Source organism: Hydrogenophaga sp. (assembly GCF_035481345.1).
Taxonomy (GTDB): Bacteria; Pseudomonadota; Gammaproteobacteria; order Burkholderiales; family Burkholderiaceae_C; genus Hydrogenophaga.
In genome coordinates, this window is sequence record NZ_DATIGV010000085.1 from 1 (window position 1) to 49,228 (window position 49,228).

General features: G+C 70.3%; 45 protein-coding genes and 1 pseudogene. 22 read left to right on the forward strand and 24 right to left on the reverse strand.

Translation table 11 applies throughout. The features are described from left to right. The 3 genes from VLG41_RS09115 to VLG41_RS09125 all read left to right on the forward strand — a co-directional run. Positions 1-569, forward strand: a 569-nt coding sequence (locus VLG41_RS09115) for a c-type cytochrome (RefSeq protein WP_325349075.1), incomplete at its 5' end; no start/stop codon positions are given. A gap of 121 nt (positions 570-690) precedes the next feature. Further along, positions 691-2,949: a hybrid sensor histidine kinase/response regulator gene (locus VLG41_RS09120; RefSeq protein WP_325349076.1), complete on the forward strand. Its 2,259-nt coding sequence runs from the start codon at positions 691-693 to the stop codon at positions 2,947-2,949. 61 nt (positions 2,950-3,010) lie between these two features. Then, positions 3,011-5,254 (forward strand): PAS domain-containing hybrid sensor histidine kinase/response regulator, encoded by a 2,244-nt coding sequence (locus VLG41_RS09125; protein ID WP_325349077.1) that lies wholly within the window; start codon positions 3,011-3,013, stop codon positions 5,252-5,254. A gap of 133 nt (positions 5,255-5,387) precedes the next feature. Here VLG41_RS09125 and VLG41_RS09130 read toward each other — a convergent pair whose 3' ends face one another. From VLG41_RS09130 to VLG41_RS09160, 7 genes are all read right to left on the reverse strand, one after another. Beyond that, a complete protein-coding gene (locus VLG41_RS09130; RefSeq protein WP_414652474.1) occupies positions 5,388-6,377 on the reverse strand; it encodes a Bug family tripartite tricarboxylate transporter substrate binding protein in 990 nt (329 codons plus the stop codon). A gap of 4 nt (positions 6,378-6,381) precedes the next feature. Next, positions 6,382-7,692, reverse strand: coding sequence for a TRAP transporter large permease (locus tag VLG41_RS09135; RefSeq protein WP_325349078.1), 1,311 nt, complete (start codon positions 7,690-7,692; stop codon positions 6,382-6,384). Beyond that, the gene (locus VLG41_RS09140) at positions 7,692-8,210 is read right to left on the reverse strand and encodes a TRAP transporter small permease (protein WP_325349079.1); all 519 of its coding nucleotides are present in this window, start codon (positions 8,208-8,210) and stop codon (positions 7,692-7,694) included. The genes VLG41_RS09135 and VLG41_RS09140 overlap by 1 nt, the downstream gene beginning before the upstream one ends. Positions 8,211-8,328: 118 nt before the next feature. After that, positions 8,329-9,366, reverse strand: a complete 1,038-nt coding sequence (locus VLG41_RS09145; protein ID WP_325349080.1) for a TRAP transporter substrate-binding protein — start codon at positions 9,364-9,366, stop codon at positions 8,329-8,331. 179 nt (positions 9,367-9,545) lie between these two features. Next, on the reverse strand, positions 9,546-10,544 hold the full coding sequence (locus VLG41_RS09150; RefSeq protein WP_325349081.1) for a PDR/VanB family oxidoreductase: 999 nt from the start codon (positions 10,542-10,544) through the stop codon (positions 9,546-9,548). 129 nt (positions 10,545-10,673) lie between these two features. Next, the gene (locus VLG41_RS09155) at positions 10,674-11,432 is read right to left on the reverse strand and encodes a GntR family transcriptional regulator (RefSeq protein WP_325349082.1); all 759 of its coding nucleotides are present in this window, start codon (positions 11,430-11,432) and stop codon (positions 10,674-10,676) included. 4 nt (positions 11,433-11,436) lie between these two features. Next, on the reverse strand, positions 11,437-12,528 hold the full coding sequence (locus VLG41_RS09160; protein WP_325349083.1) for an aromatic ring-hydroxylating dioxygenase subunit alpha: 1,092 nt from the start codon (positions 12,526-12,528) through the stop codon (positions 11,437-11,439). Between the two features lie 164 nt (positions 12,529-12,692). Here VLG41_RS09160 and VLG41_RS09165 point away from each other — a divergent pair, with 164 nt between their 5' ends. Then, entirely contained in the window at positions 12,693-13,814 is a 1,122-nt protein-coding gene (locus VLG41_RS09165) for a 5-methyltetrahydropteroyltriglutamate--homocysteine S-methyltransferase (RefSeq protein ID WP_325349084.1), read from the forward strand. Positions 13,815-13,925: 111 nt separating this feature from the next. Here the strand turns inward: VLG41_RS09165 and VLG41_RS09170 are convergent, their stop codons facing one another. Then, the gene (locus tag VLG41_RS09170) at positions 13,926-14,963 is read right to left on the reverse strand and encodes a TRAP transporter substrate-binding protein (RefSeq protein ID WP_325349085.1); all 1,038 of its coding nucleotides are present in this window, start codon (positions 14,961-14,963) and stop codon (positions 13,926-13,928) included. 192 nt (positions 14,964-15,155) lie between these two features. Between VLG41_RS09170 and VLG41_RS09175 the strand changes: the two genes are divergently transcribed. The 3 genes from VLG41_RS09175 to VLG41_RS09185 all read left to right on the forward strand — a co-directional run bounded on the left by VLG41_RS09175 (position 15,156) and on the right by VLG41_RS09185 (position 18,508). Next, positions 15,156-15,746, forward strand: a complete 591-nt coding sequence (locus VLG41_RS09175; protein WP_325349086.1) for a 2-hydroxychromene-2-carboxylate isomerase — start codon at positions 15,156-15,158, stop codon at positions 15,744-15,746. 90 nt (positions 15,747-15,836) lie between these two features. Next, the gene (locus VLG41_RS09180) at positions 15,837-17,174 is read left to right on the forward strand and encodes a hypothetical protein (protein WP_325349087.1); all 1,338 of its coding nucleotides are present in this window, start codon (positions 15,837-15,839) and stop codon (positions 17,172-17,174) included. 2 nt (positions 17,175-17,176) lie between these two features. Beyond that, the gene (locus VLG41_RS09185) at positions 17,177-18,508 is read left to right on the forward strand and encodes a hypothetical protein (RefSeq protein WP_325349088.1); all 1,332 of its coding nucleotides are present in this window, start codon (positions 17,177-17,179) and stop codon (positions 18,506-18,508) included. Positions 18,509-18,514: 6 nt separating this feature from the next. Here VLG41_RS09185 and VLG41_RS09190 read toward each other — a convergent pair whose 3' ends face one another. Both VLG41_RS09190 and VLG41_RS09195 read right to left on the reverse strand, forming a co-directional pair. Beyond that, the gene (locus VLG41_RS09190) at positions 18,515-20,365 is read right to left on the reverse strand and encodes an AMP-binding protein (RefSeq protein WP_325349089.1); all 1,851 of its coding nucleotides are present in this window, start codon (positions 20,363-20,365) and stop codon (positions 18,515-18,517) included. Continuing rightward, complete coding sequence (locus VLG41_RS09195; protein ID WP_325349090.1) at positions 20,362-21,225, reverse strand: amidohydrolase family protein; 864 nt, start codon at positions 21,223-21,225, stop codon at positions 20,362-20,364. The genes VLG41_RS09190 and VLG41_RS09195 overlap by 4 nt, the downstream gene beginning before the upstream one ends. A 118-nt stretch (positions 21,226-21,343) precedes the next feature. Here VLG41_RS09195 and VLG41_RS09200 point away from each other — a divergent pair, with 118 nt between their 5' ends. The 7 genes from VLG41_RS09200 (at position 21,344) to VLG41_RS09230 (ending at position 28,037) form a co-directional block, all read left to right on the forward strand. Next, positions 21,344-22,132 (forward strand): crotonase/enoyl-CoA hydratase family protein, encoded by a 789-nt coding sequence (locus tag VLG41_RS09200; protein ID WP_414652475.1) that lies wholly within the window; start codon positions 21,344-21,346, stop codon positions 22,130-22,132. Next, positions 22,129-24,018: a feruloyl-CoA synthase gene (locus VLG41_RS09205; RefSeq protein WP_325349091.1), complete on the forward strand. Its 1,890-nt coding sequence runs from the start codon at positions 22,129-22,131 to the stop codon at positions 24,016-24,018. Before VLG41_RS09200 ends, VLG41_RS09205 begins: the two co-directional genes overlap by 4 nt. After that, positions 24,015-24,779, forward strand: a complete 765-nt coding sequence (locus VLG41_RS09210) for an SDR family NAD(P)-dependent oxidoreductase (RefSeq protein WP_325349092.1) — start codon at positions 24,015-24,017, stop codon at positions 24,777-24,779. The genes VLG41_RS09205 and VLG41_RS09210 overlap by 4 nt, the downstream gene beginning before the upstream one ends. Positions 24,780-24,833: 54 nt before the next feature. Then, a complete protein-coding gene (locus VLG41_RS09215) occupies positions 24,834-26,555 on the forward strand; it encodes a tannase/feruloyl esterase family alpha/beta hydrolase (protein WP_325349093.1) in 1,722 nt (573 codons plus the stop codon). Positions 26,556-26,566: 11 nt separating this feature from the next. After that, positions 26,567-26,986 carry an acyl-CoA thioesterase gene (locus tag VLG41_RS09220; RefSeq protein ID WP_325349094.1) on the forward strand — a complete coding sequence of 140 codons (420 nt, stop codon included), beginning with the start codon at positions 26,567-26,569 and terminating at the stop codon, positions 26,984-26,986. Between the two features lie 18 nt (positions 26,987-27,004). After that, complete coding sequence (locus VLG41_RS09225) at positions 27,005-27,559, forward strand: MarR family winged helix-turn-helix transcriptional regulator (protein WP_325349095.1); 555 nt, start codon at positions 27,005-27,007, stop codon at positions 27,557-27,559. Positions 27,560-27,722: 163 nt separating this feature from the next. Then, on the forward strand, positions 27,723-28,037 hold the full coding sequence (locus tag VLG41_RS09230; protein WP_325349096.1) for a winged helix-turn-helix transcriptional regulator: 315 nt from the start codon (positions 27,723-27,725) through the stop codon (positions 28,035-28,037). A gap of 34 nt (positions 28,038-28,071) precedes the next feature. Here the strand turns inward: VLG41_RS09230 and VLG41_RS09235 are convergent, their stop codons facing one another. After that, positions 28,072-28,923, reverse strand: a complete 852-nt coding sequence (locus VLG41_RS09235) for a fumarylacetoacetate hydrolase family protein (protein WP_325349097.1) — start codon at positions 28,921-28,923, stop codon at positions 28,072-28,074. A 148-nt stretch (positions 28,924-29,071) separates the two neighbouring features. On the opposite strand from VLG41_RS09235, the gene grpE reads away from it, so the two are divergent. From grpE to VLG41_RS09255, 4 genes are all read left to right on the forward strand, one after another. Beyond that, complete coding sequence (gene grpE, locus VLG41_RS09240) at positions 29,072-29,644, forward strand: nucleotide exchange factor GrpE (protein ID WP_325349098.1); 573 nt, start codon at positions 29,072-29,074, stop codon at positions 29,642-29,644. A 104-nt stretch (positions 29,645-29,748) separates the two neighbouring features. Continuing rightward, entirely contained in the window at positions 29,749-31,683 is a 1,935-nt protein-coding gene (dnaK, locus tag VLG41_RS09245) for a molecular chaperone DnaK (protein ID WP_325349099.1), read from the forward strand. A gap of 82 nt (positions 31,684-31,765) precedes the next feature. Next, positions 31,766-32,902 carry a molecular chaperone DnaJ gene (gene dnaJ, locus VLG41_RS09250; RefSeq protein WP_325349100.1) on the forward strand — a complete coding sequence of 379 codons (1,137 nt, stop codon included), beginning with the start codon at positions 31,766-31,768 and terminating at the stop codon, positions 32,900-32,902. 128 nt (positions 32,903-33,030) lie between these two features. Next, a complete protein-coding gene (locus VLG41_RS09255; RefSeq protein WP_325349101.1) occupies positions 33,031-33,783 on the forward strand; it encodes a M48 family metallopeptidase in 753 nt (250 codons plus the stop codon). A gap of 48 nt (positions 33,784-33,831) precedes the next feature. Here VLG41_RS09255 and VLG41_RS09260 read toward each other — a convergent pair whose 3' ends face one another. Continuing rightward, on the reverse strand, positions 33,832-34,329 hold the full coding sequence (locus VLG41_RS09260; RefSeq protein WP_325349102.1) for a GFA family protein: 498 nt from the start codon (positions 34,327-34,329) through the stop codon (positions 33,832-33,834). A 180-nt stretch (positions 34,330-34,509) separates the two neighbouring features. Between VLG41_RS09260 and VLG41_RS09265 the strand changes: the two genes are divergently transcribed. The 3 genes from VLG41_RS09265 (at position 34,510) to VLG41_RS09275 (ending at position 38,219) form a co-directional block, all read left to right on the forward strand. Then, positions 34,510-35,508, forward strand: coding sequence for a ZIP family metal transporter (locus tag VLG41_RS09265; protein WP_325349103.1), 999 nt, complete (start codon positions 34,510-34,512; stop codon positions 35,506-35,508). A 102-nt stretch (positions 35,509-35,610) separates the two neighbouring features. Then, positions 35,611-36,975, forward strand: a complete 1,365-nt coding sequence (locus tag VLG41_RS09270) for an MBL fold metallo-hydrolase (protein WP_325349104.1) — start codon at positions 35,611-35,613, stop codon at positions 36,973-36,975. A 47-nt stretch (positions 36,976-37,022) separates the two neighbouring features. After that, positions 37,023-38,219, forward strand: coding sequence for a lytic murein transglycosylase (locus VLG41_RS09275; RefSeq protein WP_325349105.1), 1,197 nt, complete (start codon positions 37,023-37,025; stop codon positions 38,217-38,219). Positions 38,220-38,267: 48 nt separating this feature from the next. On the opposite strand, the gene VLG41_RS09280 is transcribed toward VLG41_RS09275, so the two are convergent. Next, the gene (locus VLG41_RS09280; protein ID WP_325349106.1) at positions 38,268-39,245 is read right to left on the reverse strand and encodes a YafY family protein; all 978 of its coding nucleotides are present in this window, start codon (positions 39,243-39,245) and stop codon (positions 38,268-38,270) included. A 118-nt stretch (positions 39,246-39,363) separates the two neighbouring features. On the opposite strand from VLG41_RS09280, the gene VLG41_RS09285 reads away from it, so the two are divergent. Beyond that, complete coding sequence (locus tag VLG41_RS09285) at positions 39,364-39,966, forward strand: glutathione S-transferase family protein (RefSeq protein WP_325349107.1); 603 nt, start codon at positions 39,364-39,366, stop codon at positions 39,964-39,966. 73 nt (positions 39,967-40,039) lie between these two features. Here the strand turns inward: VLG41_RS09285 and VLG41_RS09290 are convergent, their stop codons facing one another. The 11 genes and pseudogenes from VLG41_RS09290 to bioB all read right to left on the reverse strand — a co-directional run. Then, positions 40,040-40,411 (reverse strand): type II toxin-antitoxin system RelE/ParE family toxin, encoded by a 372-nt coding sequence (locus VLG41_RS09290; RefSeq protein WP_325349108.1) that lies wholly within the window; start codon positions 40,409-40,411, stop codon positions 40,040-40,042. Continuing rightward, on the reverse strand, positions 40,411-40,710 hold the full coding sequence (locus tag VLG41_RS09295) for a type II toxin-antitoxin system Phd/YefM family antitoxin (protein ID WP_325349109.1): 300 nt from the start codon (positions 40,708-40,710) through the stop codon (positions 40,411-40,413). The genes VLG41_RS09290 and VLG41_RS09295 overlap by 1 nt, the downstream gene beginning before the upstream one ends. Before the next feature lie 53 nt (positions 40,711-40,763). After that, positions 40,764-40,877, reverse strand: a pseudogene (locus tag VLG41_RS09300) (heavy metal-binding domain-containing protein); the annotation flags it as partial. 101 nt (positions 40,878-40,978) lie between these two features. Continuing rightward, positions 40,979-41,623 (reverse strand): ABC transporter ATP-binding protein, encoded by a 645-nt coding sequence (locus VLG41_RS09305; RefSeq protein WP_325349110.1) that lies wholly within the window; start codon positions 41,621-41,623, stop codon positions 40,979-40,981. Continuing rightward, the gene (locus tag VLG41_RS09310; RefSeq protein ID WP_325349111.1) at positions 41,607-43,199 is read right to left on the reverse strand and encodes an iron ABC transporter permease; all 1,593 of its coding nucleotides are present in this window, start codon (positions 43,197-43,199) and stop codon (positions 41,607-41,609) included. Before VLG41_RS09310 ends, VLG41_RS09305 begins: the two co-directional genes overlap by 17 nt. An 8-nt stretch (positions 43,200-43,207) precedes the next feature. Further along, the gene (locus VLG41_RS09315) at positions 43,208-44,248 is read right to left on the reverse strand and encodes a thiamine ABC transporter substrate-binding protein (RefSeq protein WP_325349112.1); all 1,041 of its coding nucleotides are present in this window, start codon (positions 44,246-44,248) and stop codon (positions 43,208-43,210) included. Between the two features lie 32 nt (positions 44,249-44,280). After that, complete coding sequence (locus VLG41_RS09320) at positions 44,281-44,835, reverse strand: histidine phosphatase family protein (RefSeq protein WP_325349113.1); 555 nt, start codon at positions 44,833-44,835, stop codon at positions 44,281-44,283. A gap of 19 nt (positions 44,836-44,854) precedes the next feature. Next, positions 44,855-45,664, reverse strand: a complete 810-nt coding sequence (locus VLG41_RS09325) for an adenosylcobinamide-GDP ribazoletransferase (RefSeq protein ID WP_325349114.1) — start codon at positions 45,662-45,664, stop codon at positions 44,855-44,857. Next, entirely contained in the window at positions 45,661-46,773 is a 1,113-nt protein-coding gene (cobT, locus tag VLG41_RS09330; RefSeq protein ID WP_325349115.1) for a nicotinate-nucleotide--dimethylbenzimidazole phosphoribosyltransferase, read from the reverse strand. Before cobT ends, VLG41_RS09325 begins: the two co-directional genes overlap by 4 nt. Further along, a complete protein-coding gene (locus tag VLG41_RS09335; RefSeq protein WP_325349116.1) occupies positions 46,770-48,323 on the reverse strand; it encodes a cobyric acid synthase in 1,554 nt (517 codons plus the stop codon). Before VLG41_RS09335 ends, cobT begins: the two co-directional genes overlap by 4 nt. A gap of 5 nt (positions 48,324-48,328) precedes the next feature. Then, positions 48,329-49,228, reverse strand: a 900-nt coding sequence (bioB, locus tag VLG41_RS09340) for a biotin synthase BioB (protein WP_325349117.1), incomplete at its 5' end; no start/stop codon positions are given.

Here is a 49,228-nt window from a genome sequence, read left to right on the forward strand (position 1 = left end):
TGCGGCGCGCGTTGATCCTGCTGGGCGTCGCGCTGCTGGCCGGCGGCGCGGCGGCCCAGTCGCTCGACGAGCGCCTGGCCGCCTGCGCGGCCTGCCACGGCACCGGCGGCGCGCCCGCGCCGCTGGCCAACACGCCCACGCTCGCGGGCCAGCCGCTGTTGTTCCTGGAGAACCAGCTCGTCATGATCCGCGAGGGCTTGCGCGACATCCCCGCCATGAAGGGCCTGCTGGACGGGGTGAGCGACGCCGACCTCTCCGCCATGGCGAAGCACTTTGCGCAACAGACGATCCGGCCGCAAGCCGGCGCGCGCGACGCGGCGCTGTTCGCGCGCGGCCAGCAGGTGGCCGACGGCAACCGCTGCGCGAGCTGCCACCTGCCCGGCTACGCCGGCCGCGAGCAGATGCCGCGCCTGGCCGGCCAGCGAGAGGACTACCTGCTGCACTCCATGCGGCAGTTCCTGAACGGTCAAGCGACGGGGCGCGACACCATCATGGCGGCGTCCCTGCACGGCCTGAAGGACGAGGACCTCAAGGCCCTGGCGCACTACCTCGCGCAGCTCGCGCCCTGAACAGGCGTAACGAGTGCGTGCGGTCCCTGGCACCCGCGCGCGGACGGGACAGGCACCCGCTTCCCAAGCGCGGGCCCACTCATCAGAATGGGGGCGTCCCCACCACCGAACCGTCGCCACCGTGGATGCGCTGCCACCGATCGCACAGCTTCCCTTGCCGGGGGCCCGGTTCACGGTCGCGTTCGGTGCTTCACCCAGTGGCCTGAGCGCCGGCAGCCGGGCGCTCGAGGCTCGCACGGGGGGCCGGTGGTCCGACTGGTCCATCCTCGCACCCGACTCGCGCGCGCCCCTGCTCGCCGCGCTGGGCCGCGCCCAATCCTTCGCGCTGGACCTGCGCCTGCGGGACGATCCGCAGGGCCGCGCCATCCACCTGCACTGCGCCGGCCACTGGCAGGCCGAGCGGCGCGCACACGCCTGCCTGCTCGCCGACGTCAGCGACCTGCGCGCGGCGCACGAGGCCACCGACCGCCGCCTGCAATTGCTGCAGGAGATGGTCGACAGCCTGCCGCTGCTGATGATCCAGCTCGACACGGGGCCGGACCTGCGCTGCGCGTTCGCCGGCGGCGCCTTGCTCGAACTCATCACCCCGCGCGACCGCCCCCTCGTCGGCCGCGATGCCCTGAGCCTGTTCGGACAGGAACTGTTCGACAGCATCCAGGCCCGCCTGCGCGAGGGCACACCGGGCCAGCCCCTGCCGTTCGCCTGGCGCGTCACCGACGCCCAGGGCCTGGAACGGGTGCTGGAGGGCAGCCTGCGCACCCTCGTGAACGAGGCGGGGCTCCCCAGCGGCCACCTGCTCGATGCGCTGGAGACCACCGCCTACCACGCCACCATGGCGCAGTTGCGATCGAGCGAGGAGCGCGTGCGCCGCTTCGTCGCGGCGAGCAGCGACGCCATCATCGTGCACGTGGCCCAGCGCATCGTCGACGCCAACCCGGCCGCCTGCCGTCTGCTGGACACGCCGGCGCAGGCGCTGCGGGAGCGCCGCTTCGAGGACCTGATCGCGCCCGAGGACCGGGCGGCCTACCTCACCAACACCGGCGAGGAATCGAACGACGCGCACGAATGCGGCCTGATCGACCGGCACGGCGCGCGCCTGGCCGTCGAGCTGATCGACCGCACGGTGCAGCGCCAGGGCCGGCGCATGCGCATGACCATCATCCGCGACGTGCGCGACCGCCGCGAGGCGCAGGCCCGCATCCGTGAACTCATTGCCCACCTGAGCGCGCAGAAGGACCGCGCCGAGGCCGCCGACCGCGCCAAATCGCTGTTCCTGTCCGCCGCCAGCCACGACCTGCGCCAACCCATCCACGCGCTGGGCCTGTTCCTCACCAGCCTGGAGACCCTGACCCGCAACCCGGTGATGCCGCTGGCCACGCTCGATGAACTGGGGCGGCGCATGCGCGCTTCGCTGGACGCGCTGAGCCGCCTGCTGAACTCGCTGCTCGACGTCTCCCGGCTGGACGCGAACGCGGTGGTGGTCACGCCCGTGCCGGTGTCACTGGAGCGGATGTTCAGCGAACTGGACGACGACCTGGCCGACACGGCGATCCAGAAAGGCCTGCGGCTGGACGTGATGCAGAGCAGCGCCTGGGTGCACACCGACCCGGTGGTGTTGCGCCGCATCGTGGACAACCTGGTCTCCAACGCGATCCGCTACACACGGCGTGGCCGCGTGCTGGTGGGCGCACGGCCACGCGGCGCCTGCGTCGAGATCCAGGTCTGGGACACGGGCATCGGCATCGCGGCCGACCAGCTCGACGCCATCTTCGGCGAGTTCTATCAGGTCAGTCCCAACACGCCGCCGGCCGGTGGGCTGCGCGGGCTCGGGCTGGGCCTGTCCATCGTGCAGCGCTCGGCCCGGCTGCTCAATGCACGGCTGCAGGTGCGATCGACACCCGGTCGCGGCTCCATGTTCTCCATCACCGTGCCACGCGGCGAGCCGGCGCCGGTGGACCCGGCGCCAGCGCCCAGCGCGCCAGCGATCGCTGCCGCGCACACCGAGAACATCAAGCGCCACGTGCTGGTCATCGACGACGACGCGCAGGTGCTGAGCGCCATGCAACAGCTGCTGCAGGCCTGGGGCCACAAGGTCTGGTGCGCGGCCGACGCCGACCAGGCGATCACCTTGGCCGTCATGCACGGCGACGACATCGACCTCGTGCTCACCGACTACCACCTGGGCGGGGAAATCAACGCGAGCCAGTTCATCGACACGGTGCGCGCCTGCCTGCCGCGGCCCGTGCCCGTGCACGTCTTCACCGCGGACACGTCCACACCGGTGGCGCAGGAGATCCGCGCCCTGGGCCTGTCGCTGCTGCACAAGCCGGTGCGGCACGACGCGCTCCAGCAGGTGCTGGAACAGGAGGCAGTACCGTGAGCGCTGCCGGGCCGTTCCCAAGGCGCTCAGCCCCGCAGCGCGCAGCGCGGAGGGCATTCCTGTGAGCGCCGCGCTCGAGCCGCTCGACTGGGTCGAGCAGATCGACGGGCCCGCCGCCCTGCTGTGCCCTGCACCCTGGCGGCTCATGCCCAACGCGGCGCTCGGCGCGCTGCTGCGACCGCACGAACAGGAGCCGTCCGGCTTCCGCAAGGCCTTCGCGGCCGGCGGCGACGCGCTGGGCGCCCGCCTGGCCAGCGGCCAGCCCTTCCATGGCCGGCTGCGCCTCGACCCGCCGCCCGGCTCGAACACCCCGCGCCTGCTGCACGCCGACTTCGCGCCGCTGGCCGGCCGCGACGACTGGGTCTGCACCTTCGTCGACCTCACGCCCGTCGAGCACGCGCCCAGCCGGCGCGCACTGACGCTGCAGCGCCTGACGGACACCCTGGATCAGTTGCAGGAGCTGGTCTCCATGGTCAGTCACGAGGAGATCCTGCTGTACGTCAACCACGCCTACGCGCGCCACCACGCCACCACCACCGAGGCGGCGACGCACCAGCAGCTGCGACAGGTGATGGGCGACAACTACTTCCTGACCGCGCCCTTCCGCGGTGAGTTCTTCCGCACCCCGCGAGCGGTGCGCTACGAGCGGATCATCCCCGACCTGACGAAGGGCGAGGACCGCGTCCTGAATATCGTGCTGTGCCCCGTGTTCGACAAGCCCGGCGGCCCGCCGAAGATGGCCACCCTGGCGCGCGACGTGACGCTGCGCCACCAGGGCATGCAGGCCTTGCGCCAGACGCTGGACCGGCTCAATGCGCTGTTCGAAGCCGGCATCGAAGGCATCCTGCTGAGCGACAAGGGCCTCATCACCGACGCCAACCCGATCGCCTGCCGCCACATCGGCCTGGAGCGCGGGCAGCTCATCGGCCAACCGCTGGTCCATGCGCTGGAGATGCTGGGCGTGCCCCCGCTGGACGGCCTGCTGGAGGGGGCTGGCCGCGAGGACATGCAACTGACGCTGTGGTCCGGCACGGACCACCGGCCACCGCTGCACGTCCAGGCCATCACCTTCCTGGACGAAGACCGGGCCTGCCAGGCGGTGCTGCTGCAGGACGTGAGCTACCGCTACCAGGCGCAGCAGCGCATCGACCGGCTCGTCGCCGATTTGCGCTGGCAGACCGGCCGTGCCGAGGCGGCCGATCGGAGCAAATCGGTGTTCCTCGCCTCGGCCAGCCACGACCTGCGCCAGCCCATCCACGCGCTCGGCCTGTTCCTCACCGCCATCCAGAGCCTGAGCCGCGCGCCACCGCCCTTGCCCAGCGAACCCTTCATGCCCATCGTGCAGCGCATGCGTGCCTCGCTCGATGGCCTGATGCGGCTGCTGGACATGCTGCTCGGCGCCTCGCTGCGAGACGCCCGGCAGCAGGCGATGAGCCCCCGGCCCCTCGCCTTGCAACCGGTGTTCGAGGAACTGGTGTCGGAGTTCGCCCCCGTGGCCGCCGAGAAAGGGCTGGCGCTGCGCGCCGTGCCCAGCCGCGCCTGGGTGTTCTGCGACCCGACCGTGCTGCACCGCGTGCTGGCCAACCTGATGAGCAATGCCATCCGCTACACCGAGCGCGGGCGCATCGTGCTGGGCGCGCGCATGCGCGGCACCGCGCTCGAGCTGCAGGTCTGGGACACCGGCATCGGCATCGCCCCCGACCAGCTCGACACCATCTTCCAGGCGTTCTACCGCGGTGAGGCGCCGCGCGTGGTGCCGGGCGAACGCGCCGAGGGCCTGGGCCTGTCCATCGTGCGGCGAGCCGCCGCCGACATCGGTGCACGGCTCGACGTGCGATCAGCGCCAGGACGCGGCTCGATGTTCTCGGTGCGCCTGCCGCGCAGCCAGCCGCAGGGACACGACAGGCCGCGCGAAGCGCTCGTGCAGGCACAGGCCGGCTCGGGCCGCCACGTCCTGCTCATCGAAGACGACGAACAGGTGCTGCTGGCCACCGCCAGCCTGCTCGAATCGTGGGGCCATCGGGTAATCAACGCGCGCAGCGCCACCGAGGCGCTGCGCCTGTTCGAGACCGACCCCCGGCACATCGATGCCCTGATCTGCGACTACATGCTCGACCCGTCCATGGACGGGCTGGCGCTGCTGCTGCGCCTGCGCGAGCAACACCCCGGCCCGCTGCCGGTGTGCATGATCACCGGCGACATGTCGGCCGAGCGCATCGAACAGGCGCGGCGGCACGGTTTCACGCTGCTGCACAAGCCCGTCCACGCGGCCGCCCTGCAGCGCTTCCTGCAAGGCGTGACCTGAAGGGATGGCCCCCGCGCTCCGCCGCTGCGCGGGTCGCCGCCTCCCCCGAGGGGGCTGATCCGCCTTGGGGCGGCCCGGCGGCGGATCGCGCCGCGCGGCGCCGTCTGCTGCGGGCCCCGTGGGGCCGCGCGCATCACTGCTTCGGTATGCCCGCGCGCTCGATCACCGCGCCCCAGCGCTTGATGTCGCTGGCCAGCAGCGCCGCCGCCTGCTCGGGCGTGGACGCGCGCGGGTCGATGTTGAGTTCGCGCAGCTTCTTCTGCACCTCGGCATCCGCCACGGCGGCGGCGATCTCGCGCTGCAGGCGATCGATCACCGGGCGCGGCGTCTTCGCGGGCGCGGCGATGGCGTTCCACGACGAGGCCACGAAGCCGGTCACGCCGGACTCCACCGCAGTGGGCACGTCCGGCAGCACGGTGGAGCGCTTTTCGCCCGCCACGGCCAGGGCGCGCAGCGCGCCGCCCCGGATCTGCGCGAGCACCGGCGAGAGGATCTCCACGCCCACGTCCACCTGCCGCCCGCGCAGGGCACCGATGAGGTTGGGCGTGCCGTTGAAGGGCACGGTCTGCGCGTCGATGCCGGCGCTGCTCTTGAACAGCTCGGCCGCCAGGTGCTGCGTGCTGCCGATGTTGATGCTGCCGATGTTGAGCTTGCCGGGGTTCGCTTTCGCCCAGGCCAGCAACTCCGCGAAGGTCTTGAACGGCGCCTCGGGGTGGGCCACCACGGCGATGTCGAAGGTGCCCAGGGTGGAGACGGGCGCGAAGTCCTTGACCGTGTCGAAGGGCAGCGACTTGAACAGGCCCGCCGTGACCGCGGTGCCGTTGGACATCAGGAACAGCGTGTGGCCATCGGGCTCGGCGCGCGCCACGGTCTCGGCGGCCACCACGCCACCGGCGCCAGGACGGTTCTCGATCACCACCGAACGCCCCAGCCCTTCGGCCAGCCGGGCGGCGACGATGCGCGCCGTGAGGTCACCCACGCCGCCGGCCGCAAACGGCACGACCAGGCGCAGGTTCTTCGAAGGGAAGGCCTGCGCCACACCCACCGGCAGCGCGCCCATGGCCAGCGCGCCCAGCACGAGCTGGCGGCGCCCCATTCGCAACAGCGGCGCGGGTGATCTCATCTCGCTACAGGACGAAGGTGACGATCGCCGGGAAGGCCACCAGGATGGCCGTGCGGATGAAGTCGCTCGCCACGAAGGGCATCACGCCGCGGTAGGTGGCCATGATCGGCACGTCCTTGGCCATGCTGTTGATGACGAAGAGGTTCATGCCCACCGGCGGCGTGATCAGGCCCACCTCCACCACGATCAGCACCAGGATGCCGAACCAGATGGCGAAGTGCTCGGGCGACATGCCGAAGTCCAGCGCCGTCACCACCGGGAAGAACACCGGAATGGTCAGCAGGATCATGGACAGCGAGTCCATGAAGCAGCCTAGGATCACGTAGATGACCAGGATGGCGATCAGCACCACCATCGGGCTCAGGCCGGAGCCGGCGACCATGCTGGCGGCCTCCTGCGGCAGTTGCGACAGCGCCAGGAAGGTGTTGTAGACCCCCGCACCGAGCACGATCATGAAGATCATGCCGGTGGCCACGGCCGTGCCCAGGATGGCGCCGGCCACGGTCTTGCGGTTGAGGCCGCCGGCCGCCCAGGCCGCCAGGCCGGTGCCGAAGGCGCCCACGGCCGCGCCTTCCGTGGGCGTGAAGATGCCGAGGTAGATGCCGCCGACCACCACCAGGAAGATGGTGAGCACGGGCCAGACCTTGACGGTGGCCTTCCAGCGCTCGGCCATGGGCACGGGCGCCACGGTGCCCATCTCTTGCGGGCGCAGGCGCGCGTAGATGGCGATGACGATGACGTAGCCGATGGCGGCCAGCACGCCCGGCACGAAAGCGGCCAGGAACAGCTTGGCGATGTTCTGCTCGGTCAGGATGGCGTAGATCACCAGCACCACCGAGGGCGGGATCAGGATGCCCAGCGTGCCGCCGGCCGCCAGCGTGGCGGTGGAGATGCCACCGGCGTAGCCCGCGCGCTTGAGTTCGGGCAGGGCCACCTGGCCCATGGTGGCCGCCGTGGCCAGCGAGGAGCCGCAGATGGCGCCGAAGCCCGCGCAGGCGCCCACGGCCGCCATGGCCACGCCGCCCTTGCGGTGGCCGATCCAGGCCTCGGCCGCCTTGAAGAGCGCGCGCGACAGGCCGCCCAGCGCCGCGAACTGCCCCATCAGCAGGAACAGCGGAATGACCGAGAGGTTGTAGTTGGAGAAGGTGCTGTAGGTCAGCTGCTTCATCTGGTTCAAGATCGGGTCGGCGCTGCCGTAGATCAGCCAGGCACCGACGAGACCGCAGACGAACATGGCCAGCCCGATGGGCACGCGCACGAAGATGAGCAGCAGCAGGATCGGGAAGGACCAGGCGGCGAGTTCGATGCCAGACATCAGTGCGCTCCCGCTTCGGTGGTCCAGCCCTCGGGCTCCTTGCCCAGGCCGAACATGGTCGCCGTCTTGGCGATGTAGGCGAGGCAGCCGATCACCGCGCCCACCAGGCAGGCCGCGTAGGCCCACCAGATCGGCATCTGCAGGATGAAGGTGGTCTCGAAGTACTCCTTCTTCTCGACCATGCCCTCGTAGAGCTTCCAGGTGAGCGCCAGCCACACGATCAGCATGATCACGTCGCACACCAGCACGATGCCCTTCTGCGCCCACTTCGGCAGGTGCATGTAGAGCAGGTCCACCGTGGCGTGTCCGCCTTTGAGGTAGGTCCAGGGCAGGAAGAAGAAGACCGCGATGGCGGTGCCCACCTCGACGAGTTCGAAGTCGCCGGGCACGGGGCCCAGGCCGAGGTTGAGCATGGCGCGGCCGCTCACGCTGGCCACGATCATCAGCGTGAGGGCCACGAGGGCCAGCCCGCCGATGATGGCTGCCCATTGGGACAGCCGGTAGACGAATGCAATCATGCGAATGGCTTTCTGCGAGAGAAACAGGGACGCGCGATTGTCCAACATTGGGCAAGCGCACCCCTCAACAAAAAAGCCGCCCTCTTTCGAGGACGGCCGTCGGCCCCCCTGGGCCCGGTCACTTGCTGTGCTTCGCGATCAGCGCTCGCGCCTCGGCAGCCAGCTTCGCGCCGTCGATGTTCTTGGCTTTCACTTCGTTCACCCAGTCGGTCTCCACGCTGGCCGCGGTGCGCCGCCAGCGCTGCGTTTCCTGGATGTCCAGCGCCACGATGTTGTTGCCCGCCTTCACCGCGATCTCGCGGCCCGCCTTGTCGCCATCGTCCATGGCGCGGCCGAACATGGCGGCGGTCTCGATGCCGGAGTTCTTGTCGATGACCGCCTTCAGGTCGGCCGGCAGCTTCTCGTAAGCCGCCTTGTTCATCGAGAAGGCGAAGGTCTGGGTGTACAGGCCTTCCTTGCCGGCGAAGGTGGTGTGGTTCTTCACCAGCTCGGGCACCTTCAGCGAGGGCGTGACTTCCCAGGGAATGGTGGTGCCGTCGATCACGCCCTTGGACAGGGCCTCGGTCACGGCCGGCACGGGCATGCCCACGGGCGTGGCGCCCAGCTTGGTGAGCATGTTGTTGATGATGCGCGAGCCGCCGCGGATCTTCATGCCGCGCAGGCTCTCCAGGCCGGTGACCGGCGCCTTGGTGTGGAAGAGACCCGGGCCGTGGGTGTGCACGGCGATGAGCTTGACGTCCTTGAATTCCTCGGGCGCGTACTTCTCCACGTACTCCTGGATGGCGCGCGAGGAGGCCTCGGCGCTGCCGCTCATGAACGGCAGCTCGAAGACCTCGGTCTTGGGGAAGCGGCCCGGGGTGTAGCCCAGCACCGTCCAGGTGAAGTCCACCACGCCGTCCCTCGCCTGGTCGAACAGTTGCGGCGGCGCGCCGCCGAGCTGCATGGCGTGGAACAGCTGCACCTTGATGCGGCCACCCGATTCGGCTTCCACCTTCTGCGCCCAGGGCGTGAGGGCACGGGCCGGAATGGTGGCTTGCGGCGGCAGCATCTGGTGCAGCCGCAGCGTGACCGTCTGCGCCATGGCGGTGCCCGCCATCGTGGCCGCGGCCACCGCGCCCAGCACCGCCATCGCGGTGCGTCGCTTCATCAGTTTCATCGATGTCTCCGATCGGGTTGTGCCCGGCCCTCTTGGTCGGGGGTGCTCGTTGGCACGGGCGTGTGACGGGAACTGAACACCCACACTGTGCATGCGGTCTTGGCCAGCAGCCAGTCCGCCAGCGGACTTTCAGCTATGCCGTTATGTTATGAAACCAGTGAGAACCCTCACAGGGTTTGTCAGTGGGGCAAGGCCTCGGCCTCGGGGCGCCAGGCGCTGTCCAGGGTGACGCGCCCCACCACGCGCGAGACGCAGGCGCAGATGCGCTGGTTGGACTGCTTCTCGTGTTCGCTCAGGAACACGTCGCGGTGGTCGATCTCGCCCTCGACGGCCAGCACGTCCATCGCGCACAGGCCGCATTCGCCGCGTTTGCAGTCGCTCATCACCTCGATGCCGGCGGCCTCCAGGGCGTCGAGCAGGGACTCGCCGGCGGACACGGTGAGCGACGCACCATGCCGGGGCACGGCCACGGCGAAGGCCTGCGTGGGCCGCTGGCCGCCGCTGCCGAAGGGTTCGAAGCGCAGCCCGCTGGCGGGGCGGCCGGCCTGCGCCCACAGCGCGCGCGCCGCGCCGAGCAGGCCGCTGGGGCCGCACACGTAGCACGGCGCGCCAGCGGGCAGCGCGGCGATCTCGCCGGCCAGGTCGAGCCGCTCGCCCTGCCCCGACACCGCCAGCACCAGGCCCTCGCCCAGGGTCTCGCGCAAGCGCTCGGCGTAGGCCAGCTCCCCGGCGTCGCGCGCGGCGTACAGCAGGCGCACCGCGCGGCCGCGCCGCGCCAGGGCCTGGGCCATGGACACCATCGGCGTGATGCCGATGCCGCCGGCCACGAGCAGGTTCACCGGCGCGTCGATGTCCAACGGGAAGTGGTTTTGCGGCGCGCTCACGGCCAGGGTGTCGCCCTCGGCCAGGGACCACATGGCGAGCGAGCCGCCGCGCCCCTGGTCCAGGCGCTTGACCGCGATGCGGTAGGCGCCGGGCGTGTCGGCCGGCTGGCCCACGAGCGAGTAGGAGCGGGTCTGCTCGCGCCCCGCCACCGGCACGCGCACCTGCAAGTGCGCGCCCGGCGGCCAGGCCAGGGCCTGGCCGTCCAGCGGCTGCAGCAGGAACTCGCGCACGGTGGGGGTGAGGTCGCGCAGCGCGGCGACGCGTGCGTTCTGCCAGAGAGGATTGCTTTTCATGTAGGGGCAGGTGAAGAAGCCTGTCGAGCGCCCGGGTCAAACCCAGGGGCACCACGGAACTGGCTTTGCCAGGCCGTGGGTGCCGCCCCCTTGAGGGGGTCACGCGAAGCGTGGCGGGGGTGGTCCATGTCAGCGTCGGCGGATGAGCCTGAGGGCGGGAGCGTGGACGGCGCTTTCGGTGTGGCCGGCGAGCACGGCGCGCAGGTTGCGCTGCGCCAGGCGCGAGTGCTCGCGAAGGATGGCCTCGGCGCGCGCGCCCTCGCGGCGTTCGATCGCGTCGAGCACCTGGCGGTGCTGGTCCTGCGCCACGACAAGCATGTCGCGCGCCTCGCGCGAGCCGGCCTCGGCCAAGACGAAGCCCGAGGGTGAAGCGAAGGGCAGCGCGCACACGCGCTCCAGTTGGCGCTCCACCGTGGGGCTGTCGGCCATTTCGGCCAGCAGCTCGTGCAGGCGGCTGTTGAGCGCCACGTACTCGGAGAAGGCCTCGGCGTCGAGCGTGGGCGCGGCCAGCACGGCGTCGATGCGCTCGAGCACGCCGCGCGCTTCGGTGAGCACGGCGGCGGGCGCGCCGCGCTCGGCGGCCAGGCGCGCGAGCAGGCCTTCCAGCGTGCCGCGCAGCTCGATGGCGTCGGCGATGTCGCGCTCGGTGAAGGTCTGCACCACGTGGCCGCCACCGGGCAAGGCGCGCAACAGGCCCTCCTGCTCCAGGCGCTGCAGCGCCGCGCGCACGGGGGTGCGGGAGACGCCCAGGCGCTCGACGATGTTGAGTTCGGCGATGCGCGAGCCGCCGGGTAGTTCACCGGAGAGGATGAGTTCGCGCAGCTGCAGCAGGGCGCGGACCTGGGCGCTTTCGGGAGCGGCGTCCGGCATGGGGTTGTGGGTGGCCATGGCCTCAGCCCGCGCGGCGAATGGGAATGACGCTGGAGCCGGCGCCCGGCGTACCGCGTTCTGCCTCCACCGCCTTGTCGATCAGGCGCCGCGCCCACATGGCCCCGGCGTCGATGTTGAGGTTGTAGAACTGGTGGTCCGGGTGCTCTTCGATGGCCTTCTGCTGCGCCTCCAGCACCAGTTCGTCCTCGCGGAAGATGCCCGCCACGCCCTCGCGCAACTGGTGCGTCAGGCGCTGCTCACCCAGGCAGTAGTTGCGCGCGAAGGCCCAGAAGTAGAGGCAGGTGTTGTCGGTCTCGGGCGTGATGGTGTTGAGCACCATGCCGTTGACGCCCTGGCTGCGGTCTCCTTGCGGCGCCCCCGTGCCCGTGGGCGCCACGCCCACGTCGATGGCGACCGTGCACGGCGCCTCGAAGCGGATGATCTGCCAGCGGTCCACCGGCCCCCGGTAGCCGCGCGCCTGCTGGATCTGCCCGGCCCAGAACGGCGGCGCCTCGATGTTCTCCATCCAGCGCGTCACGGTGGCCGTGCGCTCGCCGTGCGTGGCCACGAAGGGCGCCTCGGCCACGGCGCGGTTGCCGATGCTGCTGCCGTGCACGAAGGTCTCGTGCGTCAGGTCCATCAGGTTGTCCACCACCAGGCGGTAGTCGCACTTCACGCGGATCATCTTGCCGTCGCCCGCCCACTCGGGGTCGTGGTTCCAGTGCAGGTCGGGGATCAGCGACTCGTCGGCCAGGGCCGGGTCGCCCGGCCAGATCCAGACGAAGCGGTGCTTCTCCACCACCGGAAAACGCCGCACGCAGGCCGAGGGGTTGATGGTTTCCTGGCTGGGCATGTGGGTGCAACGGCCTTCGGCGTTGTAGACCAGGCCGTGGTAGCCGCAGACCACCTCGTCGCCCTCCAGCCGGCCCAGGGACAGCGGCAGCAGCCGGTGCCAGCAGGCGTCCTCCAGGGCGGCCAGGCGCCCGTCGGTCTGGCGGTACAGCACCAGTTTTTGCTTGCAGACCGTGCGCGCCAGCAGGCTGCGGCCCACCTCCACGTCGTAGGCGGCGGCGTACCAGGCGTTGAGCGGAAAGTGGTTGGGCGCGGTGTTCATGGATACGCAATGTATACAACGATAAGAATTTTCCCAATGAAATCCTTCATATTCAGTCGGATTCGGCGATTTATGTATTCAATGAAATCGTGGCTGTTGCCAGCGAGCGGGGCTTCGGCTACCGTCGGCGCCGTCCATTTCCCAACCCTCAGGAGACAAAGAACATGAGCCTCAATCCCCCCTTCCGTGCCGATCACGTCGGCAGCTTCTTGCGCCCGGCCTACCTGCTGCAGGCGCGCGAGCAGAAGGCCAAGGGCGAGATCACGGCCGCCCAGCTGCGCGAGGTCGAGGACCGCGCGATCACCGAGATCGTGAAGTTCCAGGCCGACGTCGGGCTGCAATCCATCACCGACGGCGAGTTCCGGCGCACCTACTTCCACATCGACTTCCTGGAGCAGCTCGGTGGCGTGAAGACCGACATCCCGGTCACCATCAGAAAGCCCGATGGCAGCGAGGAACTGGCCCCGCCCGTGATTCGCGTGATCGACAAGGTGCGCCACGCGAAGAACATCCAGCTCGCCGACTTCCAGTACCTGCAGGCGCAGGTGAAGGCGCTTGGACTGCCGGGCCTCACCCCCAAGGTGACCATCCCCTCCCCCACCATGCTGCACTTCCGTGGCGGGCGCGCGGGCATCAGCAAGGACGCCTACCCCGAGCTCGACCCGGTGTTCTACGACGACGTGGCCCAGGCCTACGCGGACGAGCTGCAAAGCCTGGCCGACGCCGGCTGCACCTACGTGCAGATGGACGACACGAACATGGCCTACCTGTGCGACGAGAAGATGCGCGAGGCCGCCCGCCAGCGCGGCGACGACCCCAATGAATTGCCGCACCGCTACGCCGCCTTCATCAACAAGGTGGTGGCGAAGAAGCCGAAAGGCATGACCCTGGCCATGCACCTGTGCCGCGGCAACTTCAAGAGCACGCACGCGGCCGCCGGCAACTACGAGCCCGTGGCCGAGGCCCTGCTCACCGAGATGAACCTCGACGCCTACTTCATGGAGTACGACGACGACCGCTCGGGCGACTTCCGCCCGCTGCGCTTCCTCAAGCCCGGCAAGACCGTGGTGCTGGGCCTGGTGACCACCAAGTTCGGCCAGTTGGAAAGCAAGGACGACCTCAAGCGCCGCATCGACGAGGCGGCGAAGTACGCGCCGCTGGAGCAGTTGTGCCTGTCGCCGCAGTGCGGCTTCTCCAGCACCGTGCACGGCAACAACATCGCGGTGGAGGACCAGCGCAAGAAGCTGGCGCTGGTGGTGGAAACCGCGCGCGAGGTCTGGAAGTAAAGAAGGCGGCCGAGTGGCCGCCTTCCTTCGAGGGCGCCGCGGAACCGGCTTTGCCGGGCCGCAGGCGCCGTCCCCCTCTCAGGGGGAAGCGCCGTCAGGCGCGCAGGGGGTTTACTTGTATTTGGCCAGCAGCGCGCGGGCCTCGGCCACCAGCTTCGCACCGTCGATCTTCTTGCCCTGCACTTCCTTCACCCAGTCGGCCTCCACCGCGGCGGCGGTGGTCTTCCAACGCTGTGTCTCGGCGGCGTCCAGCGTGACGATGCTGTTGCCCGCCTTCTGCGCGACCTCCAGGCCGACCTTGTCGCCCTCGTCCATCGCGCGGCCGAACAGGGCCGCCGTCTCCACGCCCGAGTTGCGGTCGATGACGGCCTTCAGGTCGGCCGGCAGCTTGTTGTAGCTGCCGCGGTTCATCACGAGCGCGAAGGTCTGCGTGAACAGGCCCGTGGCGCCGGAGAACGTGGTGTGGTGCTTCACCAGCTCGGCGATCTTGAGCGAGGGCGTCACCTCCCAGGGGATGGTGGTGGCGTCGATCACGCCCTTGGAGAGTGCCTCCGTCACGGCCGGCACCGGCATGCCCACAGGGGCGGCGCCCAGCTTGGCCAGCAGGTTGTTGATGATGCGCGAGCCGCCACGCACCTTCAGGCCGCGCAGGCTGTCCAGCCCGGTGATGGCCGACTTGCTGTGGAACAGGCCCGGGCCGTGCGTGTGCGCGGCCAGCAGGTGCACCTGGCGGAACTCGTCCGCGGCGTGCTTCTGCACGTATTCGTGGAAGGCGCGCGAGGCCGGCTCGGCCTTGCCGCTCATGAAGGGCAGCTCGAACACCTCGGCCTTGTTGAAGCGGCCCGGGGTGTAGCCCAGCACCGTCCACACGATGTCGGCCACGCCGTCGCGCGCCTGGTCGAACAGCTGCGGCGGCGAGCCGCCCATGGACATGGAATGGAACTGCTGCACCTTGATGCGGCCGCCCGATTCGCTTTCGATCTTCTGCGCCCAGGGCGCGATGGCGCGCGCCGGGATGGTGGCCTGCGGCGGCAGGAACTGGTGCAGGCGCAAGGTGACGGTGGGCTGGGCCAGGGCCTTGCCGGCCAGGGAGGTGGCGCCCAATGCGGCGGCGGCCACGATCGCGCTGCGGCGACGGATGAGGGTCATGGAGAGGGTCCTGTCGAGAAAGGGATCAGATGCGGCGCCCGCCGGTGGCTGGCGCGCCAGGACATGTGCCACGTCAGACACAAGCCCCGCCAGTGTGCTGCAGGCACAGGGCCCGCGCCAGCCCCTGATCCAACTTCCTGCTATCGCATTCCGGCATGAAACCTTCCGGTCGATGCGGCATCATCGCCGGCCATGTCTGCCCCTCTGCACTGCCACCTCGACTTCATCTCGCCCTACGGCTATTTCGCCTCGCTGCGGATCGAGGCCATCGCCGCGCGCCACGGCCGCGCGGTGGCCTGGCACCCCATGCTGCTGGGCGTGGCGGTGATGAAGGTGATGGGCCTGAAGCCCCTGATGGACACGCCGCTCAAGGGCGACTACGTGGAGCGCGACGTGCGCCGCTACGCGCGCGAGCACGCCGTGCCGATGAAGCGCCAGCCGCGCGACGCGGTGATGAACCCGCTGGCCTGCGCTCGCGCCCTGGCCTGGACGAACCGGCACGCGCCCGAGCGCGCGGGCGAGGTGGTGCACGCGATCTATGGCGCGTACTGGGGCGAGGGACTCGACCTGTCCACGCCGGACGCGCTGGTGCCCGTGGTGGGCGAGGCGATCGCCCGCGCGGCCGGTGGCGAGGAAGCAGCGACACTGCTGCGCGCCGAGGTCGATGCCTCGCTGGCGCAGGGTGTGTTCGGTTCGCCCACGGTGGTGGTGGACGGCGAGCCCTTCTGGGGCGTGGACAAGCTGGAGCAGATGGAACGCTGGCTGGAACGCCGCGGTTGGTGAATGAGCGCCCGATGTGGGGGCGTGGACCTGGGAACACCCGCCCTTGGCCGGTCACACAGGGCGCCTCATTCACTCCGGACAGCTCATCGCATGAACCCCAACAGCACGGCCACCCGCAAGCTTCCCATCCACCGCACCGACAAGGCAAACCTTGCCGGCACCGTCACGCCGTCGGTGCAGCCCCCGTCCTTCGAAGGCACTTGCCAGTTGCTCTACGTGGGGCTGAAGTGGTACCTGGACAGCAAGCACAAGCCCCGCTACAGCGAAACAAGGCCGAGGCTGAATGTGGACGGCCCCCAGCACGACGCCCACGCGGCACGGGTTCGCCGCAAACTGGGCATTCCGGACCACGCCACCAGCGGCGCGGCCGCTCACGGCAACACCCTGGCTCAACTGCGTGACTGGATCGGCACGCTGTTCACATCGGGGCCGGTGCCGCAGAAGCCCTTGCCCGGGTGCGTCTTCATCCTCGACTGCCCGCAACACGGACTTCCCCGCGATCCCGCGTTTTCGGTGGACCGCTATGTGAAGGCCCTGGGCGCGCTGTACGAGCCCGAACACATCCACAAGGTGCCGGTCGACAGCTGCAACTGGGTGTACACGCAGAACGTCGTCAAGGCCGGGCCACGCGGTGTCATGCTGATGGGCCAGCCCTTCCGTGAAAGCATCAGCAAGGTCCTGGACGCCGCTTCGACGGCCTTGCGCAGGTACTTCGACGCCAATGGCCATCCGTATCGCGTCCTTCCTCATGCCATCAATTGGGCCAATGTCGAGTCGGTGCGGCTGCCGGACGGCACGCGGCTGCTGGTGCTGACCGACATCGAAGAAGACTGTCGAATGACACCCGAAGCGAAGGAGGCCCTCGTCGAGGCCTACGACCACCCCGAGCACGTGCTGTTCCTCTCCATGAGCCGTGGGGCGGACAAAGCCGAACCTCAGACCGGCAGCTTGAGGGACGACATGTGCTACGACGGGGACCTGGGTCTAAAGCCCCTCACCAACGCCGCCGGCAAGGTATGGGCACTGGTGCGGGAGCGGTGCTACACGGCGGTGGCCTACGCCTGCACCACGGCGGGAACCCTCATCCGTTTCAAGTCGATCGGCGAGGCGCTGACGCACCTGAACATCGGCTTGATTTCGATCCCGGACGAGGACGCTCAGCAGATTCCCGCGAACGCCGTCTCAAGAGGGGACATCGCCGTCTTTCCGCGGCGCGTGAGCGAGGACTTGAGAAAGCGGATCAGCAACGCCGGGATCAAGGCCATATTCCCGCAGCCCGGTGAGGAGCTCGGCAACGTGGACCCCAGAAACTCGAGTCTCTTCGCCGTTCATTGCATTGGCGCGCAGCGCGACGATGCCGCTGCGGACACCATCGGTGTGACCCCTGACGGCGACGAGGCGCCCGCCCTGGACGAGGATGGACTCTGATCATGAACAAGTCCTCTCCCGCATCGCCGCGCCTGCCTTCAACCCGCACCCCCCACGACCAGTCGCTCGTCGGCCCGGGCGCGACCCCGCCATTCACGCCAGCCGACCTTCCATCGAACCTCACCCTCGCCGCCTGCCTTTACCTCAGCGTGCAGGGGTCGCAGCACTCGAACACGCAGTCCCGCTTCAAGCCCAACCAGGTCGGCGGTAAAGACCACGCACGCAAACGGGACCACGTCCGGCACCAACTCGGCAAACAAGGCATACCGCTGCAGGACGTCCCGCCGCAGCCCACCGAAGAGATGCCAGGCGCCGTGACACGGAGTCTCAACTGGTTGCGCAACCTTGCCAGCACCGCCGCACAGCAGTTGCCCTCCTGGCCCGCCCCCCTGCAGATGACGGGCGCCCACGCGGCCACACCCCCCGATGACGCACACGACGAGAGCACCGGCCAGGGCATCGCCATTTTTCGCTACGACATCAAGGGGCCTCGGCAGCCCGATGAAACCCGCAACCAGGACGAGGCCATCCGCTCACTCAAGCGGCTGTTCGGCCCGCAGAACGTGCACGTCATCGATGTGCGCAACCAGGGCGGGGTGTACCCCTACCTGGCCAACGTGGCCGACCTGCCCGAAGGCACCACCAAGCTGCTGCTGTCCGGCAGCGCGGACCCGGCCTATCAGGACACGGTGCAACGCCTCAAGGTCTATTGCGAGGCCAATGGCACGCCCTATGAGCAGGTGCCTTTCCCCATCAACTTCGCCAACATCCTGCAGGCCAAGGGCGTTCTGCTGGTGGCCGATGCCCACTACTTCAACCCGTCACAGCTCCAACAGATCCAGCGCTACTACGGCAATCCCCGGCATGTGCTGTACATGCGCCTGGTGCCGTTCGACGACCCCTTGCACGAGGAGTGCTTCGACATCGATCTGACCGCGCTCCTCATGGAGAACACGCTCGGGCAAGGCGTTGCGCTCTACAACCGCAAGTGCTTCGTCCTCGATCCCCGGGACGGCCTGTCGATCAGCCCTGATCAGGCGATCGGGTTCCTCAAGGCCCAGGGTTGGATCACGATTGAAGTGAGCGACGCCGATCGCCACCTACTCGCGCTCAACGCCGTCTTCCACAAAGGCAAGCTCCTGGTCACCCGCAAGGGCCTGTCCGAGAAGTTCCTCCAGGACGCCGCGGCCGCCCACATCGAGGTCGTGTACCCCGTGGGCGACAAGAAAATCGGGCACGACGGATCCTTGACCAACCCGTATGGCCTGGGCTGCATCACCGTGCCATTTCACAAGACCTCCGGCACACCCTCACCAAAGAAGGATGAGTTCTGACGCCGATCAGCGGTCCGCGTCGGTGAACACCACTTGTGTCGGCACGGCGATGGCGGCCAGCGCGGCCTTCAGGGCCTCGGCCAGCACCGCGTCGCTGCCTCCCTCGAATCGCACCGTGGCGCGCTGGCGCCCGCCCTCTTCCAGCGCGTCGACCCACACCGCGCGATCCGGCGCCAGCTCACGCGCCAGGTCGGCCAGCTTGAGCTCGATCGCGCGCAAGCGCAGCGCGGGCTTGAACACCTTGCCGATGGCGGTGAGCGGCAGGGCCTCGACGATCACCACGCGCTTCGGCACGGCGGGCCGCTCATACACCTGCGGCGTCACCTCGCGCAGCAGCACATCGGCCTGCACGGCCGCGCCCGCGCGCAACACCACGAAGGCCGCCGGCACCTCGCCCGCGTAGGCGTCGGGCTCGGCCACCACGGCGCACTGCGCCACGGCGGGGTGCGCGAGGAAGGCGTCTTCCACCAGCCCGGGGTCGATGTTGTGAGAGCCACGGATGATCACGTCCTTGGCGCGGCCGGTGAGGTGCACGCGGCCCTCGCCGTCGAGGTGGCCGAGGTCGCCGGAGACGATCCAGCCCTGTTCGAACATGCCCGCGTTGCGCTTCGCATCGAGGTAGCCCGGGCTCATGTGCGGGCCGCGCAGCACCACCACGCCGGTCTCGTCGGCGGCGCAGCGTTCGTCGAGTTGGGCCTCACCGTCGCGCCAGGGCACGGCGAGCACTTCGGTGAACGGCAGGCGCCAGCCGGCCGAGCCGGCCACGCGCGGCGCGAGCAAAGGCTCGATGCTCACCAACCCGGCGCACTCCGTCATGCCCAGGATGTTGCGCACCGGAATGCCGGTGCCAGCCTCGAAGCGCTGCGCGAGTTCGGTGGGCAGCGGTGAACCGCCGGTGTAGGCCGCGCGGATGCGCGAGATGTCGGCGTCGATGGGCACACCGAGCAGGCTGGCCAACACCGTGGGCACGCAGGCCAGGTGGGTCACACCCTCGCGCTCGCAGAAGCGCCAGTAGTGCTGCACGAAACCGGTGTTGCGCATGCCCGTGAGCGTGGGCAGCACCTGGCGCGCGCCGATGGCCAGCAGCGCCAGGCCATAGACGAAGGCGCCGGCCACGTGGAACAGCGGAAAGCCGTTCACCTCGACGCTGTGTTCGTCGCAGTCGTAGAAGGCGTGCGCGAACCAGGCGGTGTGGGCCTCGTTGCCGGCGGTGTGCTGCGCGAGCTTGGGTGCGCCGGTGGTGCCGCCGGTGTGGAACAGCGCGACCACGCGGTCGGGGTTCAGGTCGGGCTCGAACGCCAAGGTCTCGGGCTGCGCGGCCATGAGTGCCTGCAGCGAGGACAGGCCGGGCACGCTTTCGCTCACCTGGACAGGCAGCAAGGTGCACGGGTACAGCGCCTGCACCTTCAGCGCCGACGGCCAGATCGCGGAGAACTCCGCGTTCGGCCCCAGCGCCACCAGCACCTTGGCGTTCGCGGCCTGCATGAGCGCGGCGATGTGGTCCGGCTGCAGCAGGGTATTGATGGGGCACACGCGGCCCGCGAGCTGAGCGCCCCACAGCACGGCGTGCGCCTCCGGCGTGTTGGGGGCGAGCAGGGCCACGCTGTCCTGTGGCCCGATGCCCAGCGCACGAAAGGCGTTGGCCGCGCGGTGCACCATCGCCAGCAGTTCGCGGTACGTCACGCGGCGCGGCTCGCGCGCCAGGTCGGCGTCGGGCAGGAAGGTGAAGGCCTCGCGGTCCGGGAAGCGTTCGGTCGCGGCGCGGATCAGGCCATAGGGCGTGCGCTGCGGCGCCACCTCGGCCAGCGGGCGACGCTCCAGCGCCTCGATGTCGGCGAGCGAGGTGAAGGCCTTCATTCGAGGCCGAGCAGGCGCACGGCGTTGCCCTTGAGGATGCCGGGCATGACCTCGGGCTTGAAGCCCGCGACCTCGAAATCCTTCATCCACCGCTCGGGCGTGATGAGCGGGTAGTCGCTGCCGAAGAGGATGCGGTCTTTCAGCAGCGTATTGGCGTACTGCACGAGCTGCTTGGGGAAGTACTTGGGGCTCCAGCCGCTCAGGTCGATCCACACGTTGGGCTTGTGCGTGGCCACGCTCAGGGCCTCGTCCTGCCAGGGGAAGCTGGGGTGGGCCATGACGATCTGCATGTCGGGGAAGTCGATGGCGACGTCGTCGAGGTGCATGGGGTTGCTGTACTCCAGCCGCAGGCCACCGCCGCAGCGCATGCCGCTGCCGATGCCGCTGTGCCCGGTGTGGAAGATGGTGGGCAGCTTGTGGGCGTTGATCACCTCGTAGATGGGCCAGGCCATCTTGTCGTAGGGGTGGTAGCCCTGCACGGTGGGGTGGAACTTGAAGCCCTTGACGCCTTCTTCCTTGATGAGCCGCTCGGCCTCGCGCGCGCCCATCTTGCCTTTGTGGGGATCGATGCTGGCGAAGGCCATCATCATGTCGCTGTTCTCGCGCGCGGCCTGGGCGATCTCTTCGTTGGGGATGCGGCGGCGGCCCAGTTTCGATTCGCTGTCCACGGTGAACATCACCAGGCCGATCTTGCGTTCGCGGTAGTAGGCGATGGTCTCGGCGATGGTGGGGCGGCGGTTGCTGCCGAAGTACTTGTCGGCGGCGCGGTCGTATTCCTCGCCGTAGTTGTCGAAGGGGTTCCAGCAACTCACCTCGGCGTGGGTGTGGATGTCGATGGCGATGAGGTTCCGGTGGTCCATGGCAGGACGTCTCCTAGGGTAAACCCGCATCCGTTTTCAGAGGGAAGCGGTTGAATTTGGTTATCGTTTATAACAATAATCGCCCACCCTCACAAGAAGCCGCGAAGCCTTCATTTCCATGCCCATCCAGACCAACGACCTGACGATCGAACTGCGCGGAGACCAGCAGCAGATCGCCCTCATCACCCTCAACCGCCCAAGCAAGCGCAACGCCCTCAACGACGGCCTGGTGCTCGCCCTGCGCGACGTCTTCCAGGGCATGCCGCACAGCGTGCGCGCCGCCGTCATCCACGGCAACGGGGACCACTTCTGCGCCGGCCTGGACCTGTCCGAACTCAGCGAGCGCAACGCCGCCGCCGGCCTGCACCACTCGCGCATGTGGCACCACGCGCTCGACCAGGTGGAGCGCGGCCCCGTGCCCGTCGTCGCGGCCCTGCACGGCGCCGTGGTCGGCGGGGGCCTGGAACTGGCCAGCGCCTGCCACATCCGCGTGGCCGATGCGTCCAGCTTCTTCGCGCTGCCCGAAGGTTCGCGCGGCATCTTCGTCGGCGGTGGCGGTTCGGTGCGCATCCCGCGCCTGATCGGCACCGCGCGCATGGCCGACATGATGTTCACCGGCCGCGTGCTCAGCGCCGAAGAAGGCGAACGCGCCGGTCTCGCCCAGTACCTCGTGCCGCAGGGCACCGCGCTGGACAAGGCGCTGGAACTGGCCACGCGCATCGCCGCCAACGCGCCCCTCACCAACTACGCGCTCATGCAGGCGCTGCCGCGCATCGCCGACCAGCCGGCCGACCACGGCTTCTTCACCGAAGCGCTGATCTCGGCCATCGTGCAGGACGCGCCCGAGGCCAAGGCCCGCGTGCGCGAGTTCCTGGAAGGCCGCGGCCCGAAGGTGAAGAAGCAATGAGCACCGCGGCCCCGCGCTACCGCGCGCTCGACTTCGGCGTGACCGAAGCCAGTGTGCGCCAGGCCGCCGACGGCACCACCTACCTGAGCGCCGCCCTGCCGCTGCGGCCTTACGGGCAGCGCATGACCGACTACCTCGTGCACTGGGCGAAGCAGGCGCCCGAGCGCAGCTTCATGGCGCGCCGCGCGAAGCAGGCCGACGGCAGCACCGGCGACTGGGTCCACCTGAGCTATGCCGAGGCGCTGGACGCCGCGCGCTCGATCGGCCAGGCCCTGCTCGACCGCGGCCTGAGCGCCGAGCGGCCGGTGCTGGTCCTCAGCGAGAACGACCTGGAGCATGCGCAGATCGCGCTGGCCTGCCTGTACGCGGGCATTCCCTGGTCGCCCGCCTCGCCCGCGTACTCGCTGGTGAGCCAGGACTTCGAGAAACTGCGCCACATGGTGAGCACGCTCACGCCCGGCCTGGTGTACGCGGCCGACGCGCCGCGCTACGAACGCGCCCTGCTCGCGGCCATTCCCGATGGCGTGGAGATCGTGACCGGCAGCGGCAGCGTGCCAGGCCGCGACACCACCAGTTTTGCCGCACTGCGCGCCACCGCACCCACCCCGACGGTGGACGCGGCCATGCGCGCCACCGGCCCCGACACCATCACCAAATTCCTCTTCACCTCGGGCTCCACCAAACTGCCCAAGGCGGTCATCAATACGCAGCGCATGTGGTGCGCCAACCAGCAGCAGATGGCGCAGAGCATGCCGGTGCTGGCCGACCCCGACACGCCCCCCGTGCTGGTGGACTGGCTGCCCTGGAACCACACCTTCGGCGGCAACCACAACGTGGGCCTGGCGCTGGTGCACGGCGGCACGCTCTACATCGACGACGGCAAGCCCACGCCCGCGCTGATCGGCGAGACCCTTCGCAACCTGCGAGAGATCGCGCCCACGGTGTACTTCAACGTGCCCACGGGCTTCGAGGCCATCGCCAACGCCATGAAGACCGACGCCGTGCTGCGCAAGAAGCTGCTGAGCCGCGTGCGCATGTTCTTCTACGCCGGCGCCGCGCTGGCCCAGCCCGTGTGGGACACACTGCACGAGGTGGAGGAGCAGGAGATCGGCGAGCGCATCGTGATGGGCACCGGGCTGGGCATGACCGAGTCCGGCCCCTTCGGCCTGTACATCACGCGCCCCGAGGTGAAGTCCGGCGACCTGGGCCTGCCGGCCGCGGGGCTGGAGCTCAAGCTCGTGCCCAGCGGCGACAAGACCGAGGTGCGCTACCGCGGCCCGAACATCACGCCCGGCTACTGGCGCAGCCCCGAGGCCACGGCCGAGGCCTTCGACGAGGAAGGCTTCTTCTGCACCGGCGACGCGGTCGCCTGGATCGACCCGGCGAACCCGAACCTGGGCCTGCGCTTCGATGGCCGCATCGCCGAGGACTTCAAGCTCGCCACCGGCACCTTCGTCAGCGTGGGCCCGCTGCGCGCGAAGATCATCGCGGCCGGCGCGCCCTTCGTGCAGGACGCGGTCATCACCGGCCTGAACGAGAGAGAGGTGGGCGCGATGCTGTTCACCACCGGCGCGGTGCGCGGCCTGGCCGGCCTGGGCAGCGACGCGCCGCTGAGCGAGGTCCTGGCCCACCCGAAGGTGCTGGCGCACTTCCAGCAGGTGCTCGACGACCTGGCCGCGCAGGCCACCGGCAGCGCCAACCGCGTGGCGCGCCTGTTGCTGCTGGCCGATCCGCCCAGCATCGACAAGGGCGAGGTCACCGACAAGGGCTCCATCAACCAGCGCGCCGTGCTCAAGCACCGCGCCGAACTCGTCGCCGCGCTGCACGCCGGCACGGCGCCGAACACCCTGCTTCCCCAACCCACCGAACAAAGGAGACACGCATGAAGATCGAAGGACAGGCCGCACTCGTCACCGGTGGCGGCTCGGGTCTGGGCGAGGCCACCGCGCGCGAACTCGCGCGCCTGGGCGCCAAGGTCGCCGTGTTGGACGTGAACCTGGAGGGCGCGCAGCGCGTGGCCAAGGAGATCGGTGGCGTGGCAGTGAAGTGCGACGTCACCGACACCGCCAGCGTGCAGGCCGCGCTGGACGCCGCCGCCGCCGCGCACGGCCCGGCGCGCATCCTCATGAACATCGCCGGCATCGGCACGGCCAAGCGCGTGGTGCAGAAGGACGGCAGCGCCGCGCCGCTGGAGGACTTCGCGCGCGTCATCAACGTCAACCTCATTGGCACCTACAACGCCAGCCGCCTCTTCGCCGCCGCCTGCGCCAAGCTGGACGCGCTGGAAGACGGCGAGCGCGGCGTGATGCTGTTCACCGCGAGCGTGGCGGCCTTCGACGGCCAGGTGGGCCAGCAGGCCTACAGCGCCTCCAAGGGCGGTCTGGTGGGCATGACGCTGCCGATGGCGCGCGACCTCGCGCAGCACGGCATTCGCGTGTGCACCATCGCGCCGGGGTTGTTCTCCACGCCGCTGATGCGCCAGTTGCCCGAGCCGGTGCAGGCCTCGCTGGCGGCCAGCATCCCCTTCCCGTCGCGGCTGGGCAAACCGGAGGAGTTCGCGTCCCTGGCCGCGCACATCGTGACCAACACGCACCTGAACGGCGAAGTGATCCGCCTGGACGGCGCGCTGCGCATGGCACCGCGCTGAGCGCGCGACGCCCGACAGAAAAGAAGCCACACCGGCCACCCGAGGAGACCCGCGATGAAGACACGAACCGTTCATGGCGGCACCGCGCTCGGCGCGGCCCTGCTGCTCGGCGCTTGCGCCGTCACGCCGGGCGCCCCGCCCGCACGCCTGTCGCCCGCCACCGGCGCAGCCTTGCAGCGCTGTGAAGCGCTGGCCGCGCAGTTCCAGCACCCGGCCACGCGCATCGAATCGGCCGCGCCGGTGGCCGCGGGCGAACTCAGACTCGCCGGCCAGCCCGTGGCCGCGCACTGCCTCGTCAAAGGCCGCATGCACGAGCGCAAGGGCAGCGACGGCCGCGACTACGCCATCGGCTTCGAGATGCGCCTGCCCCAGGCCTGGAACGGGCGCTTCTACTACCAGGGCAACGGCGGCCTCGACGGCAACGTGCAGCCCGCGCAGGGCGCACTCGGCGGCGGCCCGCTCACGGGCGCACTCGCGCAGGGCTTTGCGGTCATCAGCTCCGACGCCGGCCACACGGGCGCGCAGACGCCCTACTTCGGGCTCGAACCGCAAGCACGCCTGGACTATGGGTACCAGGCCGTGGCCAAGCTCACGCCCATGGCCAAGGCGCTGATCCAGGGCGCCTACGGCAAGGGGCCGGACCGCTCCTACATCGGCGGCTGCTCCAATGGCGGGCGCCACGCCCTGGTGGCGGCCAGCCGCCTGGGCGATCAGTACGACGGCTACCTCATCGGCGCGCCCGGCTACCGCCTGCCCAATGCCGCGCTGGCGCAGCTGTGGGGCGCGCAGAAGTGGGCTGCCATCGCCACGCCCGGCACCACCGTGCGCCACCCGCTCAACCCCAACGCCAGCATCCCCGACCTGGGCAGCGCCCTCACGCCCGCCGAACGCCAGACGGTGGCCCGCGCCGTGCTGCAGCGCTGCGACGCGCTCGACGGCCTGAGCGACGGGCTGGTGCAGGCCACGCAGGCCTGCCAGGCCGCCTTCGACCCGGCGCGCGACCTGCCCGCCTGCAAGGGCGGCCAGGCGCGCGACGGCCAATGCCTCACCGCGCCGCAGATCGACGCGCTGGCCCAGGTGCATGCCGGGGGCCGGGCGCGCAATGGCCTGCCCATCTACAGCGCCTTCCCCTGGGACGCGGGCATCGCCGGCAGCAACTGGGCCACCTGGAAATTCGTCAACGCGGTCGCGCTCGATCCGCTCTCCGTGGGCACGGTGTTCACCGCGCCGCCCGCCGCGCCGGTGAACTTCGCCAGTGCCGACATCGACGCCCTGCTGGGCGCCGTCGCGGCCACCACCGACGTCTACCGCGAATCGGGCCTGTCGCTGATGGGCCCGCCCGGCCATGAGAAGCCCGACAAGCTGCTGCCGCTGCGCGCGCGCGGCGCGAAGGTGGTGCTGTACCACGGCGTGAGCGACGCCATCTTCTCGGCCGAGGACACGCGCCAATGGGTGGAGCGCCTGAACGCGAGCCAGGGCGGGCGCGCCGCCGACTTCGCGCGCTACTTTCCCGTGCCGGGCATGAACCATTGCAGCGGCGGCCCGTCCACCGACCAGTTCGACCTGCTCACGCCCCTGGTGCGCTGGGTGGAACACGGCGAGGCGCCGCAGGCGGTGAAGGCCAGCGCGCGCGGCGCGGGCAACGCCGGTGGCGTGAACAATGAACTGCCCGCGGGCTGGTCCGCCCAGCGCGGCCGCCCGCTCTGCGCCTATCCTTCCGTGGCCCGTTACCAGGGCGGCGACGCCGAGAGCGCCGCCAGTTTTTCCTGTCAGTGAACAAGACCTAGATGAGCAAAACCCAGATCTATGAAGTGGAAGTCATGTTCGGCGACTGCGATCCCGCCGGCATCGTCTTCTTCCCCAATTTCAGCAAGTGGATGGACGCGTCCTCGCTGAATTTCTTCGTCAAGTGCGGCGTGCAGCCCTGGCGCGAGCTGGTGAAGACGCGCGGCATCATCGGCACGCCGCTGCTGGAGATCCACACGAAGTTCAGCAAGCCCGCCACCTACGGCGAGCGCCTGCAGGTGCACACCAGCGTGATCGAATGGGGCGCCAAGGTGTTCAAGCACCAGCACCGCGTGATGCGCGGCGACACCCTGCTGTGCGAAGGCACCGAGGTGCGTGCCTTCTGCGAGCGCGACCCGGCCGACAGCTCGCGCATCCGCGCCATTCCCGTGCCCGAGGACATCAAGGCGCTGTGCACCTGAGCCGGCACCGAGCACCGCATGAGCGACACCTCCATCGCGAACGCCATGCGCCGCCCCCGGGGCCTGCGCAAGGGCGCGGCGCCCGCTGACGAGGCCGCCAGCGCGGGTGACGGCCTGCCCGACACCCGCTTCCTCGAAACCCTGGTGGGCTACAACGCGCGGCGTGCGGCGCTCACGGTCATCGCCGTGTTCCTGCGCCGCATGGCGCCCTACGGCCTGCGGCCGGTGGACTTCTCCGTCCTCAGCGTGATCGCCCACAACCCGGGCGTCACCTCGCGGCAGATCTGCGCGGCGCTGGACATCCTGCCGCCCAACTTGGTGGGCATGGTCAAGGCGCTGCAGGCGCGCGGGCTGGTGGTGCGCAAGCCCCACCCCAGCGACCGCCGGGCCCAGGGCCTTCACCTCACCGCCGCCGGCCAGAAGCTGCACCGCCAGGCCCAGGCGACGGCCACCGAGCTCGAGGCCGAGGCCACCACCGCGCTCACGCCCGACGAGGTGCAGACCCTCATCGACCTGCTGCGCAAGGTGTACCGCCGTGGCCCCGCGCAGGGCCTGGGCGACGACGCCATCTGAAGCCCCGCGCGGCGCCCATCGGGGCAAACCCGGGTGAACGCGGCGCCACATTGCTGCGCCGCACACAGCTAGCAACTTGGTAGCGGGCGCTTTGCTGCCTATAGTGCTCACACGAGTTGACACAGCGCGACGCGCCCAGTGCAGGCCCGCCAGGAGACCGCCGATGAGCAAGGACCAGGAAGCCGTGAACCAGCTGTTCGAGCTGCTGGAATCGCGCTACGCCATGCGCGTGCTCTGGGCCCTGGCCGATGGCCACCCCCAGACCTTCCGCCTGCTGCAGGACAGCGTGGGCGGCGTCACGCCCAACACGCTCAACACCCGCATCAAGGAATTGCGCGCCGCGCACCTGGTCGACCACAACGGCACGGGCTACCGCCTCACCCCGCAGGGCACCGACCTGGTGCGCCGCCTGGGTGAGGTGCGCGGCTTCGCCAGCCGCTGGCACCAGCGCCGGCCGACCGCGCGCGCGCGGGCCTAGTCGCGCGCGGGCCTGGTCGCGCGACGGCCTGGTTTCAGGCCGCCGGGCTGTCCACCACCACCTGCCGCTGCTCCCCCAGCCCGCGCCCGCCCAGCACCATCACGTCGCCCGCCTTCAGGTACAGCGGCGGCTTGTGCCCCATGCCCACGCCAGGCGGCGTGCCGGTGGCGATCACGTCGCCCGGCTGCAGCGCCATGAAACGGCTCAGGTAGCTCACCAGCGTGGCCACGTCGAACACCATGGTGCGCGTGCTGCCGTTCTGGCGGCGCTGGCCGTTCACCTCCAGCCACAGGTCCACGTCCTGCGGGTCGCCCAGCTCGTCGGGCGTCACCAGCCAGGGGCCGATCGGGCAGTGCGTGGGGTAGCTCTTGCCCTTGACCCACTGGCCCTCATAGTCGATCTGGTAGGCCCGCTCGGAGACGTCGTTGAGCAGGCAGTAGCCGGCCACGTGCGCCAGGGCCTGGTCCTCGCTCACGTGGAAGGCGCGCCGGCCGATCACCACGCCCAGCTCGACCTCCCAGTCCAGCTTCTGCGAGCCCGGCGCCAGCCAGACATCGTCGTTGGGCCCGCTCAGGGCGCCCACGTGCTTGTTGAAGACGATGGGCTGGCCCGGCACCTTCAGGCCGGCCTCGGCCGCGTGGTCGGCGTAGTTCAGGCCAATGCCGATGAGGTTGCCCACCCCGCCCACACAGGGCCCCAGCCGGGTGCCCGAGGGCACGGGCGGCAGCGCCAGCGGGTCCAGTGCGGCCAGGCGCGCCATAGAATCCGGGCCCAGCGTGGCCGGCCCGATGTCGGCCATCACCCCCGAGAGGTCGCGCGGCGTGCCGCTGGCATCGATCAGACCGGGGGATTCGGCGCCGGGCAGGCCGTGGCGGATGAGTTTCATGCGTCGCTTCAGTGAGGTGAAAACCACCGATTCTGCCGCTGTGCGCCCACCGCCCGAGCGGCCCTTGAAATCCGCCGAACCGCCCCCAGTTGCCCGACCTGTCGGGCAAACCGACCCTTTTTCACGAACCGCAACGACCGCTGCAACGATGAGCCAGACGCCCCCCAACGCCCCGCCGCCCCAGGACAACACCGCGCCCCAGGCGCCCGTGAGCCCCGAAGAGGCCGAAGCCGCCCAGGCGGCCGGCGAGGCCGAGGCGCAGGCCGGCCTGCAGGCCGAACTGGTCACCTTGAAGGCCCAGAACACCGACCTGGCCGACCAGTTCCTGCGCGCCAAGGCCGAGGCAGAGAACGCCCGCCGACGCGCCGAGGAGGAAATCAGCAAGGCCCGCAAGTTCGCGGTGGAGAGCTTCGCCGAGAGCCTGCTGGCCGTGGCCGACAGCCTGGAAGCCGGCCTGGCCATCCAGGAGGCCACGCGCGAGCAGTTGCGCGAAGGCACCGAGGCCACGCTCAAGCAGCTCAAGAGCGCGCTGGAGCGCCACAAGGTCGTGCAGATCGCGCCCGCCGCCGGCACGAAATTCGACCCCCACCAGCACCAGGCCATCAGCATGGTGCCGGCCGAGCAGGAGCCCAACACCGTGGTCACCGTGCTCCAGAAGGGCTACCTCATCGCCGAGCGCGTGCTGCGCCCGGCCCTGGTCACCGTGGCGGCACCCAAGTGAGGCCGGGGGCCCACGCAACACTTGCCCACGCCCCGCCCCCTTGAATTCCCCAGGCTTATCCACACCTCGTCAACAGCTTTAACCACATCCTCGGAGTCACTCACATGGGACGCATCATCGGCATCGACCTCGGCACCACGAACTCGTGCGTGGCCATCATGGAAGGCAACAACACCAAGGTGATCGAGAACAGCGAAGGTGCGCGCACCACGCCCTCGATCGTCGCCTACCAGGAAGACGGCGAGGTGCTGGTCGGCGCCTCGGCCAAGCGCCAGGCCGTCACCAACCCCAAGAACACGCTGTACGCGATCAAGCGCCTGATCGGCCGCAAGTTCACCGAGAAGGAAGTGCAGAAGGACATCGACCTGATGCCCTACTCCATCGTGGCCGCCGACAACGGCGACGCCTGGGTGGAGGTGCGCGGCAAGAAGATCTCGGCCCAGCAGGTCTCGGCCGACATCCTGCGCAAGATGAAGAAAACCGCCGAGGACTACCTCGGTGAGCCGGTCACCGAAGCGGTGATCACCGTGCCCGCGTACTTCAACGACGCGCAGCGCCAGGCCACGAAAGACGCCGGCCGCATCGCCGGCCTCGATGTCAAGCGCATCATCAACGAGCCCACCGCCGCGGCCCTGGCCTTCGGCCTGGACAAGCAGGACAAGGGCGACCGCAAGATCGCGGTGTATGACCTCGGCGGCGGCACCTTCGACGTGTCCATCATCGAGATCGCCGACGTCGATGGCGAGAAGCAGTTCGAGGTGCTCTCCACCAACGGCGACACCTTCCTGGGTGGTGAAGACTTCGACCAGCGCATCATCGACCACATCATTTCCGAGTTCAAGAAGGAACAGGGCGTCGACCTGAGCAAGGACGTGCTGGCCCTGCAGCGCCTGAAGGAAGCGGCCGAGAAGGCCAAGATCGAGCTGTCGTCCTCGGCCGCCACCGACATCAACCTGCCCTACATCACGGCCGATGCCTCGGGCCCGAAGCACCTGAACATCAAGCTCACGCGCGCCAAGCTCGAAGCCCTGGTGGAAGAGCTGATCGAGCGCACCATCGCCCCCTGCCGCACCGCCATCAAGGACGCCGGCGTGAGCGTGGGCGAGATCCACGACGTGATCCTGGTCGGCGGCATGACCCGCATGCCCAAGGTGCAGGAGAAGGTCAAGGAGTTCTTCGGCAAGGAGCCGCGCAAGGACGTCAACCCCGATGAAGCGGTGGCCGTCGGCGCCGCCATCCAGGGCCAGGTGCTCTCGGGCGACCGCAAGGACGTGCTGCTGCTGGACGTGACCCCGCTGTCGCTCGGTATCGAGACGATGGGCGGCGTCATGACCAAGATGATCGCCAAGAACACGACGATCCCGACCAAGTTCTCGCAGGTGTTCTCCACCGCCGACGACAACCAGCCGGCCGTGACCATCAAGGTGTTCCAGGGCGAGCGCGAGATCGCCGCCGGCAACAAGCTGCTGGGCGAATTCAACCTCGAGGGCATTCCCGCCGCGCCGCGCGGCCTGCCGCAGATCGAGGTGACCTTCGACATCGACGCCAACGGCATCCTGCACGTGGGCGCCAAGGACAAGGGCACCGGCAAGGAAAACAAGATCACCATCAAGGCGAACTCGGGCCTCTCCGAAGCCGAGATCCAGCAGATGGTGAAGGACGCCGAGCTCAACGCGGCCGAGGACAAGAAGAAGGTCGAGCTCGTGCAGTCGCGCAACCAGGCCGAGGCCATGGTGCACAGCGTGAAGAAGAGCCTGGGCGAGCACGGCGACAAGCTCGAGGCCGGCGAGAAGTCGGCCATCGAGGACGCGATCAAGGCGCTGGAGGCAGCCGTCCAGGGCGAGGACAAGGACGCGATCGAGGCCAAGACCACCGAGCTCATGACCGCCAGCCAGAAGCTGGGCGAGAAGGTCTACGCCGCGCAACAGGCCGAACAGGCCGGTGCCGAGGCGAACGCCGCCGACGCCCAGCCGCAGGCCGCCAAGCCGGCCGACGACGACGTCGTCGACGCGGAAGTGAAGGAAGTCAAGAAGGGCTGATCGCGACGCGCGACGCCCGCCACACCGCCGCGTCCGCGCAAGCTGACGCGGCGTTCGTGTTCAAACACAAGCCCCAGAGACCATGGCCAAACGCGACTATTACGAAGTGCTCGGCGTGCCCAAGAACGCCTCCGACGAGGAGATCAAGAAGGCGTACCGCAAGCTCGCGATGAAGCACCACCCCGACCGCAACCAGGGCGATGCGGCCAAGGGCGCCGAAGAGAAGTTCAAGGAGGCCAAGGAGGCCTACGAGATGCTCTCGGACGCGCAGAAGAAGGCCGCCTACGACCAGTACGGTCACGCCGGTGTCGACCCCAACATGCGCGGCGGCCCGGGCGGCGCCGAAGGCTTCGGCGGTTTCGGTGACGCCTTCGGCGACATCTTCGGTGACATCTTCGGCGGCGCGCGCCGCGGCGCGGGGGGCGGGCGGCAGGTGTACCGCGGTGCCGACCTGTCCTACGCCATGGAGATCAGCCTGGAAGAAGCCGCGGGCGGCAAGGAAACGCAGATCCGCATCCCCAGCTGGGACGACTGCGAAACCTGCCACGGCAGCGGCGCCAAACCCGGCACCAGCGCCAAGACCTGCGGCACCTGCCACGGCCAGGGCGTGGTGCAGATGCGCCAGGGCTTCTTCAGCGTGCAGCAGACCTGCCCCACCTGCCAGGGGCGCGGCAAGGTCATCCCCGAGCCCTGCACTACCTGCCACGGCCAGGGCAAGATCAAGCGCCAGAAGACGCTGGAGATCAAGATCCCGGCCGGCATCGACGATGGCCAGCGCATCCGCTCCACCGGCAACGGCGAGCCCGGCCAGAACGGCGGCCCGGCGGGCGATCTGTACATCGAGATCCGACTGCGCAAGCACGACATCTTCGAGCGCGACGGCGACGACCTGCACTGCCAGGTGCCCGTGAGCATGACCATTGCCGCCCTGGGCGGAGAGATCGACGTGCCCACGCTGCAGGGCAAGGCCACCATCGACCTGCCCGAAGGCACGCAAAGCGGCAAGACCTTCCGCCTGCGCGGCAAGGGCATCAAGGGCGTGCGCAGCAGCTACCCGGGCGACCTGTACTGCCACGTGGCGGTGGAGACGCCCGTGAAGCTCACCGAGCACCAGCGCAAGCTGCTGAAGGAACTCGACGAGTCCTTCAGGAAGGGCGGACACAAGCACAGCCCGAACGACAAGGGCTGGTTCGAGAAGGCGAAGGATTTCTTCAGCTGAGCCGGGACCCGATCCCATGAAAGCGACGCCAAGGCGTCGCTTTTTTTTGCCCCTGTTCACGGCGCCCAAACAGGCGTACAACCGCGCTGTTGAACGGTATAAATCGTATGAACCGTATACCTCGTTTCATGGGAACGGTTCTGCTGCTGGCAGGATGGGGGATCGCCTGGCCGGCCGCGGCGCAGCCGGCCTGTCACGACGATGCCGCCCGCGCCGCCGAGCAGCGCGAACTCGACGAAGCCCAGATCGCCGAATTGCTGCGCGATCGCCCCGCCCTGCCCACGCCAACTCGCCTGCAGGCCCTGCTCGATCAGCTCGTGGCCATCTCGCCCCGCCTGCGCGAACGCCCGCCGGTGAAGCTTCTGGTGCTGGACGACCGTGAGCTCAACGCCTTCGCGGCCGACCACGGCGTGGTCATCCTCACCAACGCCCTGTGGGACCCCCGCCATGGCCTCAGCGAGGACGAGCTCGCGGCCGTCATCGCGCACGAACTGGCCCACGTGGAGGTGCGCGACGGCCTGGCCGAAGCCTGCGAAATGCAATTGCGCGTGGGCGACACGCAGACCGGCATCGCCCAGGTGCGCGCCCGACTGGCCACGCTCAGGCCCGACTCGACCCAGGCCCACGACGCCAGCGAGCTGTTGCATGAGCAGGAGCTGCTGGCCGACGCGCGCGGCATCGCGCTGCTGCGGCGCGCCGGCCGCGACCCGTACGCCATGGCGCGCGTGCTGGCCAAGCTGCACGCGCCCCAGCTACCGGGCGCCGGCCTGCTGACTGCGCCCACTCACCCGGTCCTGAGCGACCGACTGGCCCGCGCGAAGGCGCAAGCGAGCAGCCTGCCTGCCGGGTACGGCGTGCCGCCGGCCCACCGCCGGCGCTGAGCGTGCTGCGTGCTTCGAGCGCACACGCAGCGCACGGCCGGCACGTGCTCAGGCGCTCAGGCCCTTGTCGCGGTGCCACTGTGCGAGCGACAGGTCGGGGTAGCCATCGAAGCGCGGGTCGTGGGCGCCGCCTTCCACCCGCACCCAGGGCGCTTTCGAGCCCACCATGCAGTGCACGTTTTCCGGCGGCATCGGCAAGGGCGTGTCGATCGCGCTGGCGTGCGGGTGCACCAGTTCGGGCCAGTTCGGGTCCCACAGCCAGAGCGCGCTGCCGCACTGGCCGCAGAAGTAGCGCCGCGCGCTGCTGGTGTGCGAGCCCTGGCCATCGCCCTCGGGCCCATTGGGCATGCGCGCCCGGTAGATGCGCAGGTGGCGCTTGCCCTTCACCTTCATGCCCGCCACGGCGGCGCCCAGGTTGATGGCGTAGCCACCCGCCCCGGCCGTCTTGCGGCAGATGGAGCAGTAGCAGCGCATGAAGGGAACCGGCTCGGCCGATTCCACGGTGAAGCGGACCTTGCCGCAATGGCATGAGCCGTCGAGTCGCATGGTGTTCTCCGTCGTGACGCGCCCGGTGCGCCACCCCGGCGGGCAACGGCAAGGCAGGCGCCCGACGATAGACCGCGATCGCTCCTACCGGCACCCCTATTGCCCCCATTGCCAACAACGATTGGCCAGATCTCATAGTTTTTGAAAAACTATCCATCACTGTTCATAGTCCCAACCACCATGTCTACCCTCATCCGCCAGATCCAGCCCGTCTGGGCCCAACTGCAGCAGCTGGAGTTGCCGGTGCCCGCCCACGCCCTGCGCAACGCCCTGCTGGCGCTGGCGGCCGGTCTGCTGCTGATGGCGGGCATTGCCGCCGGCTCCACGTTCTGGGCGCCCACGCGCGCCTGGTGGCTGGCGGTGGAGGGTGGCAGCGCGTTGGTGGCGGGCGTGCAGGCCTCGCTGCTGGCGGCCATTGCCACGGCCGTGGGCGCGCTGCCGGTGTTCGTGGTCCAGCGCATCGGCAAGCGGCAGGAAGCCGCCTTCATGGCCTTCTCGGCCGGGGTGATGTTGGCGGCGGCGGTGTTCGCGCTGCTGTTGCCCTCGCTGGACGCCAGCCGCGTGCTGGTGGGTGATGGCGGCTGGAGCGCGCTGCTGTCGGGCGCCGGGCTGGCGCTGGGCATGGGGATGATGCTCGCCATCGACCGCGCCCTGCCGCACGAACACGCCGTGATGCCCCCGGCGGCGAACACGCACGCCAGCGCCTGGCTGCCGCGCGACGCGGCCTCGCAGCGCGCCTGGCTGATGGTGCTGGCCCTGATGATCCACAACGTGCCCGAGGGCCTGGCCGTGGGCGCTGCCTACGCAGGGCCAGCGGGCGCGGACAGCGTGCACGACGGAGCCGCCGTGGCCCTGGCCATCGGCCTGCAGAACATGCCCGAGGGGCTGATCGTGGCCATGGCGCTGCGCACCCTGGGCTTGAGCGCCGCCAAGGCCTGGGGCGTCGCCGCGCTCACCGGCCTGGCCGAACCGCTGGGGGCGCTGCTGGGCGTTCTGGTGCTGGGCAGCGTGCCCGTGTTCTACCCGCTGGGCCTGGCGCTGGCCGCCGGCGCCATGATCTTCGTGGTGAGCCACGAGATCATTCCCGAGACGCACCGCGACGGCTTCGAAGGCGCGGCCAGTGCCACGCTGCTGGCCGGCTTCATCTTCATGATCTGGCTGGACAGTGCCCTGGCTTGAGCGTCGCCGGGCTGTTCCCAAGGCGCTCAACCCCGCCGTGCGCAGCGCGCAGGGCAGTTCAGTGAGCCGGACGCGCCGCGGTGCGCGGCTAAGATGCCCCACATGGGCGTAAGCATCCGATTCCTCGGCGGCGCGGGCACCGTCACCGGCTCGAAATACCTCGTCGAACACGAAGGCCAGCGGCTGCTGGTGGACTGCGGCCTGTTCCAGGGCTACAAGCAGTACCGCCTGCGCAACCGCGAGCCGCTGCCGGTGGCGCCCGGGCAGATCGGCGCCGTGCTCTTCACGCACGCGCACATCGACCACAGCGGCCACTTCCCCTTGCTGGTCAAAGAGGGTTTCAAGGGCAAGGCCTGGTGCACACCGGCCACGCGCGACCTGCTGCACGTGATGCTGCCCGACAGCGGCCACCTGCAGGAAGAAGAAGCCGAATACGCCAACCGCAAGGGTTTCAGCAAGCACCACCCCGCCCTGCCCCTGTACACCGAAGACGACGCGCGCCGCTGCCTCAAGCGCCTGCACACGGTACGGCCGCACGACGACTTCGAGCCCCTGCCGGGCTGGACGGCGCGGTTCAGCGGCGCGGGCCACATCCTGGGCGCCGCCAGCCTGCTGCTGACGGTGGGTGGGCGGCGCATCCTCTTCTCGGGTGACCTCGGCCGGCCCGACGACGCGCTGATGCACCCACCCGAGCCGCCGCCCGCGGCCGACGTGGTGCTGTGCGAGTCCACCTACGGCAACCGCCTGCACCCGAAGGAAGACCTGATGGGCGAACTCGGGCCGGCACTGGCGCGTGTCGCCGCGCGCGGCGGCACGGCGGTGGTGCCGGTGTTCGCGGTGGGCCGCGCGCAGGCGGTGTTGCTGGCCATCGCGCGGCTCAAGGCGCGGGGCGATCTGCCGCGCGGCCTGCCGGTGTACCTGGACAGTCCCATGGCCGTGCACACCACCGAGCTGTACGAACACCACCTCGGCCAACACCGCCTGAGCGCCGCCGAGTGCCGCGAAATGGAGCGCGCCGCGCAGATGGTCACCAGCGTGGAGCAGTCCAAGGCCATCGCGCAGCGCCATGGGCCCAAGGTGATCCTGGCGGCCAGCGGCATGGCCACCGGCGGGCGCGTTCTGCACCACCTCACCCACCACCTGGGCGACCACCGTTCGATGGTGGTGCTTGCCGGCTACCAGGCCCCGGGCACGCGCGGCGCGCAACTCGCCGAAGGCCACACCAGCTTGCGCATCTTCGGCCAGCAATGGCCGGTGCGGGCCGAGGTGGTGCAGCTCACCGCCGGCTCCGCGCACGCCGACGCCGATCAACTGATGGCCTGGCTGCGCGCGCTGCCGCAGGCGCCGCGGCGCACCTTCGTCACCCACGGCGACATGGACGCCGCCGACGCACTGCGCCTGCGCATCGAACACGAACTGGGCTGGCCCGCGCTGGTACCGGAACACGGCAGCACCTGGCCGGCCTGAACAGGCCGCCCGCCTGAACTTTTCCGCCTCCGGGCGACCCCATTCCCATGCAACGATTCACCACCCTCTGCCTCATGGCCGCACTGGCCACCCTCGCCGCCCCCGCCTTCGCCCAGACCCCCGACAACGAATTCCGCCAGTGCCTGAATGGCCTGCGCCCCACGGCCCAGGCCAACGGCGTGAACGAGACCACTTTCCGCGCCCACACCGACACGCTGCAGCCCATGATGTCGGTCATCGGCAACCTGGACGCGCAGCCCGAATTCAAGACGCCGATCTGGGACTACCTCACCGTGCTGGTGGACCCGCAGCGCGTGGACGAAGGCGCACAGCGCCTGCAGGCCAACGCCGAGCTGCTGCAGCGCGTGCAGCAGCGCTTCGGCGTGGACCCGGCCACGGTGGTGGCCGTGTGGGGCGTGGAGAGCAACTACGGCCAGGGCTTCGGCAAGACACCCATCGTGCAATCGCTGGCCACGCTGTCCTGTTATGGCCGCCGACAGGCCTACTTCCGCACCGAGTTCTATTCCGCGCTGCGCCTGCTGCAGGCCGGGCACTTCCCGCCCGAGCGGCTGCAGGGCTCCTGGGCCGGTGCCTTCGGCCACACGCAGTTCATGCCCAGCACCTACGAACGCCTGGCGGTGGACTTCGACGGCGATGGCCGCGCCGACCTGATCGACAGCATCCCCGACGCGCTGGCCTCCACCGCGAACTTCCTGCAACGCGCCGGCTGGCGCAACGACCTGCCCTGGGGCTTCGAGGTGAAGCTGCCCGAGGGCCTGTCGGTGCTGGGCGAGGGCCGCCGCAGCAAGCGCCCCGGCACCGAATGGGCCGCGCGCGGGGTGATGCGCATCGACGGCACGCCCGTGCCGCCCGAGCTGAGCCTGGGCCTGCTCACGCCCGCCGGCGCCAAGGGCCCGGCCTTTCTGGTCACGCGCAACTTCGACGCCATCTACAGCTACAACGCCGCCGAGAGCTACGGCCTGGCCATCGCTCACCTGGCCGATCGCCTGCGCGGCGGCGGCCCCTTCGTGACGCCCTGGCCCACCGACGACCTGGGCCTCACGCGCGCCGAACGCCGCGAACTGCAGACCCTGCTGCTGGCGCGCGGGCACGACATCGGCGAGGCCGATGGCCTGCTGGGCGAGAAGACGCGCAGCGCGGTGCGCGCCGAGCAGACGCGCCTGGGCTGGGAAGCCAATGGCCGCGCGGGGCAGAAGCTGTTGAAGGCGCTGCGGGGGGGCTGAGCTCCCAGTCGGCCCGCGGGCCGCGAGGGTTTTCCACCATTGAGTTAACTAACTCAATCCCTTCCCCGAACGGGCCAGCGCCCTTGCCACGCGCGCATTCGCCTTCTCCAGCAGGGCCTTGAGCGTGGGCGGCTCCAGCACCTCGAACTCCACGTCCAGCGCCATCAGCCAGTAAGCCAGCGACTCCAGGTGGTTGGCGCCGCTGTGCATCACGCAGCGCGCATCGTCCAGCGCCTCCAGCCGCGCCACCGTGGGCGGGATCTGCCGCGCCATCTCGGCCAGGGGCTTGTGCAGCACCACGCGCGCCTGCTCGGTGTAGGCCGAGACACCGATCGACAGCGACACGTAGGCGCGCAGGTCGCCGCCCTCGGGCCCGGGGCGCGGCGCGAAGTGCTCGCTCAGGGTCGGCGCGCCATCGATGCGGTCGATGCGGAAGGTGCGCCAGTCCGTGCGCGCCGGGTCCCAGGCCACCAGGTACCAGCGGCTGCCGGTGTGCACCAGGCCCTGCGGTTCCACCGTGCGCGCCGTGGCCTGGCCGCGGCTGTCGCGGTAGGCGAAGGCCACGCGCAACTGGTCGCGGCAGGCCAGCGCCAGGCTGGCCAGCACCCCCGCGTCCACCGTGGGCCGCAGGCTCTCCAGCGGCAGGATCGTCGAGCGCAGCGCGTCCAGGCGGCGGCGCAGCCGCGTGGGCATCACCTGCTGCAGTTTCACCAGCGCGCGCAGCGAGCCTTCCTCCACCCCGCTCACCGTGCCGGCCGCGGCGGTCTGCAAGGCGATGGCCACGGCCTGCGCCTCCTCGTCGTCCAGCAGCAGCGGGGGCAGCGCCTGCCCGGCGCGAAACGCATAGCCCCCGGCCACACCGCTGCTGGCGTGAATGGGGTAGCCCAGCTCGCGCAGGCGGTCGATGTCGCGGCGCAGGGTGCGCGGGTTCACCGCCAGCCGCTCGGCCAGTTCGGTGCCGCTCCAGTGGCGGCGGGTCTGCAGCAGTGAGAGCAGCCTCAGCAATCGGGAGGACGAGGTCAGCATGGCTCGCACTCTAGCTCTTATCGAGGGCGGAATCTGTCCGCAATGAATGAGACAGTGCGTGCACGGGTTCGGCGCGGTGCCGGACCGGTTTCAACCCCATCCCTTCAAGGAGCCCGCCATGTCCCTCGTCCTCTACTGGCACCCCATGTCCAGCGCCACCCCCATCGCCTGCGCCCTCGCCGAACTGGGCGTGCCGCACGAGCGCGTGAAGGTCGACATCACCACCGGCGAGCAGCGCCGCCCTGGCTTCCTGGCGCTCAACCCCAACGGCAAGGTGCCCACCATGACAGTGGACGGCGCGCCGATGTTCGAGGCGCTGGCCATGGAGCTGTGGCTGGGCGAGCGTTATGGCGTGAAGAACGGCCTGTGGCCAGCGCCTGGCACGCCCGCGCAGTTGCAGGCCTTCTCCTGGTGCACCTGGGCCTACGTCACCTACGGCGCGCAGCTCATCCGCCTGCAGGCCGCGCGCGACATGGGCACGCCCGACGATGCGCACGGCCAGGCGGGCCATCAGGCCATGGACCAGTTGCTGGCCCTGCTCGACGAGCGCCTGGCGAAGCAGCCCTGGATGCTGGGCGAGGCCTACTCGCTGGTGGACCTGTCGGTGGGTTCGGTGATCGGCTACAGCGCCTACATCGGCGCGCCGGTCGACAAGCACCCGAACGTGCGGGCCTGGCTGGCGCGGGTGCAGGCGCGGCCGGCGATGCAGATCGAGGCTTGAAGCGATGCCCCCACGCTCCGCGGCTGCGCGAGTCCGCCCCGGGGCGGCCCGGCGGCGGATCGCTTCCGCGGCCTCAGCGAGGGGCGTCCAGGAAGTCCTGCATGTCGAACGCCAGCTGCTTGTGGTGGCGAATGGCCAGCAGGTCGACGCCCTGTTCGTTCACCCGGTAGAGCAACAGGTGGTCGTCCATCACGTACTCGCGGATCTGGTCGCCCGGCGACAAGCGCTGCGTGATGGCCTCATGCAGGCGCTGCGCTTCGACGCTGTCAGGCGCGCGCTCGAGAAAGAGCCGGCCCATGCGCGGAAAGCGGGAGAGGTTGGGCAGAACTACATCATCCAGTTCCGCCAGCAAGCCGTCGTAGCCGTATGGGTTGCCGTTCTCCGCCAGGAAAGCATCAATGGCGTCCAGGTTGGCCAGGACGTTGGCAGTGAAGCGGATGCGCATCAGGCCTTGGACCCACGGCGACGCTGGCGAAGCATCCTCATGGCTTCGTCGGCCGGCACGGTGCGTCCCGCATCCACGTCGTCCAAGCCCTTGGCCACGTCCTCCAGCAGCAGCAGGTGGATGCGCGCGCGCTCCAGACGGTGGTAGTGGTCCAGTCGGCGCGCGTCGATGAGCGCCACCGCGGGCTCACCGTTCTTGGTGATGATCTTCTCGGCACCTTGCTGCACTTCGTCCACCAGACGGGACAACTGGCTGCGGGCTTCCGAAAACGCAAGGATGTCGCTCACATGAAGTGGCATGGGGCCTCCTGACGTACATTGCACAAAATTTTGTGCAATGTACAGGATTTCGCTCAGAGCTTCACCGCCGTCCCGCTCACCGCGACCATCATCATCCCGTTCGCCTCGCCGAGCACCTCGTCGTCGAAGTCGATGCCGATGACGCCGTTGGCGCCGAGCTCTTTCGCGGACTTGGAAAACCAGCCCATGCGCGTGCTCCGGTGAGCACCCCGATCGGGTGCGGGCACAGCTTGGCTCACCACGCTGAGCGGTGAAGGCGCGGCTGGGCTCACCACAGTGAGCGCAACTGCCCCTGGTGCAGTCCCCAGCCCTGCTGCGCCATCGCGCGCGCCTCGGCCTCGTCGTGCGTGACGAGGATGGCCGCCATGCCCGCTTCGGCGATGCGTTCGCGGAACTCGGCGCGCAGTTGCTCGCGCAGCGCGGCGTCCAGCGCGGAGAAGGGTTCGTCCAGCAGCAGCGCGCGCGGTTGCGTGATGAGCGCGCGCGCCAGCGCCACGCGCTGCTGCTCGCCGCCCGAGAGCGTCCACACGCGCGCCTGGGCGTGCGCCCCCAGGCCGAAGCGCGTGAGCAGGGCCTGCGCGCGCTCGCGCGCCTCGCGCCGGGGCAGGCGCTGCTCGATCAGGCCGAAGGCCACGTTGTCGCGCACGTCCAGGTGCGGGAACAGGGCGAAGTCCTGGAACATCAGCGCGAAGCCGCGCCGGTGCGGCGGCGTGCGGGTGATGTCTTCGCCGTCGAACCACACGCTGCCGCGCTCGGGCGTCTCGATGCCCGCCACGACCTTGAGCAGCGTGCTCTTGCCGCTGCCCGAAGGCCCGAGCAGCGCCACGGTCTGGCCCGCGTGCACGCGCAGGTTCACGCCGTCGAGCAGCGGGCGCCGGTCCCAGCGCAGGTGGATGTCACGCAGTTCGAGCATCGGCCGGTCCCAGGGCTGGGGTGCGGCGGCGCGCGCCGCCTTCAATGAGCACGAAGGCCGCGAGGGCGAGCGCCAGCAGCAGCAGCGCCAGCACCAGCGCCGCCTGCAGGTTGGTCTCGCCCGGGCGGCCCAGGCGTTGGTGGATCAGGGTGGTGAGCGTGAGCCATTCCGGCCGCGACAGGAACAGCGAGACCGCGAACTCGCCGAGCATGGTGGCGGCGGCGAAGGCGGTGCCGCGCCGCAGCGCGGGCGCCACCAGCGGCAGCGTGACGCGCCAGGCCACGCGCGCGGGCGAGGCGCCCAGCGTGGCCGCCGCCTGCATCAGCGACGGCGACAGCGCGTCCAGCGCGGCGGCCAGGGCGCGCGCGATGAAGGGGTAGGCGATGAGCGCGTAGGCCGCCACCAGCAGCGGCAGGCTGGCGGTGAACGCCGGGTAGAGCAGCAGCAGCCCGAAGGCCACCGTGACGGGCGAGACCACGAAGGGCAGGAAGGCCGCCGCCCGCCAGGCCAGCCCCAGGCGCAGCAGGCCCTGGGCCGACAGCGCGTGCGCCACGCCCAGCACCAGGGCCAGCGCGAGCGCCATGGCGCTGAAGCGCAGCGTGTTGAACAGGGCCTGCAGCGTGGCGGGCTCGCGCAGCACGGCCCAGGCCGCGCCGTCGAGCAGCGCGGGCGCGGTGCGCACCAGCAAGGCCAGCAGCGGCGCGCCGGCGAGGGCGAACAGCGCCGCGTGCAGGCCCGCCACGGCCAGGCGGTCGCCGCGCGAGGCCACCGCGCGGCGCGCAATGGGCGCCACGCGCGCGGGCGCGGCCAGCCGTTGCTCGATGAGGGCATAGGCCAGGGCCACCGCGCCGTTGAGCAACAGCATCCACACCGCCAGCACGCTGGCCTGGCCCAGCGCCAGTTCGTGCGCCACCAGGGTGTAGATCTCCACCTCCGCCGTGGCCCAGCGCTGGCCGCCCAGCACCAGCGCCAGGCCGAAGCCCGAGAGGCAATAGAGGAACACCAGGCAGGCCGCCGAGGCGAGCCAGGGCCGCGCCTCGGGCCATTCGACGCGCAGGAACACGCGCCAGGGCGAAGCGCCCAGCGTGCGCGCGGCGGCCACGCGCGTGGCGCTCACGTGCTCGAAGGCGTCCACGCCCGCGCGCACCACCAGGCACAGGTTGAAAAACAGGTTGCCGTACAGCAGCAGCCAGGGCGTGCCCGAGCCGTCGATGCCCAGCACGCCCAGTACGCCGCGCGGCCCGGCCAGCGCCAGCACGCCCATGGCCGCCACCAGCGTGGGCACCACGAAGGGCAGCATCAGCGCGCGCAGCACCAGCCCACGGCCCATGAAGTCGATGCGCGCGAGCACCCAGGCCAACGGCACACCGACCAGCAGCGCGGCCACCGAGGTGATGCCCGCCTGCGCCAGCGACCACAACACGCGCCCGCGCAGGTAGTCGTCGGCCCACAAGGCCCAGAAGGCCCAGAAGCCGAACTCGCCCGTGCCCCAGCCCTCGGCCAGCAGCCGCGACACGGGCGCCACCGCCACGAGGGCGAGGAAAAGCAGCGGGATCAGGGCGAGCGCGAGGCGCATGGAGGGCGTCAGCGCAGCACGGTTTTGACCCAACGGTCCTGCCAGGCGCGCAGTTGTTCGCTCGCGCGCTCGGCCGGCGGGTTGTCGAAGCGCGTGGGTTCGGGCGCGTGCTTCTTCAACACCTCGGCGCGCGCCGCGCCGGGCTCGGCGGGGTACATCCACATGCTGGTCTGCAGCGCCTCTTGCACCGGCGCGGAGCGCAGGAACTCGATGAAGCGGCCGGCGGCCTCGCGTGTGGCGGCATTGCCGCCCTTGACCAGGGCCACACCCTCGACCTGTCGGAACACGCCGCCGGGCAAAAACAGGCTGGCCGTGGGCGATTCGGCGAGCGGCGTCTGGCTGAAGAACACCTCGGCCGCCGGGCTGGTGGCGTAACTCACCACGAGGGGCCGCGCGCCGCCGTTGCGGGTGAACTCGGTGTAGTAGGCCTCGCTCCAGCCCTTGACCACCTTGAGGCCGTTGCGCCGCATCCGTGCCCACCAGTCGAAGGCGCCCTGCTCGCCCAGGCCGGCGATGGTGGCCTGCAGGAAGGCCTGGCCGGGGCTGGAGGTGCCCGGGTGCGGCACCACGAGCAGGTCCTTGTAGGCGGCTTGCGCCAGGTCGTCGAGCGAGCGCGGCAGGGCCAGGCCCTTTTTCGCGAACCAGGCCTTGTCGACGTTGAGCGCGACGTAGCCGTGGTCCACCGGCACCACACCCTCCCCCAAGGGCGCGGCGCTGGGGCGTTGCGCGGCGGGGCCGTTGTAGGCCTCGAGGACGCCGGCCTGCCGCGCGCGCGGCAGCAGCGCGTTGTCGATGCCGAAGACCACGTCGGCGATGGGCCGGGCGCGCGTGAGGATCAGGCGGTTGAGCATCTCGCCCGCGTCGCCGCCCTTGATGAGCTGCAGCTTCACGCCGGCTTCGCGCTCGAACTGCGCGAGCAGCGGCGCGGGCAGTTCGAAGGAGTCGTGGGTGAGCACGCGCAGGGGCGTCTGAGCCGCCGCGAGGCCCGGGGCCGAGGCCAGGGCCAGAAGCAGGATGGGAAAGACCGGGAGGATCGAACGCCGTTGCATGCCGCTACCTTACCCGCCCGCGCGGGGCACCGTCAGAACGCGAGTTCGACACAGGCGCCCGGCTCGATCACGCGCTCGGGCCATTCGTGCGCGCCGGCGATGGCGCGTGGCCCGTGCGCCTTGAGGTAGTGGGCGGCGCGGATGACGCCCGCGTGCGTGACCCAGGCCGCCTCGCGGATGCCGGCCGCGTGCAGCTCCATCAGCACGGCGGCCACGCGCTCGATGACGCGCTGCGTGCACTCCTCTCCACCGAAACGGTGGTGCGCGAAGTCGGCCATCCAGGCGTCGAAGGCGGTGCGCGGAATGGCGTCCCAGGCCTGCATCTCCCAGTGGCCGAAGTCCATCTCGTTCAGGCGCGGCTCCACGCGCGCCGCGCCCAGGTCGGGGCGCAGGCGCTGCAGCGCGGCGGCCAGTTGCTGCGCGCGCGCCAGGCCCGACACCCACAGCGGCACGTGGCGCGGCAGCGTGGCGGCGATGGACTCGGCGGCGGCCAGCGTGGCGTCGGCGCGCGCGGGCGCGTCGGTGATGCCGTAGCACAGGCCCGGTGGCAGGGCGACGGCGGCGTGGCGGATCAGGCAGAGCTTCATCGGAGCCTCATTCAACACGTCATTCGAAAGGCAAGGCGATGGCGACGCCCAGGTAGAACAGCAGCTCCGCCACCTGCTGCGTGGCGCCCAGGCCGTCGCCGGTGAAGCCGCGCAGGCGGCGCCACAGCAGGCGGCCCACCCACGCGGCGCCCAGCGCGGCGCCCAGCACGCCGGCCCACCAGGCCATGCCGGGCATCAGCGCCACCACCAGGAGCAGGGCCAGCGCCATCCACAGCAACCCGGCCAGCAGCGCCGCGGGCGTGAGGCCATCGGCCAGCGGCTTGCTCTTGGAGCCGGCCGCGTCGCCCACGTGCGGCAGCGTGAAGATGAGGGGCAATGGCGCGGCACGCGAGACCACCTGCGCCAGGAACAGCGCCGCCACCGCGCGCAAGGGGTCGATCTGCGCCAGCAGCGCGAGCAGCGCCACTTTGCACAGGAGCGCGAGCACGAGCGCGATGGCGCCGAAGCTGCCGATGCGCGAGTCCTTCATGATCTCCAGCGCCCGCGCGCGCTCGGCGCTGCCGCCCAGGCCATCGGCCAGGTCGGCCAGGCCGTCTTCGTGGAAGGCGCCGGTCATGAGCACACCGGCCACGGTGGCGCCCAGCGCGGCGACCCAGGGCGCGGCGCCCACGCCGGGCAAGGCCCACAGCAGCGCGGTGAACACCAGCGCCACCCACAGGCCCACCAGCCAGCCCACGCCGGGAAAATGCGCCGCGCTGGCGCGCAGCATGGCCGGGCTGTAGCCCACCCAGGCGGCCAGCCGGCCCGTGACGGGCACGCGCGTGAAGAACTGCAGCGCGAGCAGGTAGTGGCGAAAAAACTGGCTCATCGCGCGGGCTTGTCGACCGCACCGGCATCTGGGGCCGCGTCGGCCGGCCCGGCGCTGGCGGTGGACACGCCCGCGCTGGCGAAGCTGGCCATCTCGTTGAGCAGCGCGCAGGCGCTTTGCAGCAGCGGCCAGGCCAGCGCCGCGCCCGAGCCCTCGCCCAGGCGCAGGCCCAGGTCGAGCAGCGGTTCGGCGCGCAGGTGGGCCAGCATGAGCGCGTGGCCGCGCTCGCCCGAGCGGTGGGCGAACACGCAGCGCTGCAGCACGTGCGGCCGCAGCTTGCTGGCCACCAGCACCGCGCTGCTGGCGATGAAGCCGTCCACCACGACCACGCGCCGCTCGGCCGCGGCCTGCAGCACCGCGCCCACCAGCGTGGCGATCTCCAGGCCACCGAACGCGGCCAGCGCGGCGAGCGGGTCGCGCGCGTCGGCGTGGCGGGCCAGCACGGCGCGCAACACGCCGATCTTGCGCAGCACGGCGTCGGCGTCCAGGCCGGTGCCGGCACCGGTCACGTCGCTTACCTCGAAGCCGCCCAGGCGCGCCAGCAGCAGCGAAGCGGCCGAGGTGTTGCCGATGCCCATCTCGCCGAGCAGCAGCGCGTTGCCGGGCAGGCCGCGCACGGTGGCCACGCCGTGCGCGATGGCCTGGTCGCGCTGCGCCTCGCTCATGGCCGGGCCCTCGAGCGCGTCGGCCGTGCCCGGCGCCACCTTGCGCATCAGCAGGCCCGCGCGCGGGGCGAAGTCGTGGCGCACGCCGCAGTCCACCACCGTGAGCGCCAGGCCGTGCTGGCGCGCCAGCACGCTCACCGCCGCGCCGCCGGCCAGGAAGTTCTCCACCATCTGCCAGGTCACGTCGCTCGGGTAGGCCGAGACGCCGCGCGCCGCCAGGCCGTGGTCGGCCGCGCACACCAGCATCTGCGGCTGGTGCAGGCGGGGCGCGGTCGTGCCCTGGATGGCACCCAGGCGCTGCGCGAGCGATTCGAGGCGCCCGAGCGAGCCCAGGGGCTTGGTCTTGCCGTCCATGGCGGCCTGCAGCGCGGCGGCCAGGGTCTCGTCGTGCAGGTCGGGGACCTCGGGCAGGTTCTGCAGGGGCGGCGGGTTCGGCAGGGTCATGGTGCGATGAGCGCGTCGAGCGCGCCGGGAATGAAGTGCTCGCGCAAGGTGTCGGCCAGGCGGTCGAAGACGGTCTCCAGCGTGGGCGCGGCGGCGCCGAACAGGGCCCGCAGCACGCGATCGTCCTCGAACAGGCCGTGCAGGTACAGGCCCAGCACGTTGCCGTCGGTGTTTTGCCAGGCCAGCCCGGGCATCACCTCGTGCGCCACGGCGCCGGCCGCCTGCATGGCGGGGTGCGGCGCGGTCTGGCCGTGGTGGATTTCGTAGCCGCTCACGGCCGCGCCCGACAGGGCCGCCCAGGGGCCGCGCACGGTGGTGAAGGCGGCCTCGGTGCGGCGCACGGTCTTGTCGCGCGCGAAGGTGGTGACCAGGGGCAGCAGGCCCAGGCCGGGCGCGTTGCCGTCGATGCCCTCGGTGTCGATGAGCGCCTCGCCCAGCACCTGCAGGCCGCCGCACACGCCCAGCACGCGGCCGCCGCGCGCGGCGTGTTCGGCCACCCAGCGGTCCAGGCCCTGCTCGCGCAGCCAGTCCAGGTCGGCGGCCGTGGCCTTGCTGCCGGGCAGCACGACCACGTCGGCCGCCGCGTCCAGGTGGGCTCCGTCGGCCGGCGAACGCACCCACTTCAGGCGCACGCCGGGCAGGTTCTTCAGCGGCTGGAACTCGTCGAGGTTGCTGATGCGCGGCCAGGCGACGACAGCGATGGTGGTGTGCACCGGGCCGGCGGCGTGGCTGCGGTCGTCGAAGACACCGTCTTCTTCCGGCAGGCCGTGGCGCCATTGCATGGGGATGACGCCGAGCATGGGCACGCCGGTGAGGTCTTGCAACTGCTGCGGACCGGGGTGCAGCAAGGCCGGATCGCCGCGGAACTTGTTGAGCACGAAGCCGCGAATGAGCGCACGGTCGGCCTCGGCCAGCAGCGACCAGGTGCCGTACAGGTGAGCGAAGGCGCCCCCGCGATCCACGTCGGTGACCAGCAGGCAGCGCGCCTGGGCCTCGCGCGCCACGCGAAGGTTGACGATGTCGTTGGGCATGAGGTTGATCTCGGCCGGCGAGCCCGCGCCTTCGATCACCACCACCTCGTTCTCGGCGATGAGTTCGTGCAAGGCCTGGCGCACCGTGGGCCAGGCGCGTTCGCCGCGCTCGCGCCAGGGCAAGGCGGTGAGTTCGGCGTCCACGCGGCCCATCAGCACGTACTGGCTGTGCGTATCGGCCTCGGGCTTGAGCAGCACCGGGTTCATGCGCACCTCGGGCTCGGCGCGCGCGGCCAAGGACTGGAAGTACTGCGCACTGCCGATCTCGGCCCCCACGCTCCACCGCTGACGCGGGTCGCTGCCCCCCGAGGGGGCTGTTTCGCCTTGGGGCGGCCCGGCGGCGAAACGGTCCCTCTCCGGCGACGATGCCACCACGCGCGCGTTGTTGCTCATGTTCTGCGCCTTGAACGGCGCCACTTTCAGGCCTTGCCGCGCATAGTGGCGGCACAGCGCCGTGGCCAGCCAGCTTTTGCCGGCGCCACTGCTCGTGCCGAGCACCATCACGCAGACGGCGGACATGCGCTTCAGCCCCTTCTTGCTGTCAGGCCCAGCTTGTCCATCAGCGCCTGGTCGGCCGCCACGTCGGGGTTGCCGGTGGTGAGCAGCTTGTCGCCGTAGAAGATGCTGTTGGCTCCGGCCAGGAAGCACAGGGCCTGCACGGCCTCGCCCATCTGCTGGCGCCCGGCCGACAGGCGCACCTTGGCGCGCGGCATGGTGATGCGCGCGACCGCGATGGTGCGCACGAATTCGAAGGGGTCGAGGTCGGGCTCGTCGGCCAGCGGCGTGCCGGCCACCTTGACGAGGTGGTTGATGGGCACGGACTCGGGGTAGTCGGGCTCGAGGTTGGCGAGCTGGGCCACCAGGCCGGCGCGCTGGCGCCGCGATTCGCCCAGGCCGACGATGCCGCCGCAGCAGACCTTCACGCCCGCGCCGCGCACGCGCGCCAGGGTGTCCAGGCGGTCCTGGTAGTCGCGCGTGGAGATGATGTCGCCGTAGAAGCCGGGGTCGCTGTCGAGGTTGTGGTTGTAGTAGTCGAGCCCGGCGTCGCGCAGTTGCTCGGCGTGGCCCTCGGCCAGCATGCCCAGGGTGGCGCAGGCCTCCAGGCCCTCGGCCTTGACGGCGCGCACGAGCTCGGCCACGGCCTCGACGTCGCGGTCCTTGGGCGCGCGCCAGGCCGCGCCCATGCAGAAGCGCGTGGCGCCAGCCGCCTTGGCGCGCTGCGCGGCCTCGCGCACGGCGTCCACGGCCATCAGCTTGCCGGCCTGCACGCCGGTGTCGAAGTGCACCGACTGCGGGCAGTAGGCGCAGTCCTCGGGGCAACCACCGGTCTTCACCGACAGCAGCGTGGCGAGTTCGACCTCGTTCGGCGCGTGGTGCTCGCGGTGCACGGTCTGGGCGCGGTGCATCAGGTCGGCGAAGGGCAG

Excerpts from the sequence above, each read along its gene's own strand:
- VLG41_RS09130 (WP_414652474.1), bottom strand. The coding sequence starts at position 6,377 with ATGAGATCACCCGCGCCGCTGTTGCGAATGGGGCGCCGCCAGCTCGTG.
- VLG41_RS09135 (WP_325349078.1), bottom strand. The coding sequence starts at position 7,692 with ATGTCTGGCATCGAACTCGCCGCCTGGTCCTTCCCGATCCTGCTGCTG.
- VLG41_RS09140 (WP_325349079.1), bottom strand. The coding sequence starts at position 8,210 with ATGATTGCATTCGTCTACCGGCTGTCCCAATGGGCAGCCATCATCGGC.
- VLG41_RS09145 (WP_325349080.1), bottom strand. The coding sequence starts at position 9,366 with ATGAAACTGATGAAGCGACGCACCGCGATGGCGGTGCTGGGCGCGGTG.
- VLG41_RS09150 (WP_325349081.1), bottom strand. The coding sequence starts at position 10,544 with ATGAAAAGCAATCCTCTCTGGCAGAACGCACGCGTCGCCGCGCTGCGC.
- VLG41_RS09155 (WP_325349082.1), bottom strand. The coding sequence starts at position 11,432 with ATGGCCACCCACAACCCCATGCCGGACGCCGCTCCCGAAAGCGCCCAG.
- VLG41_RS09160 (WP_325349083.1), bottom strand. The coding sequence starts at position 12,528 with ATGAACACCGCGCCCAACCACTTTCCGCTCAACGCCTGGTACGCCGCC.
- VLG41_RS09165 (WP_325349084.1), top strand. The coding sequence starts at position 12,693 with ATGAGCCTCAATCCCCCCTTCCGTGCCGATCACGTCGGCAGCTTCTTG.
- VLG41_RS09170 (WP_325349085.1), bottom strand. The coding sequence starts at position 14,963 with ATGACCCTCATCCGTCGCCGCAGCGCGATCGTGGCCGCCGCCGCATTG.
- VLG41_RS09175 (WP_325349086.1), top strand. The coding sequence starts at position 15,156 with ATGTCTGCCCCTCTGCACTGCCACCTCGACTTCATCTCGCCCTACGGC.
- VLG41_RS09180 (WP_325349087.1), top strand. The coding sequence starts at position 15,837 with ATGAACCCCAACAGCACGGCCACCCGCAAGCTTCCCATCCACCGCACC.
- VLG41_RS09185 (WP_325349088.1), top strand. The coding sequence starts at position 17,177 with ATGAACAAGTCCTCTCCCGCATCGCCGCGCCTGCCTTCAACCCGCACC.
- VLG41_RS09190 (WP_325349089.1), bottom strand. The coding sequence starts at position 20,365 with ATGAAGGCCTTCACCTCGCTCGCCGACATCGAGGCGCTGGAGCGTCGC.
- VLG41_RS09195 (WP_325349090.1), bottom strand. The coding sequence starts at position 21,225 with ATGGACCACCGGAACCTCATCGCCATCGACATCCACACCCACGCCGAG.
- VLG41_RS09200 (WP_414652475.1), top strand. The coding sequence starts at position 21,344 with ATGCCCATCCAGACCAACGACCTGACGATCGAACTGCGCGGAGACCAG.
- VLG41_RS09205 (WP_325349091.1), top strand. The coding sequence starts at position 22,129 with ATGAGCACCGCGGCCCCGCGCTACCGCGCGCTCGACTTCGGCGTGACC.
- VLG41_RS09210 (WP_325349092.1), top strand. The coding sequence starts at position 24,015 with ATGAAGATCGAAGGACAGGCCGCACTCGTCACCGGTGGCGGCTCGGGT.
- VLG41_RS09215 (WP_325349093.1), top strand. The coding sequence starts at position 24,834 with ATGAAGACACGAACCGTTCATGGCGGCACCGCGCTCGGCGCGGCCCTG.
- VLG41_RS09220 (WP_325349094.1), top strand. The coding sequence starts at position 26,567 with ATGAGCAAAACCCAGATCTATGAAGTGGAAGTCATGTTCGGCGACTGC.
- VLG41_RS09225 (WP_325349095.1), top strand. The coding sequence starts at position 27,005 with ATGAGCGACACCTCCATCGCGAACGCCATGCGCCGCCCCCGGGGCCTG.
- VLG41_RS09230 (WP_325349096.1), top strand. The coding sequence starts at position 27,723 with ATGAGCAAGGACCAGGAAGCCGTGAACCAGCTGTTCGAGCTGCTGGAA.
- VLG41_RS09235 (WP_325349097.1), bottom strand. The coding sequence starts at position 28,923 with ATGAAACTCATCCGCCACGGCCTGCCCGGCGCCGAATCCCCCGGTCTG.
- grpE (WP_325349098.1), top strand. The coding sequence starts at position 29,072 with ATGAGCCAGACGCCCCCCAACGCCCCGCCGCCCCAGGACAACACCGCG.
- dnaK (WP_325349099.1), top strand. The coding sequence starts at position 29,749 with ATGGGACGCATCATCGGCATCGACCTCGGCACCACGAACTCGTGCGTG.
- dnaJ (WP_325349100.1), top strand. The coding sequence starts at position 31,766 with ATGGCCAAACGCGACTATTACGAAGTGCTCGGCGTGCCCAAGAACGCC.
- VLG41_RS09255 (WP_325349101.1), top strand. The coding sequence starts at position 33,031 with ATGGGAACGGTTCTGCTGCTGGCAGGATGGGGGATCGCCTGGCCGGCC.
- VLG41_RS09260 (WP_325349102.1), bottom strand. The coding sequence starts at position 34,329 with ATGCGACTCGACGGCTCATGCCATTGCGGCAAGGTCCGCTTCACCGTG.
- VLG41_RS09265 (WP_325349103.1), top strand. The coding sequence starts at position 34,510 with ATGTCTACCCTCATCCGCCAGATCCAGCCCGTCTGGGCCCAACTGCAG.
- VLG41_RS09270 (WP_325349104.1), top strand. The coding sequence starts at position 35,611 with ATGGGCGTAAGCATCCGATTCCTCGGCGGCGCGGGCACCGTCACCGGC.
- VLG41_RS09275 (WP_325349105.1), top strand. The coding sequence starts at position 37,023 with ATGCAACGATTCACCACCCTCTGCCTCATGGCCGCACTGGCCACCCTC.
- VLG41_RS09280 (WP_325349106.1), bottom strand. The coding sequence starts at position 39,245 with ATGCTGACCTCGTCCTCCCGATTGCTGAGGCTGCTCTCACTGCTGCAG.
- VLG41_RS09285 (WP_325349107.1), top strand. The coding sequence starts at position 39,364 with ATGTCCCTCGTCCTCTACTGGCACCCCATGTCCAGCGCCACCCCCATC.
- VLG41_RS09290 (WP_325349108.1), bottom strand. The coding sequence starts at position 40,411 with ATGCGCATCCGCTTCACTGCCAACGTCCTGGCCAACCTGGACGCCATT.
- VLG41_RS09295 (WP_325349109.1), bottom strand. The coding sequence starts at position 40,710 with ATGCCACTTCATGTGAGCGACATCCTTGCGTTTTCGGAAGCCCGCAGC.
- VLG41_RS09305 (WP_325349110.1), bottom strand. The coding sequence starts at position 41,623 with ATGCTCGAACTGCGTGACATCCACCTGCGCTGGGACCGGCGCCCGCTG.
- VLG41_RS09310 (WP_325349111.1), bottom strand. The coding sequence starts at position 43,199 with ATGCGCCTCGCGCTCGCCCTGATCCCGCTGCTTTTCCTCGCCCTCGTG.
- VLG41_RS09315 (WP_325349112.1), bottom strand. The coding sequence starts at position 44,248 with ATGCAACGGCGTTCGATCCTCCCGGTCTTTCCCATCCTGCTTCTGGCC.
- VLG41_RS09320 (WP_325349113.1), bottom strand. The coding sequence starts at position 44,835 with ATGAAGCTCTGCCTGATCCGCCACGCCGCCGTCGCCCTGCCACCGGGC.
- VLG41_RS09325 (WP_325349114.1), bottom strand. The coding sequence starts at position 45,664 with ATGAGCCAGTTTTTTCGCCACTACCTGCTCGCGCTGCAGTTCTTCACG.
- cobT (WP_325349115.1), bottom strand. The coding sequence starts at position 46,773 with ATGACCCTGCCGAACCCGCCGCCCCTGCAGAACCTGCCCGAGGTCCCC.
- VLG41_RS09335 (WP_325349116.1), bottom strand. The coding sequence starts at position 48,323 with ATGTCCGCCGTCTGCGTGATGGTGCTCGGCACGAGCAGTGGCGCCGGC.